At 71.9% G+C, this 55,750-nt stretch carries 53 protein-coding genes, 2 pseudogenes and 1 riboswitch (1 of these 56 cut by a window edge); of the genes and pseudogenes, 26 read left to right on the forward strand and 29 right to left on the reverse strand.

The genetic code is table 11. The features are described from left to right. Nucleotides 1-114: 114 nt before the first annotated feature. A complete protein-coding gene (locus AB0J10_RS22940) occupies nucleotides 115-1,134 on the reverse strand; it encodes a hypothetical protein (protein WP_363064355.1) in 1,020 nt (339 codons plus the stop codon). Between the two features lie 77 nt (nucleotides 1,135-1,211). Between AB0J10_RS22940 and AB0J10_RS22945 the strand changes: the two genes are divergently transcribed. Continuing rightward, complete coding sequence (locus tag AB0J10_RS22945) at nucleotides 1,212-4,103, forward strand: helicase C-terminal domain-containing protein (RefSeq protein WP_363064356.1); 2,892 nt, start codon at nucleotides 1,212-1,214, stop codon at nucleotides 4,101-4,103. An 855-nt stretch (nucleotides 4,104-4,958) separates the two neighbouring features. Next, entirely contained in the window at nucleotides 4,959-5,378 is a 420-nt protein-coding gene (locus AB0J10_RS22950; protein WP_363064357.1) for an ATP-binding protein, read from the forward strand. 153 nt (nucleotides 5,379-5,531) lie between these two features. Here AB0J10_RS22950 and AB0J10_RS22955 read toward each other — a convergent pair whose 3' ends face one another. Both AB0J10_RS22955 and AB0J10_RS22960 read right to left on the reverse strand, forming a co-directional pair. Beyond that, the gene (locus tag AB0J10_RS22955) at nucleotides 5,532-6,002 is read right to left on the reverse strand and encodes an NUDIX domain-containing protein (protein ID WP_363064358.1); all 471 of its coding nucleotides are present in this window, start codon (nucleotides 6,000-6,002) and stop codon (nucleotides 5,532-5,534) included. 2 nt (nucleotides 6,003-6,004) lie between these two features. Further along, nucleotides 6,005-6,748 (reverse strand): XRE family transcriptional regulator, encoded by a 744-nt coding sequence (locus tag AB0J10_RS22960; RefSeq protein ID WP_363064359.1) that lies wholly within the window; start codon nucleotides 6,746-6,748, stop codon nucleotides 6,005-6,007. Between the two features lie 119 nt (nucleotides 6,749-6,867). On the opposite strand from AB0J10_RS22960, the gene AB0J10_RS22965 reads away from it, so the two are divergent. From AB0J10_RS22965 to AB0J10_RS22975, 3 genes are all read left to right on the forward strand, one after another. Further along, a complete protein-coding gene (locus AB0J10_RS22965) occupies nucleotides 6,868-7,098 on the forward strand; it encodes a hypothetical protein (protein ID WP_229918922.1) in 231 nt (76 codons plus the stop codon). Nucleotides 7,099-7,344: 246 nt separating this feature from the next. Next, nucleotides 7,345-7,788, forward strand: coding sequence for a hypothetical protein (locus tag AB0J10_RS22970; RefSeq protein WP_363064360.1), 444 nt, complete (start codon nucleotides 7,345-7,347; stop codon nucleotides 7,786-7,788). Nucleotides 7,789-7,858: 70 nt separating this feature from the next. Further along, a complete protein-coding gene (locus tag AB0J10_RS22975; RefSeq protein ID WP_363064361.1) occupies nucleotides 7,859-8,695 on the forward strand; it encodes a protein kinase in 837 nt (278 codons plus the stop codon). Here AB0J10_RS22975 and AB0J10_RS22980 read toward each other — a convergent pair. Together AB0J10_RS22980 and AB0J10_RS22985 are read right to left on the reverse strand one after the other, a co-directional pair. After that, complete coding sequence (locus tag AB0J10_RS22980) at nucleotides 8,637-9,323, reverse strand: recombinase family protein (RefSeq protein ID WP_363064465.1); 687 nt, start codon at nucleotides 9,321-9,323, stop codon at nucleotides 8,637-8,639. The genes AB0J10_RS22975 and AB0J10_RS22980 overlap by 59 nt on opposite strands. Before the next feature lie 39 nt (nucleotides 9,324-9,362). Next, a pseudogene (locus tag AB0J10_RS22985) lies at nucleotides 9,363-9,743 on the reverse strand (recombinase family protein); the annotation flags it as partial. Nucleotides 9,744-9,905: 162 nt separating this feature from the next. Between AB0J10_RS22985 and AB0J10_RS22990 the strand changes: the two are divergent. Both AB0J10_RS22990 and AB0J10_RS22995 read left to right on the forward strand, forming a co-directional pair. Next, complete coding sequence (locus AB0J10_RS22990) at nucleotides 9,906-11,546, forward strand: DNA repair helicase XPB (RefSeq protein WP_363064362.1); 1,641 nt, start codon at nucleotides 9,906-9,908, stop codon at nucleotides 11,544-11,546. Nucleotides 11,547-11,859: 313 nt separating this feature from the next. Continuing rightward, on the forward strand, nucleotides 11,860-12,141 hold the full coding sequence (locus AB0J10_RS22995) for a hypothetical protein (RefSeq protein ID WP_138054564.1): 282 nt from the start codon (nucleotides 11,860-11,862) through the stop codon (nucleotides 12,139-12,141). Between the two features lie 75 nt (nucleotides 12,142-12,216). Here the strand turns inward: AB0J10_RS22995 and AB0J10_RS23000 are convergent, their stop codons facing one another. Next, nucleotides 12,217-13,326 carry a glycosyltransferase 87 family protein gene (locus AB0J10_RS23000; protein WP_363064466.1) on the reverse strand — a complete coding sequence of 370 codons (1,110 nt, stop codon included), beginning with the start codon at nucleotides 13,324-13,326 and terminating at the stop codon, nucleotides 12,217-12,219. Nucleotides 13,327-13,857: 531 nt separating this feature from the next. Next, nucleotides 13,858-14,046, reverse strand: coding sequence for a hypothetical protein (locus AB0J10_RS23005; protein WP_363064363.1), 189 nt, complete (start codon nucleotides 14,044-14,046; stop codon nucleotides 13,858-13,860). Between the two features lie 346 nt (nucleotides 14,047-14,392). Between AB0J10_RS23005 and AB0J10_RS23010 the strand changes: the two genes are divergently transcribed. After that, nucleotides 14,393-16,336, forward strand: a complete 1,944-nt coding sequence (locus tag AB0J10_RS23010; protein WP_363064467.1) for a UvrD-helicase domain-containing protein — start codon at nucleotides 14,393-14,395, stop codon at nucleotides 16,334-16,336. A gap of 126 nt (nucleotides 16,337-16,462) precedes the next feature. Here AB0J10_RS23010 and AB0J10_RS23015 read toward each other — a convergent pair whose 3' ends face one another. Both AB0J10_RS23015 and AB0J10_RS23020 read right to left on the reverse strand, forming a co-directional pair. Beyond that, nucleotides 16,463-17,185 (reverse strand): copper homeostasis protein CutC, encoded by a 723-nt coding sequence (locus tag AB0J10_RS23015; RefSeq protein ID WP_363064364.1) that lies wholly within the window; start codon nucleotides 17,183-17,185, stop codon nucleotides 16,463-16,465. A gap of 172 nt (nucleotides 17,186-17,357) precedes the next feature. Then, nucleotides 17,358-17,732: a DUF6479 family protein gene (locus tag AB0J10_RS23020; protein WP_363064365.1), complete on the reverse strand. Its 375-nt coding sequence runs from the start codon at nucleotides 17,730-17,732 to the stop codon at nucleotides 17,358-17,360. Nucleotides 17,733-17,982: 250 nt separating this feature from the next. On the opposite strand from AB0J10_RS23020, the gene AB0J10_RS23025 reads away from it, so the two are divergent. The 3 genes from AB0J10_RS23025 to AB0J10_RS23035 all read left to right on the forward strand — a co-directional run bounded on the left by AB0J10_RS23025 (nucleotide 17,983) and on the right by AB0J10_RS23035 (nucleotide 21,463). Next, nucleotides 17,983-18,684, forward strand: coding sequence for a hypothetical protein (locus AB0J10_RS23025; protein ID WP_363064366.1), 702 nt, complete (start codon nucleotides 17,983-17,985; stop codon nucleotides 18,682-18,684). Nucleotides 18,685-18,746: 62 nt separating this feature from the next. Beyond that, nucleotides 18,747-19,979 (forward strand): Cmx/CmrA family chloramphenicol efflux MFS transporter, encoded by a 1,233-nt coding sequence (locus AB0J10_RS23030; RefSeq protein WP_363064468.1) that lies wholly within the window; start codon nucleotides 18,747-18,749, stop codon nucleotides 19,977-19,979. A gap of 158 nt (nucleotides 19,980-20,137) precedes the next feature. Next, nucleotides 20,138-21,463, forward strand: coding sequence for a hypothetical protein (locus AB0J10_RS23035; protein ID WP_363064367.1), 1,326 nt, complete (start codon nucleotides 20,138-20,140; stop codon nucleotides 21,461-21,463). Between the two features lie 91 nt (nucleotides 21,464-21,554). On the opposite strand, the gene AB0J10_RS23040 is transcribed toward AB0J10_RS23035, so the two are convergent. Continuing rightward, the gene (locus AB0J10_RS23040) at nucleotides 21,555-21,824 is read right to left on the reverse strand and encodes a DUF4031 domain-containing protein (protein WP_269729730.1); all 270 of its coding nucleotides are present in this window, start codon (nucleotides 21,822-21,824) and stop codon (nucleotides 21,555-21,557) included. After that, the gene (locus AB0J10_RS23045) at nucleotides 21,821-22,174 is read right to left on the reverse strand and encodes a hypothetical protein (protein ID WP_138054553.1); all 354 of its coding nucleotides are present in this window, start codon (nucleotides 22,172-22,174) and stop codon (nucleotides 21,821-21,823) included. Before AB0J10_RS23045 ends, AB0J10_RS23040 begins: the two co-directional genes overlap by 4 nt. Before the next feature lie 166 nt (nucleotides 22,175-22,340). Here AB0J10_RS23045 and AB0J10_RS23050 point away from each other — a divergent pair, with 166 nt between their 5' ends. Next, entirely contained in the window at nucleotides 22,341-23,435 is a 1,095-nt protein-coding gene (locus tag AB0J10_RS23050; protein WP_363064368.1) for a MurR/RpiR family transcriptional regulator, read from the forward strand. Between the two features lie 23 nt (nucleotides 23,436-23,458). Continuing rightward, the gene (gene murQ, locus AB0J10_RS23055; protein ID WP_363064369.1) at nucleotides 23,459-24,385 is read left to right on the forward strand and encodes an N-acetylmuramic acid 6-phosphate etherase; all 927 of its coding nucleotides are present in this window, start codon (nucleotides 23,459-23,461) and stop codon (nucleotides 24,383-24,385) included. 179 nt (nucleotides 24,386-24,564) lie between these two features. Here the strand turns inward: murQ and AB0J10_RS23060 are convergent, their stop codons facing one another. From AB0J10_RS23060 to AB0J10_RS23080, 5 genes are all read right to left on the reverse strand, one after another. Continuing rightward, on the reverse strand, nucleotides 24,565-25,254 hold the full coding sequence (locus AB0J10_RS23060; RefSeq protein WP_363064370.1) for an ABC transporter ATP-binding protein: 690 nt from the start codon (nucleotides 25,252-25,254) through the stop codon (nucleotides 24,565-24,567). A 55-nt stretch (nucleotides 25,255-25,309) separates the two neighbouring features. Further along, a complete protein-coding gene (locus tag AB0J10_RS23065; protein ID WP_363064371.1) occupies nucleotides 25,310-26,761 on the reverse strand; it encodes an ABC transporter permease in 1,452 nt (483 codons plus the stop codon). 240 nt (nucleotides 26,762-27,001) lie between these two features. After that, nucleotides 27,002-27,751 (reverse strand): putative protein N(5)-glutamine methyltransferase, encoded by a 750-nt coding sequence (locus AB0J10_RS23070; protein WP_363064469.1) that lies wholly within the window; start codon nucleotides 27,749-27,751, stop codon nucleotides 27,002-27,004. Nucleotides 27,752-28,024: 273 nt separating this feature from the next. Then, entirely contained in the window at nucleotides 28,025-28,240 is a 216-nt protein-coding gene (locus AB0J10_RS23075) for a hypothetical protein (protein ID WP_363064473.1), read from the reverse strand. After that, the gene (locus AB0J10_RS23080) at nucleotides 28,237-28,431 is read right to left on the reverse strand and encodes a hypothetical protein (protein ID WP_363064372.1); all 195 of its coding nucleotides are present in this window, start codon (nucleotides 28,429-28,431) and stop codon (nucleotides 28,237-28,239) included. The genes AB0J10_RS23075 and AB0J10_RS23080 overlap by 4 nt, the downstream gene beginning before the upstream one ends. 138 nt (nucleotides 28,432-28,569) lie before the next feature. Here AB0J10_RS23080 and AB0J10_RS23085 point away from each other — a divergent pair, with 138 nt between their 5' ends. The 3 genes and pseudogenes from AB0J10_RS23085 to AB0J10_RS23095 all read left to right on the forward strand — a co-directional run. Then, nucleotides 28,570-29,412, forward strand: a complete 843-nt coding sequence (locus tag AB0J10_RS23085; RefSeq protein WP_363064373.1) for a helix-turn-helix transcriptional regulator — start codon at nucleotides 28,570-28,572, stop codon at nucleotides 29,410-29,412. Further along, nucleotides 29,393-29,605 (forward strand): DUF397 domain-containing protein, encoded by a 213-nt coding sequence (locus AB0J10_RS23090; protein ID WP_363064374.1) that lies wholly within the window; start codon nucleotides 29,393-29,395, stop codon nucleotides 29,603-29,605. Before AB0J10_RS23085 ends, AB0J10_RS23090 begins: the two co-directional genes overlap by 20 nt. Before the next feature lie 284 nt (nucleotides 29,606-29,889). After that, nucleotides 29,890-30,069 (forward strand): annotated as a pseudogene (locus tag AB0J10_RS23095) (hypothetical protein); the annotation flags it as partial. An 8-nt stretch (nucleotides 30,070-30,077) separates the two neighbouring features. Here the strand turns inward: AB0J10_RS23095 and AB0J10_RS23100 are convergent. Continuing rightward, a complete protein-coding gene (locus AB0J10_RS23100; protein ID WP_363064375.1) occupies nucleotides 30,078-31,058 on the reverse strand; it encodes an amidohydrolase family protein in 981 nt (326 codons plus the stop codon). Between the two features lie 293 nt (nucleotides 31,059-31,351). Here AB0J10_RS23100 and AB0J10_RS23105 point away from each other — a divergent pair, with 293 nt between their 5' ends. Continuing rightward, a complete protein-coding gene (locus tag AB0J10_RS23105; RefSeq protein ID WP_363064376.1) occupies nucleotides 31,352-33,319 on the forward strand; it encodes a PAS domain S-box protein in 1,968 nt (655 codons plus the stop codon). Nucleotides 33,320-33,448: 129 nt separating this feature from the next. On the opposite strand, the gene groL is transcribed toward AB0J10_RS23105, so the two are convergent. The 4 genes from groL to thrC all read right to left on the reverse strand — a co-directional run bounded on the left by groL (nucleotide 33,449) and on the right by thrC (nucleotide 37,746). After that, nucleotides 33,449-35,071, reverse strand: a complete 1,623-nt coding sequence (gene groL / locus AB0J10_RS23110) for a chaperonin GroEL (RefSeq protein ID WP_363064377.1) — start codon at nucleotides 35,069-35,071, stop codon at nucleotides 33,449-33,451. A gap of 467 nt (nucleotides 35,072-35,538) precedes the next feature. Further along, nucleotides 35,539-35,742 carry a cold-shock protein gene (locus tag AB0J10_RS23115; RefSeq protein WP_003986833.1) on the reverse strand — a complete coding sequence of 68 codons (204 nt, stop codon included), beginning with the start codon at nucleotides 35,740-35,742 and terminating at the stop codon, nucleotides 35,539-35,541. A gap of 442 nt (nucleotides 35,743-36,184) precedes the next feature. After that, nucleotides 36,185-36,460, reverse strand: a complete 276-nt coding sequence (locus AB0J10_RS23120; protein WP_283299638.1) for a MoaD/ThiS family protein — start codon at nucleotides 36,458-36,460, stop codon at nucleotides 36,185-36,187. After that, nucleotides 36,457-37,746: a threonine synthase gene (gene thrC / locus AB0J10_RS23125; protein WP_363064378.1), complete on the reverse strand. Its 1,290-nt coding sequence runs from the start codon at nucleotides 37,744-37,746 to the stop codon at nucleotides 36,457-36,459. Before thrC ends, AB0J10_RS23120 begins: the two co-directional genes overlap by 4 nt. Nucleotides 37,747-37,763: 17 nt before the next feature. Next, nucleotides 37,764-37,910: riboswitch (SAM riboswitch) on the reverse strand. A 115-nt stretch (nucleotides 37,911-38,025) separates the two neighbouring features. On the opposite strand from thrC, the gene AB0J10_RS23130 reads away from it, so the two are divergent. The 3 genes from AB0J10_RS23130 (at nucleotide 38,026) to AB0J10_RS23140 (ending at nucleotide 41,807) form a co-directional block, all read left to right on the forward strand. Then, a complete protein-coding gene (locus tag AB0J10_RS23130) occupies nucleotides 38,026-38,985 on the forward strand; it encodes a glucosyl-3-phosphoglycerate synthase (protein ID WP_363064379.1) in 960 nt (319 codons plus the stop codon). 89 nt (nucleotides 38,986-39,074) lie between these two features. Beyond that, nucleotides 39,075-39,941: a DUF11 domain-containing protein gene (locus AB0J10_RS23135; RefSeq protein WP_363064380.1), complete on the forward strand. Its 867-nt coding sequence runs from the start codon at nucleotides 39,075-39,077 to the stop codon at nucleotides 39,939-39,941. Nucleotides 39,942-40,301: 360 nt separating this feature from the next. Further along, complete coding sequence (locus AB0J10_RS23140) at nucleotides 40,302-41,807, forward strand: trehalose-6-phosphate synthase (RefSeq protein WP_363064381.1); 1,506 nt, start codon at nucleotides 40,302-40,304, stop codon at nucleotides 41,805-41,807. Between the two features lie 211 nt (nucleotides 41,808-42,018). Here the strand turns inward: AB0J10_RS23140 and otsB are convergent, their stop codons facing one another. The 3 genes from otsB to AB0J10_RS23155 form a co-directional block, all read right to left on the reverse strand. Further along, nucleotides 42,019-42,870, reverse strand: coding sequence for a trehalose-phosphatase (gene otsB / locus AB0J10_RS23145; RefSeq protein WP_363064382.1), 852 nt, complete (start codon nucleotides 42,868-42,870; stop codon nucleotides 42,019-42,021). A gap of 61 nt (nucleotides 42,871-42,931) precedes the next feature. Next, entirely contained in the window at nucleotides 42,932-43,171 is a 240-nt protein-coding gene (locus AB0J10_RS23150) for a DUF3263 domain-containing protein (RefSeq protein WP_363064383.1), read from the reverse strand. A 362-nt stretch (nucleotides 43,172-43,533) separates the two neighbouring features. After that, nucleotides 43,534-44,811: an extracellular solute-binding protein gene (locus AB0J10_RS23155; RefSeq protein WP_363064384.1), complete on the reverse strand. Its 1,278-nt coding sequence runs from the start codon at nucleotides 44,809-44,811 to the stop codon at nucleotides 43,534-43,536. Nucleotides 44,812-44,970: 159 nt separating this feature from the next. Here AB0J10_RS23155 and AB0J10_RS23160 point away from each other — a divergent pair, with 159 nt between their 5' ends. From AB0J10_RS23160 to AB0J10_RS23170, 3 genes are all read left to right on the forward strand, one after another. Further along, nucleotides 44,971-45,921 carry an ROK family protein gene (locus tag AB0J10_RS23160; RefSeq protein ID WP_363064385.1) on the forward strand — a complete coding sequence of 317 codons (951 nt, stop codon included), beginning with the start codon at nucleotides 44,971-44,973 and terminating at the stop codon, nucleotides 45,919-45,921. Next, nucleotides 45,921-47,057 (forward strand): N-acetylglucosamine-6-phosphate deacetylase, encoded by a 1,137-nt coding sequence (nagA, locus tag AB0J10_RS23165; protein WP_363064386.1) that lies wholly within the window; start codon nucleotides 45,921-45,923, stop codon nucleotides 47,055-47,057. Before AB0J10_RS23160 ends, nagA begins: the two co-directional genes overlap by 1 nt. A gap of 119 nt (nucleotides 47,058-47,176) precedes the next feature. Next, nucleotides 47,177-48,103 (forward strand): 1-phosphofructokinase family hexose kinase, encoded by a 927-nt coding sequence (locus AB0J10_RS23170; protein WP_363064387.1) that lies wholly within the window; start codon nucleotides 47,177-47,179, stop codon nucleotides 48,101-48,103. Between the two features lie 249 nt (nucleotides 48,104-48,352). Here AB0J10_RS23170 and AB0J10_RS23175 read toward each other — a convergent pair whose 3' ends face one another. Continuing rightward, nucleotides 48,353-49,327, reverse strand: a complete 975-nt coding sequence (locus tag AB0J10_RS23175; protein WP_363064388.1) for a CBM35 domain-containing protein — start codon at nucleotides 49,325-49,327, stop codon at nucleotides 48,353-48,355. A gap of 111 nt (nucleotides 49,328-49,438) precedes the next feature. Continuing rightward, complete coding sequence (gene cdgB / locus AB0J10_RS23180) at nucleotides 49,439-51,148, reverse strand: diguanylate cyclase CdgB (protein WP_363064389.1); 1,710 nt, start codon at nucleotides 51,146-51,148, stop codon at nucleotides 49,439-49,441. 346 nt (nucleotides 51,149-51,494) lie between these two features. Between cdgB and AB0J10_RS23185 the strand changes: the two genes are divergently transcribed. Further along, nucleotides 51,495-52,058 (forward strand): flavin reductase family protein, encoded by a 564-nt coding sequence (locus AB0J10_RS23185; RefSeq protein WP_363064390.1) that lies wholly within the window; start codon nucleotides 51,495-51,497, stop codon nucleotides 52,056-52,058. Between the two features lie 188 nt (nucleotides 52,059-52,246). Here AB0J10_RS23185 and arfB read toward each other — a convergent pair whose 3' ends face one another. After that, nucleotides 52,247-52,681 carry an alternative ribosome rescue aminoacyl-tRNA hydrolase ArfB gene (gene arfB / locus AB0J10_RS23190; RefSeq protein WP_363064391.1) on the reverse strand — a complete coding sequence of 145 codons (435 nt, stop codon included), beginning with the start codon at nucleotides 52,679-52,681 and terminating at the stop codon, nucleotides 52,247-52,249. Between the two features lie 148 nt (nucleotides 52,682-52,829). Here arfB and AB0J10_RS23195 point away from each other — a divergent pair, with 148 nt between their 5' ends. Beyond that, entirely contained in the window at nucleotides 52,830-53,405 is a 576-nt protein-coding gene (locus AB0J10_RS23195) for a TerD family protein (protein WP_363064392.1), read from the forward strand. Nucleotides 53,406-53,586: 181 nt separating this feature from the next. Here the strand turns inward: AB0J10_RS23195 and AB0J10_RS23200 are convergent, their stop codons facing one another. Together AB0J10_RS23200 and AB0J10_RS23205 are read right to left on the reverse strand one after the other, a co-directional pair. Continuing rightward, on the reverse strand, nucleotides 53,587-54,990 hold the full coding sequence (locus tag AB0J10_RS23200; protein ID WP_363064393.1) for a M1 family metallopeptidase: 1,404 nt from the start codon (nucleotides 54,988-54,990) through the stop codon (nucleotides 53,587-53,589). 267 nt (nucleotides 54,991-55,257) lie between these two features. Continuing rightward, nucleotides 55,258-55,401 carry a hypothetical protein gene (locus AB0J10_RS23205; RefSeq protein ID WP_363064394.1) on the reverse strand — a complete coding sequence of 48 codons (144 nt, stop codon included), beginning with the start codon at nucleotides 55,399-55,401 and terminating at the stop codon, nucleotides 55,258-55,260. Between the two features lie 115 nt (nucleotides 55,402-55,516). Here AB0J10_RS23205 and AB0J10_RS23210 point away from each other — a divergent pair, with 115 nt between their 5' ends. Further along, on the forward strand, nucleotides 55,517-55,750 hold the 5' end (the start) of the coding sequence (locus AB0J10_RS23210) for a hypothetical protein (protein ID WP_363064395.1). The gene runs 267 nt beyond the window's last position; the window shows 234 of its 501 coding nt (coding positions 1-234); the start codon lies at nucleotides 55,517-55,519; the stop codon falls past the right edge of the window.

The following is a 55,750-nucleotide window of genomic DNA, read 5'->3' on the forward strand; positions in this document are numbered from 1 at the left end:
CACCGCATCAGCGTCCTGTTCGCCATGCTCCGCGACGGAACCTTCTACGAACCGAGAAGCCCCCGCACAGCTTGACGAAAAACATAGAGGCACCCCCCCCCGGCCGGCGCGACATCAGCGACGGCGGGCGCGCCAGAGGAGGAAGAGGGCCGACGCCACCGCCGCGCCGCGCACGACCCACGGCCACGCCCCCGTCAGCGCCTCCCGCATCGCGTCGCCGCCCGGGGCGATCGGGTCGCCCCACCGGCCCTCGACGCGGCCCCAGATCCAGACCGCCGCGCTCGTGGCGACGAGCCCGGGGATGCCGAGGACAGCGAATTTCGCCTCGGTGCGGGAGAGAGCGCGGGTGGCGTAGGCGAGGAGCCAGCCGCCGGCCAGGGCGACCAGCGAGCCCAGGACCGCGCCCACGGCGAGGAGCATCGCGGCGAACAGCACCATGGGGTTGCCGAGCACGAGGCGGGCGCCACCGCGGGACGGCGCGGGCACGACCGCCGGCTCACCGGTGGAGGCACCGGCGCCTCCGGAGGTGGCGCCGGCGCCCGGGGCACCCGCCGCCCCGGCGCGCCACCACCGCGGAAACCGTCGGCGCCGCGCCGAGCCCTCCTTCTCCGGCCCGCCGCCGCCACCCTCAGCGGCTTCCTCGTCCCGACGCGGTGGCCGCAGCAGATCGGGGATCTCCACCCCGCCGACGAACGCGCCGAAGTTGACTTCCTCAGGACGCCCGCGCTCGATCCGCCACCATTCGGGTTCCCGGGCGCCCGGGACCCTTCCGGGGGCGTCCGTCGCCGCGGACGCCCCCGCGGCTCCGGCCTCCGGCGCCCCCGACCGCTGCTCGGGCACGGACGCGGGAGCCGTGCCGGCGGCCTCCGTCCCGGCGGTCCCGTCCGGGGAGGGGCGGCGGCCGGGCTCCGGGCTCGCCCCGTCCACCACCTCGTCGGGGCTGCCGAGCCGTCCGAGAATGCGCTGGACGGCCGCCGGGCTGTCGGTGCCGTACTTGGCGCGCTGCCGGTCGATCTCGTTACGCAGCGACGACACGAGCTGCATCCTGGTGCCGGAGGGCAGCTGGCGCTGCTGCGCCAGATCGCCGACCCGGCTCAGGTAGTCGAAGACAAGCTGATCGCTCTCGATCCCCACGGTTGCCCCTCCACAGCGCGCCCGTCCCGGCGCCCGGTCCTGACGTTAGCGCCTGGGCAGGGGCTAACGTGGGGCGGATGGGGACCGGTGAGCTCGATCGGGAGGCGCACGTGCCCGCAGGAACGTCCGCAGGGACACCGGCAGGACGACCCGCGCGCGAAGCGGGAGGCACCGCCGACGCGGCGGAACGCCCGCACGACGGCGCCGCCGCGCGCACGGCTGCGGACGCCCGCGGCGGCGAGACGGCGCACTCGGTGCCCGGCACGCACGGCGGCACGGACGCACTCCCCGGCACCGCGGGCCTCGCCGCCGACCGCACCGCCGCCCCGCCCCGTACCCTCGCCGAGGCCCTGCGGAACCGCGGCGACCGGGGGCTGGCCGCTCTGCTGCGCGCCCGCCCGGATCTGCTGAGCCCGGTACCGAACGATCTGACGCAGCTCGCGACCCGCGCCGGCACCCGGGCCTCCGTCGTCAGGGCACTGGAGCGGCTGGACCGGTTCGCCCAGCAGACCGCCCAGGCCCTGGCCGTGGCAGCGGAGCCCACGTCGTACGGGACGCTGCTCGCTCTGCTCAGCGGCGACGACGGCGACCCCGCGGTCGAGGCGGCGCTCCCGCGCGCGCTCGGCGTGCTGCGCGAGCAGGCGCTGGTCTGGGGCGACGACGACCGGCTGCGGCTGGTGCGGACCGCACGCGAACTGCTCGCGCCGTCACCTCAGCACCCGTCCCCGACGGGTCTCGGCCCGACGGTCGCCGAGGCCACCTCGGGGATGTCCCCGGGCCGGCTGCAGGAGATCCTCGCCGCCGCGGGGCTGCCGACGACCCATGACCCTGTGTCGGCCGTGGCATCGCTGACCTCACTGTTCACCGAGCGGGAACGGATGACGGCGCTGCTGGACTCGGCGCCCGCGGAGGCGCTGGCGGTGCTGGACCGTCTGGTGTGGGGCCCGCCGTACGGGACGGTGGCTCCGCCGGGCGACTCCTCGGGCACGGCGGACTCGACGCCGGTGCGGTGGCTGCGGGACCGGGGTCTGCTGCTGCCGTCGTCGCCGCGGACGGTGGTGCTGCCGCGCGAGGTGGCGCTCCATCTGCGCGGCGGGCGGGCACACCGCGAACCGGAACCGATCGCGCCGGAGGTCCGGGTCGCCGCCGAACACCGTCCACAGATCGTGGACAGTACGGCGGCAGGCCAGGCGTACACCGCGCTCGCAACCGTCGAGGAGCTGCTGAAGAGCTGGCAGACGGGCGGGCCGGCGGTGCTGCGGGCGGGCGGCCTGAGCGTCCGCGACCTGAGGCGCACCGCCGCCGCGCTCGACGTCTCCGAGCAGATCGCCTCGTTCTGGCTGGAACTTGCCTACGCGGCGGGCCTGTTGGCCTCCGACGGCGGCGAGGGTACCCGTGCGGGCACGGCTGCGGGGGAGGACGAGCGGTTCGCGCCGACGCCCGCGTACGACGAGTGGCTGGACCTGCCCGCGGCCTCGCGCTGGACGGCCCTCGCGACGGCCTGGCTCACCGCCACCCGGACGCCCGGGCTGGTCGGCGGCCAGGACGCCAAGGGCCGAACGATCGCGGCGCTCGGCCCGGACCTGGACCGCGGTGCCGCCCCCGAGGTGCGTCACCGCGTCCTGACCCTGCTGGCCGAGCTGCCCTCCGGCGCCGCCCCGGACCAGGACTCGGTCCTCGCCCGGCTCCGCTGGGAGCGGCCGGTCCGCACCCCGGCACCGTCACCCGGCGCCCCCGAGCCCTCCGATCTGCGCTCCCGCATCGCCGTGTGGACCCTGGCCGAGGCGGAACACCTGGGACTGACCGGCCGCGGCGCCCTCTCCACCGCCGCGCGCACCCTCCTGGCCGCCCCGGCGACCGCCGCGCCGGCGCTTCCCACCCGGGCACTTCCCGCGACGGCACTTCCTCCCGCGACGGCCGACCGCGCCGGAGGACAGCCCGGCACGGTCCCTGGAACACCGGCCGCCCCGCACGAACATGCCGGGAACGGCCCGCAGACCGCTCCGCGCGGCCACGCAGCTCTCGCCGCGCGGGCCGCTCTCGCCGCCGGGATGATCGCTCCCCTGCTGCCCGAACCGCTCGACCACGTACTCCTCCAGGCCGATCTCACCGCCGTCGCACCGGGCCCGCTGGAGCGCCCGCTCGCGGACGCCCTGGGCGTCCTTGCGGACGTGGAATCGAAGGGTGGTGCGACGGTCTACCGGTTCACGCCGGCGTCCGTACGGCGAGCCCTGGACGCCGGGCAGGCCGCGGCGGACCTGCACGCATTCCTCGCCAAGCACAGCCGTACCCCGGTGCCGCAGCCGCTGAGCTACCTCATCGACGACGTGGCCCGCAAGCACGGCCATCTGCGCATCGGCGCCGCCTCCGCCTACGTCCGCTGCGACGACGACGCGCTGCTCGACGAGATCATGGCCGACCGCCGCTCCCAGGGCCTGCGGATGCGCCGGCTCGCGCCCACCGTGCTGGCCGCCCAGGCCGACCCGGCCACGCTGCTCGAAGGGCTGCGGGCCATGGGGTACGCCCCGGCCGCGGAATCCGCGGAGGGCGATGTGCTGATCATCCGCGCGGACGCCCACCGCACCCCGCGCCGCACCCCGCCGGTGCCCGTTCCGGACGGGCCGCCCGCCCCGGACGACACGCTGCTCGCCGCCGCGGTGAAGGCGATCCGGGCGGGCGATCTGGCCGCCACGGCCGTACGGAAGCCCGCACCGCACACCGGCGCGGGCGAACTGCCCCGTACCACCCCGGCCGAGACTCTCGCGACCGTGCAGGCGGCCGCGCTCACCGGGTCCGCGATCTGGATCGGATACGTCAACGCCGACGGGGCCGCGAGCCAGCGGGTCATCGCCCCGGTCCGCGTCGAGGGCGGATTCGTCACCGCGTACGACCACACCGCCGACGAGGTGCGCACCTATCCCCTGCACCGCATCACCGGCGTCGCCGAACTCGCGGACGAACCGGCCTGAGCCCCGCCCCGACCACGGCCCGCGCGAGGCGGACGCCCCAGACGCCACGGCGCTTCCGAGAACCATGCGGACAGCGGCGGTGATTCCCGCCCGAGGGTGATCAATTACCCACCGAGGGGCGACCTTCGGCATTCCGGCTCCGGGCGTGGGCAGTCACCCGGCGTCCCACTGACGATCCCGGGCCCGTCGGGCCACGGGGCAGCCGGAAGGAAGGTCATTCCATGCGTCGTGCCACCACCGCCCTCGTCGCCGCAGCCGCGCCCCCGGGCGGGACGGCCACCCGGGCCTTGACGGTCGGCATCGATCCGGGCGGCGGGCCCACGCCGTAGCCGAACCCACGAGCCGGGGGCCGTTCGTCCATGGGGAGGCGGGGAGGCCGGCCCCTGGGAGGAGAGAGGAGGTCCACGACCGCACAGGGGGACGGGTGAGGCGCGGGCCGGTGACGGGGAGGGGGCGCCGACGAGACGGTGGCTGGCGAGGGCTGAGGGGGCCTCGGGCCTGGTCGCTCGCCCGGTCGGGCGAGCGACCAGGCCGCGGCGCGGCGCGACTTCGGGGCCGCTGGGCCATGGGCTGCGGTCTTCTCCGGGGCCAGCCCTCGGGGCCGGACCCGGTTGGGCTTCGGGCCCGGTCCTCCGGGCCGGACCACGGCGAGGCTCCGATACGTCCTGGGGCTGCTTCGCCAGTGGCGGCTGCGCCTATCCCGCCGGTGGAGGGGCGGCGCCGGAGACCGGCGGTCGCGGCCGTGTCGGGCGGCGTGGCCGGCGCCACCCGGTTGCGGCGTCCGATGAGGCAAACTGGACGTTTGGCCGCACGGGATCGCCGGGACCCGGAGGCAGGGAAGAAGCTCACAAGTACGTGCCGAAGAGTGGACTGGCAAAGTTCAGCGCATCCAGAAACTCGATCGAGAGGATCGCCAAGGAGGGCAGGAAGTACGGCATTACTGCCGCTATCGTAAGCCAGAGGCCGGCTGAGATTTCGGAAACGATTTTCTCTCAGTGCAGCAACTTCCTCGCCATGCGGCTTACGAACCCAGAGGATCAGAATTACGTCAAACGTCTATTGCCAGACTCTTTGGGCCCCCTGACTGAGTCTCTTCCCGTACTGAGTTCAGGCGAGGCTCTCTTGTTGGGTGACGCAGCAGTCATGCCGTCGAAGGTTGTGATGGAGCAGGCTCGCCCTGCCCCCTCTTCAAGTGACGTTAGGTACATGGCTGAGTGGATTAAGCCGTGGCAGGACGTTGAGTTCGTACGCGTGGTCGAGGACTGGCAGAAGTAGCTGGGACTGTCTTCGGAGTGCACAGGATGTCCCAGTAGTCGCACTCGTAACCCTATTTTGACGACACTCGGGCCTATCCCAGGCGCAGCCGTAAAGGCTGGCACTTCGCAACTTGGTACTACGAAGCGGTAGCGCGATGGCCGGAGAATAAGGTCAGCCGAGATAGGGCCGCTCACGCTGCTCCAAGAAATGTCGAATCCGGAGCTGCTGCGTGTGGTGCATCGGCAGTTGATCGATTTCCTCCGGCTGGACGAACCTTAGCTCCGTGGACTCGTCCGAGATTGCGAGTCGGCCCCCGACTACTCGGGCTGTGAAGCAGACATTGAACTGGCGACGCACTTCACCGTCCGTATAGGCGATGACATGACGCGGGTCGGTATACGTCCCAACGAGCCCGGTGATCTCCACGTCCAGGCCCGTTTCCTCCTTCACCTCCCGGATGGCAGTTCCCGGTAGCGAGTCGGTCATCTCCATGCCGCCGCCGGGCAGAGCCCAGAGATCGTTGTCTCGCCGGCGCTGTAGGAGAATGCGTCCTTCGTCGTCAGTGACCACTGCGGACGCCGCAACGACCAGACTGTTGGGCTTGGGAGCATCTGGATCGTCGTAGTACTCGGTTCGCACCATGATCATCTTTCTTGGACTGGCGTCGCGGTCGCCCACACCGCAGTGAAGCTGTCAGCGTACGTATCGAACATGCCGCCTGACCCACTTCGGCGCAGGTGCCACACAGGAGCACCGTAGGCGTTCACGCCCCAGACATGGGCGTTGACCAGCGCCTGGTCATCCGCGCGATAGATCGAGTTGTAAAGCGTGGTGGCGTGGGTCCGCACCTCGATGCCGGATACCCCGGCCAGGGGGCGATAGTGCATGAGGGCAAGTCGGCAACGGGACTCGATCCCGTGACCGAACCTCTCCTCGGCGCCGCGCTGTTGGACATTCGCACTGTCCGGATCGCCGATCGCGATACGGACCGCACAACCGTCGGCAGCTCGCTCGCGCAACAGGTCATTCAGCCGCGGGTACGCCTCGTGCAGGAAGACGGCGGCGTACACCAACACGTCGATGTGCTCGCGGGCCTGGGTCAGCATGTCCACGAAGGTGGATACGGGGAGGTCCGCCCGCTGGTCGTAGAGGGCCACAAGTTCCGGACTGACGGCGCGGGCAGGGCGTGCCTGCCGGAGCGCGGGCCAAAGAGCGTGCACGTCTTCTCCTAGTAATTCCGCTGCCAGCATGGCTGCGGCACGACGCGGTGTACGCCCCAAGTTGACCCATCTCTCAACGGACTTGGGATCAACCTCGACCTTGTTCGCAAGGGCGGCGTACGTCCAGCCGCCAGCGGCCATGGCAGCACGTAGCCTCTCGTTCGGCATCCGAATCTCTCCTAACACTCGGGGACGGCACCAGGGACGTTCTACACGACGCGGGACGTCCCGAAGTGGGTCTTGTCGGAGGTTCCAACGTCCAGATGAGCGGCGGAATGCTCGTCCTCATGGCGAGCAACCAGCAGACCAGACCAGGCATTGGCGCATTGGCGAAGGACACTGCCAGTGGACGTATCGGCGTCGTCATGGGTGAGGTCGGTGCCCGGGTGCAGATAAGGCCCATGGGCGGCGGGATCGAGTGGGATGCCATGCCGGACAACGTGGTGGCGCCGACAGCGCGGGAGGAACTGAGCGCGCGTCTTGCCATCAGGAACGGCAACAGCCGCGACGGCCTGTGATGCGCGCCATCGGTCGGTACGCGCGGGTTTTGTTCATCGTCTTGATCAGTGGGTCCTGTGGCCTGGTGATCGGCATGGCCCTCGGTATCAGCCAGTAGACCGGCCGCCCCGGGCGGGGTGCCCCTTCCTTGGCTCCCCCTTCCCCGTTCGGGGCCGGCCTTCCATCCCCCGGTCGTGGCGGGACGTGCCTCGTCGACCGGTGTGGGCGCAAGTGCCAGAGCACAGCGACACTCAAGGAGTCTTCGCATGACGACAACGGCCAACGACCAGAGGACCGGCCGCGCGGTGGCTGGTGAGGAGCTGTTCGAGAGCCTCACCCACTTCGTGGTCACCCACAACGGACAGCCCCGCGAGCGCGCCGAGAGGATCGCGAACCAGGCCGTGGCCTTCGTGGTCACGGCCGCGACCGCCACCGTCCCCATGGTCCCGTCGGACGACGTGGACCTCGGGCTACACGCCCTCATCCTGCACACGAAGGAGTACGCCGACCTGTGCGAGCGGTTCGCGGGCCGCTTCCTCCACCACAACCCCAAGCCGGGTGGCGGGGCGCGTGATCCGGAGAAGGTGGCCGCGTCCGCGCACGCGATGAAGGTGGCCGGGTTGATGGTCTTCGACGACCTGTGGACCGTGGACGGCACGAACCTCGCGCAATGCGACTCCGACTGCGGCCGACCGTACGGTCAGGCGTAGCGACACGACACCAGCGGCGCGGCTGGCCTCGATGTTGGGTCGGCCGCGCCGCCCGGAAGGAGAACCGACGTTGTCCGGGACATCCCCTGAACTGCCGATCGTCGTGCTCGACGCGCTCATGCCCACGACTCAGCGCCTGGTCCTCAACCGCCGGGGCTCCATGGTCTGGGAAGTAGAGAGCCATCGGGGCCACTACGCCGTGAAAGTCGGCTATCCGATCGAGGCAACGGCCGAGTGGCCTGCCCAGCCCTGGACGGCGCTCGCGCCCGCACGCGAGGGCGCGGTGTTGTACCGCCTGGGCCTACATGACTTCGCGTACGGCGAGTGGGACGGCGGTACCTGGAACTTCCAGCCGTGGCGGGAAGGACCGGACCTCTACCAGCTGTGGGAGCCTTGCCGTAAGCCGGGCTCGCGCATCGATCCGCACACGAGCGTCGCCCTGGCCTGCGTGGAGGCGCTGGCCGAACTGCACGCCAAAGGATGGGCGCACGGTGACTTGCAGCCCGCGCACTTCATCATCGGACCCGAGCGGACGCACCTGATCGATCTGGCCTTGGCGCACGGTGGTCGGGTGCCCGAGGGTTACGACTTCCCGTTCCGCGGCTGCCTCGTCCACTACGAAGCCCCGGAGATCGCGCGCAGTGTGTTCAACACCGGAGAGGCTGACCCCACCCAGGAAGCCGACATCTACGCGCTCGGCGCTTCCCTGCTCATCTCCGCCACGGGCTGGCGGGCAGTCGAGTACCCCGACGACGCACCGCGCCCTGTGCAACGAAGGGCCGTGGCAGACGGCAAGCGACGGCCCGTCAAGGTGCGGGGCGAGCTGGGCGAACTGATCGAGGCCATGCTCAGCCACGCTCCCGAAGACAGGCCAACGATCTACGAGGTGGGCAAGGCTCTGAGCTGAAGCCGAAGCGTCGGCAGTCTGCGAAGGCGCGACCCACTGCGACGACCAACAAACAGAGACCGGACCACCCCTCAGCCTGGACAGCGTGCCGGGTGGTCCGGTCGTGGAAGCCCTGATCAGGACCCTGGTGCCGATGGTACCGGGGTGGTCGGCGTGCCTGAACGCGGGTGCGGCTGCAACCCCGGTACCCCCATGTGAAGTTCGAGAGGGTTCTTCTTGCAGAGCGGTTACCTTCCCGGCGCTTCTCACCGGGATTGGCCCGACGCTCCGACTCGCCCTGGAGCGCCTGCCAGGTGTCCGTGTCGAGAATCGGCGGGCGGTTGACCAATGGCAGGCCGTCCGTCCGCAGGATCGGCTTTCCGTCCTCGATGACCTGGCCGAGCAACTGGGGATTTCCCAGCAGGCTGCGCAACGTCGTCGTGTACCACTGCTTGGAGTCGCTGCGCTTGCCCGTGGTCTGGCGTGAGGAGTGGCCGGGCGAAGGAACACCCTCCTTGTTGAGGTCATTGATGATCTGCATGAGCGAGTCCTTGGCCAGGACCCGCTCCACGATCCGCTTGATCGTCTTGGCCTCGTCCTCGTTGACCGCGAGGACCTTGCCCGCACCGTTGGGGTTGGGGACGACCATGTACCCGTACGGAACCCGACCGCCCGTGTAGCGGCCCTCGCGCCGCAGGTGCTCGTGCGCGCTGGACACCCGCATGCCGATGGTGTCGGACTCCAGCTCGGCGAAGACCGCGATCACCTTCGCCATGGCCCGGCCCATGGACGATGTGAGGTCGAGCGGCTCCGTCGCCGACGCGAGCGCAACGCTCTGGCGCTCGGCGAGTCGCATGTTCTCCGCGAAGTCGACCGTCGAGCGCGCAAGCCGGTCGATCTTGAAGAACACGATCACGTCCAGCTCGGCGAGCCTGGTCAGGATGCGTTGCAGTCCCGGCCGGTCGAGCCCGCGCGAGAAGCCCGAGACGTCGATGTCCTCCTCGGCGGCCACAACCTCCCAGCCGCGTGGCTCGCACAACGCTTCACAGGCCGCGCGCTGGCGTTCCGGTGAAGTCGTCTCGTCCGTTTAACGCGATAGGCGAACATAGATAGCGGCGCGCATCCCCGGCGCGCTGGCCGGGACGCCCTTCCGGCGTCGGGCACGGGGCATAGCCCGTGCTGTGACAGGCGTTGTTTCTGTCATGAGACGACCTTATCCGTGGAGGTATGCGTGTCCTGCCTAATCGTCCAGAGCGACAAGACCCTCCTGCTCGAGGTCGACCACGACCAGGCCGACGCCTGCCGCCGCGCCATCGCCCCCTTCGCCGAGCTGGAGCGTGCCCCCGAGCACATCCACACCTACCGCGTGACACCGCTCGGCCTCTGGAACGCGCGGGCGGCCGGGCACGACGCCGAGCAGGTCGTGGACGCGCTCGTCGAGTTCTCCCGCTACCCCGTCCCGCACGCGCTGCTCGTCGACGTGGCGGAGACGATGGCCCGCTACGGCCGCCTCACGCTCGTCAGGCACCCCACCCACGGCCTGGTGCTGACCACGACCGACCGGCCCGTGCTGGAGGAGGTACTGCGCTCCAAGAAGGTCCAGCCACTGGTCGGCGCCCGTATCGATCCGGACACCGTCGTCGTCCACCCCTCCGAGCGCGGTCAGATCAAGCAGACGCTGCTGAAGCTCGGCTGGCCCGCCGAGGACCACGCGGGCTACGTCGACGGCGAGGCCCACCGCATCGACCTGGACGAGTCCGGCTGGGCCCTGCGCCCGTACCAGAAGCAGGCCGTCGAGGGCTTCTGGCACGGCGGCTCGGGCGTCGTCGTGCTCCCCTGCGGCGCGGGCAAGACGCTCGTGGGCGCCGGGGCGATGGCACAGGCGAAGGCGACCACCCTCATCCTCGTCACCAACACCGTCTCCGCCCGCCAGTGGAAGCACGAGCTGATCAGGCGCACCTCACTGACCGAGGAGGAGATCGGCGAGTACAGCGGTGCGAAGAAGGAGATCCGCCCGGTCACCATCGCCACGTACCAGGTGCTGACGACGAAGCGGAAGGGCATCTACCCGCACCTGGAGCTGTTCGACTCCCGCGACTGGGGCCTGATCGTCTACGACGAGGTCCATCTGCTGCCCGCGCCGGTGTTCAAGTTCACGGCGGATCTGCAGGCCCGCCGCCGGCTCGGCCTGACGGCGACGCTCGTGCGCGAGGACGGTCGCGAGTCGGACGTCTTCTCGCTGATCGGCCCGAAGCGGTTCGACGCTCCCTGGAAGGAGATCGAGGCCCAGGGTTACATCGCGCCCGCCGACTGCGTCGAGGTCCGGGTCAATCTGACGGACTCCGAGCGGCTCGCCTACGCGACGGCGGAGACCGAGGAGAAGTACCGCTTCTGCGCCACCACCGACACCAAGCGGCGGGTCACGGAGGCGCTCGTCCGCAAGCACACGGGACAGCAGACCCTGGTCATCGGCCAGTACATCGACCAGCTCGACGAACTCGGCGAGCACCTGGACGCGCCCGTCATCAAGGGCGAGACGCCGAACTCCCAGCGCGAGAGGCTCTTCGACGCGTTCCGGAACGGCGAGATCTCGGTCCTGGTCGTGTCCAAGGTCGCGAACTTCTCGATCGACCTGCCGGAGGCGACGATCGCGATCCAGGTCTCGGGAACCTTCGGCTCCCGCCAGGAGGAGGCACAGCGTCTCGGCCGCGTCCTGCGCCCGAAGGCGGACGGCCACAAGGCCCACTTCTATTCGGTGGTGGCCCGCGACACGATCGACCAGGACTTCGCGGCCCACCGCCAGCGCTTCCTCGCCGAGCAGGGGTACGCGTACCGGATCGTGGACGCGGACGACCTGACGGCTGACGGCTGACGGCTGACGGCTGACGGCTGACGGCTGACGGCTGACGACGTACGGGAGAGGATGTACGGGAGACGGCAGACGGCTCCCGGCGGACGGGGCGCCGGTGGACGCTGCCGATGCCGGCCCCCGGAGGTCCGTCACTCGCTACCCTGGCCCTGGTCCCCGGCACAGGGCCCCGACCCAGGGCCCCGACGCAGGGCCCCGGTCCAGGCCCCGGTCCGGGACCTGCGGATGACGGTCGGTACGCGCGACGAGGCCGGTACGCGCCAAGGATCGGCACACACCACGGGGCCGGTACGCGCCACGGCCCGAGGAGGACTCGATGCCGCACCACGACAGCTATGAGGTGCTCTTCACGGAGTCGGCGGCCCGTGACCGCGACCGGCTCGACCCGGTGCGCCGGGCCTCGTTCGACAAGGCGGTCGAGATCCTCGCCCGCGACCCGTACACCGAGCACTCCCGCCCGATAGGCCCCGGTGAACAGGACCGCGAGATCCGGCTGACTTCGCAGGTCGTGGCCGAGTACATAATCTCGCGCGGGCGACTGCTCCTCGTCGTCCTGCGGATCTTCGACGACGCGGACATCCTCCTCCCGGAGAGCTGACGCCACCGTGCCCGCCGGCCCGACCCGGCGGGCAGGGCCCTGCCTGCGGCGGCAGGCCCCGCGGCTGCCGGGGAATCAGCCTGCCGCCCTGGTGCCCGCGCCCGCCGCCGCGTCGCCCGCCGCTTCCGTCCCCGGGGTCACTCGCTGCCCGGGCAGCGCGCCGTCGCGGCGGCCTCCGTCGCGCGCCCGCAGGACCGCGATCGCCAGGACCGCCAGGCCCAGCGGCGCGTAAGGGGATGCCAACGGCTGCTGCCACCACGTCAGTCGGAGGTCGGGATCGCCGGCATGCGGTACGAGCCACATGGTGCGCGCCAGGAAGACCACTGCCATCAGCGCGGCGGTGCCCCTGCGCCCCTCGGCGATCAGGACCGCCAGCAGCGGGACGCACCACACCCAGTGGTGGGACCAGCTGACCGGCGCGACGAGCAGTGCGGCGAAGGCGACGGCCAGCACGGCCCAGCGCTCCGGCGCCCGGCGGGCGGCCCACAGTGCCGCGACGGCGACGGGCAGCGCCGCCGCCCACACGGCGGCCGGTTCCGCCGTGTGCTGTACGCGGGCGAACACTCCCTGCAGCGACTGGTTGTCGACGATCCACGCCTTGCCGTCCCGGTCGGTCTCGAGGATCCGCCGCGTCCAGAAGTCCGCGCTGGCCTCGGGTAGGACGAGCGCGCCGAGCAGGACGGTGCCGGCGAGGGACGCGAGCGCCGTGAGCCCCGCACGGCGGCGTCCCGTGATCAGCAGCAGGACGATGAAGACGGCGGGGGTGAGCTTCACGCCCGCCGCGACTCCCAGGGCGAAGCCCTTGCCCACCGCGTCGTTCGGCCGGGACAGGTCCCACAGCACCAGACACACGAGTGCGAGGTTGATCTGGCCGAAGACGAGGGTCTGGAAGACGGGTTCGAGCCACAGCCCGAGGGCGGTGGCGGCCAGCACCGCGGGCACGGGGGCGGACAGCCCGGCGAAGCGGCAGGAGAGCCGGACGAGCAGGGCGAGGAGCAGCGCGTTCCCTGCGACGAAGACGACCTTGAGGGCGGCGACCGGCAGCCAGGTCGTCGGCACGAACAGGACGGCGGCGAAGGGCGGGTAGGCGGCGGGCAGCTGCCAGTCCGTGGCGGTGAGGCCGTAGAGGTCGGTGCCGTTGGCGACGGCTGCTCCCTCGGCGCGGTACACCAGGGTGTCCGCCATGGGGATGCGCTGAGCGACGCAGAGCGCGGCCAGTGCGGCGAGCGAAAGGACGAGAACGACGGTCGCCTGGAGCGATCGGACGGTCACGGTCCGGTACGGAAGCGTCACGGCCGCGACCCTAGTGGATCAGCGGGTGGCGTCCGTCGGCGGCGGGCACGCCGGTACGGAGCGGACCGCCTACGGCACGGGACCGGTCCACGGCCCGGCGGTCATGGACACAAGGCCGCGGCACGGGGGGAGGGACGGCCGTGGCTCGGCGGAGGGACGGCCTCGACGGCCGCGGCCTGGGGCAGCGGACGGACGGCGACGGCGGACGAGCACGCAGCAGCGGACGGATAAGGGCACGGGCACGGGCACGGGCACCGCGGACGGCCCCAAGGGCACGGGCACGAGCACCGCGGACGGACATAAAGGCACGGGCACGAGCACCGCGGACGGACTGCCATGGACGGAGCCGGGCAGGCGCACGGGCCCGGCAGGGGCGGCCGGCACGGCGGCTCGTCGGGAGGCGCCGACGGGACCCGGCCCGCCTCAGAGGTGGCGGCGGACGCCGGCCTCCTCGCTGTACTCACCGAGCACCGCGACGCCGAAGGCCGCGGTGACGAAGACCTTGACCGCGCGCAGCGCGTCGCCGAGACGGTGGGTGCGGTGGGCCGGGGCGCCGGTGGCGGTGGCTCCGCGACCGGGCCGGGACGCTGGTGTGAGGGTGGCTGTGCTCATGGGACCAGAATCGGTTGTCGGCGTCCGCGACACATCGACCTGCGGGCTGAACGCCGGTCGCGGACGCGTACGACTTCGGATAGAGGACCTCCCCTACGGGATGGACCCCGCCCCGCGAAATCCATTCGCCCCGGCCTGGCGGGCTGAGTAAAATCGCCCGTCTTGCCCGCCTCCTCGCAGGAGTGCCGCCTCCCGGACGGAAACCGGGTGCGCTGTCATGTCGTACTTCCAACGTACCTTCGGAGGCAGCACCGTGCCCGCGTCCAAAGCGCCCGAAGCCCCGCCGCCCGATCCCCTGGGCCGTGAACGGGCCCATCTGACCGCCTCTCGCGCCGCCCTGCGCGCGATGCGTGAGGACGTCGAGGCCCTGGACATCCGGGACGTGACGGCGAACTGGGTGAACGCCGTCGTCCTCGAGTCGCAGATCAGCGAGCGGATCAGGGCGCTCGCGGACCTCGCCCACACCCCGCTCTTCTTCGGGCGGCTGGACTATCTGCACACCGCGCAGGAGGGGCAGCGCTTCTACATCGGCCGCCGCCATGTGCACGACCCCGACGGCGATCCGATGGTGATCGACTGGCGCGCGCCGGTCTCCCAGCCGTTCTACCGGGCCTCCCGCAAGGACCCGATGGACGTGCGACTGCGCCGCCGATTCGGCTACACCGGCGGCGACCTCACGGCGTACGAGGACGAGCACCTCACCGACCCGACGGAGGCGGACCGCACCAGTCGGCTCCTCCAGGCAGAGATCGAGCGTCCGCGTGTGGGCCCGATGCGCGACATCGTGGCCACGATCCAGCCCGAGCAGGACGAGATCGTGCGGTCGGGCCTCTCCGGCACGGTGTGCGTGCAGGGCGGCCCCGGCACCGGGAAGACCGCCGTCGGTCTGCACCGGGTGGCGTATCTGCTGTACGCGCACCGGGAGCGGCTGGCCCGCACCGGCACCCTGGTCATCGGGCCCAACCGGTCCTTCCTCCACTACATCGAGCAGGTCCTGCCCGCTCTCGGCGAGTTGGAGGTCAGGCAGGCGACCGTCGCGGACCTCGTCGCCCATGTCGAGGCGCGCGGGACGGACGAGCCCGCGGCGGCGCTGGTCAAGGGCGACGCGCGAATGGCTGAGGTGCTGCGGCGCGCGGTCCGTTCGCATGTGACGATGCCGTCCGAGCCGGTGATGGTGGTGCGCGGCTCACGCCGCTGGCGGGTTCCCGCGCATGAACTGGAGGACATCGTCCGGGAGTTGCTGGACCGCGACATCCGCTACGGCGCGGCCCGCGAGGCACTGCCGCAGCGCATCGCGCACGCGGTGCTCGTGCGGATGGAGCAGGCCGGCGAGGCGCCGGACGACCGGGTGCAGGACTCGGTGGCACGCAACGCGGCGGTGAAGGCTGCGGTGAAGACCGTGTGGCCGCAGGTCGACCCGGCGAAGCTGGTACTGCGTCTGCTCTCCGACCCGGACTTCCTGGCGGAGCACGCGGACGGCGTGCTGAGCGCGGACGAGCAGAAGGCGATCCTCTGGAGCCGGCCGCCGCGCTCGGTCCGCTCGGCGCGCTGGTCCGCGGCGGACGCGGTGCTGATCGACGAGGCGAACGACCTCGTGGAGCGCACGCCGTCCCTCGGTCATGTGGTCCTCGACGAGGCACAGGACCTGTCGCCGATGCAGTACCGGGCGGTGGGACGCAGGTGCACGACGGGCTCGGCGACGGTCCTCGGCGACCTCGCGCAGGGCACCACCCCGTGGGCGACGGCGAGTTGGTCCGAGGCCCTGTCCCATCTGGGCAAGCCCGACGCGGTGGTGGAGGAGCTGACGGCCGGTTTCCGGGTGCCGCGCGAAGTGATCGCGTACGCGTCCCGGCTGCTGCCGCACATGTCGCCCGGACTGACGGAGGTCCGGTCGGTCCGTGAGTCCCCGGGCTCGCTGGAGATCCGCCCGTCGGAGGGCGAGGGGGACGTGGTCGCAGCGTGCCTGTCGGCACTGCGGCACGAGGGTTCGACCGGCCTGATCGCCGCCGACGACCGGGTGCCGGCCCTGGCCGCCGCGCTGACCGGCGCGGGTGTCCCCTTCCTGGCCCCCGGCGAGGAGACCACCCCGGACGTCCGGCTCACCCTGGTGCCGGCATCCCTCGCGAAGGGCCTCGAGTACGACTACGTGGTCCTCGACGACCCCGCGGCCGTGGTCGCGGCCGAGCCCGACGAGCGGACGGGTCTGCGCCGGCTGTACGTGGCACTGACCCGTGCGGTCTCGGGCCTCACGGTGCTCCACTCGTCGCCCCTTCCGTGGCAGCTGGGGTGATCCGGGCCGGAGCATTGGGGAGTTGACGCCGGGACGGGGACGAGCGCACGCCACGCCGCCCGGGCGGCACCTCGGGCCGGGTGCGGGCGGGCCCCGGCCCTGCGCGCGAGGCGGTGGACGGTCCCCTCAGCCCGGCCCGGCGGCGCCGGGCCGACCGAGTCGGCCGTCCGCCGCCTCGCGCCATTCGCGTACCGCCGCCTCGTCCACCGGCGACTGCCAGCCGGCGGGACGGGCCGCGCCGCCGATGTGGAACGCGTCCAGGCCGGCCGCGCGGAGAGCCGGGAGGTGGTCGAGGCGGAGACCGCCGCCGACCAGCATCCGCGGCTCGTAACCGGGCTCGTCCAGCCTCGCCGCCTCGGCCAGCAGGACCGGCAGCCCCGCGTCGACACCCTCCGCGCTGCCCGCGGTCAGGTACGTGTCGAGTCCGGGCAGGTCGGCGAGCTGCTTGCGCAGGGCGTCGCGGTCGGCTGCGCGGTCGATGGCGCGGTGGAAGGTCCACCGGCAGCCCTCGATCTCGGCGACCAGCCGTTCGACGGTGACGAGGTCGGGGTCGCCGTGCTCGTCGAGGAAGCCGAGCACGAACTCCTCCGCGCCTTCCGCCCGCAACCCTCGCGCCGCGCCGAGGAGTGCGTCGACGTCGCCCGCGCCGAAACCGTCCGCGAGCCGGAGCATCACCCGCAGCGGGACGTCCACCGCCGCGCGGATGCGGCCGAAGGTCTCCCGGGACGGGGTGAGCCCGTCCGCCGCCATGTCGCTGACCAGCTCGAGCCGGTCCGCTCCCCCGGCCTGCGCGGCGACCGCGTCCCGCGCGTCGAGGGCGATCACCTCCAGGAGTGCTCGGTTGCTCATGGCTCTTCCTCCGCCAGTAGACGCCATACAGGTCTAGTCCAATAACGGAGTCAGCCTAGTCCGCGCCCCTGCCCCACGCACCGGAGGCCGGGCGCACACCCCACCTCGAACACACTTTCCGGCCACCGCGCACCCCGTTCCCCGGGGTCGCGGCGCGCCACTCGCGCAGTACTCAGCCGCCCAGGCTGCCGCTCCCGAACGCCCCTCCACTGCGGCTGCCGTGCTGCGGCCGGGCCTCGGGACCCTTGCCGGTGGTGTGGGAGGTGTGGGTCTTCATGTTGTAGGGCAGGAGCCGGCTGCCGTCGTCGGGGAAGGCGTCGTCGTCCCCTTCCCTGACCTCCTCGATGTGCTCCCGGTGATCGGCCGGCTTCGGCTGCTCCTCGGGAGTCGGGACGCGCAGCCGGGCCCGCCGCCGCCCGTCCCACCACATGGCGCCGCCCAGCAGGACGATCAGAATGACCCCGAAGGTCAGGGGGCCGATCGCGGCCAGGATCTGGGCCGCGAGCTCCGTCTTCGGCACGCTCTGCGCTGTGACCGCTGCGTTCATGGTGTCTGCCTCCGCACAGAGGGGTGAGACACAGGCGCTATCCATTATCACCTGATATGACCGTTCTGCCAGCACCCCGACCGGCACCGGACGGCGGATACGACCGTGCGGGACGCGGCCCGGGACACCGGGAACACGAGGGACCGATCCGCGGATCCGGGGCGCCTCCACAGCTCCCGGGGGATGCGCAGCCGCCCGGGAGAAGCGCCCCGGCGCGGTCCGGTCCCCCGGCCGGTCGGACAATGTGGCCATGCCCGCGCTTCCGCAGCACCCCGCCCACGACGATCTCCGCCGACGCTGGGCCGCCACCGTGGCCGCGGCCGCCGACCGCGCACCGGACGCCTCCTCCCTGCCAGGACCGGACCGGTACGCCGACGACCTGCTCGGCCGCTGGGCCGAGCCGCAACGGCGCTACCACACCACCGACCACCTGGTCGCGGTCCTGGACCGCATCGACACGCTCGCCGAGTACGCGGACGACATCGACCTCGTACGCCTCGCGGCCTGGTTCCACGACGCGGTGTACCTGCCGGAGCGCTCCACCAACGAGGAGCGCAGTGCCCGCCTCGCCGAGCGCGCCCTTCCCGAACTGGGCATCGGCCGGGCAGGCGTCGCGGAGGTGTCCCGGCTGGTGCTGCTCACCCGCACCCACGAAGCCCAGGACGACGACGCGAACGGCAAGGTCCTCTGCGACGCCGACCTGGCGATCCTCGCCTCGCCGCCGGACGCCTACGCGAGGTATGCCGCCGCCGTGCGTGAGGAGTACGGCTTCGTCCCGGACGACGCCTTCCGCGCGGGCCGGGCCGACGTCCTGCGCCATCTCCTCGCGCTGCCGAAGCTGTTCCGCACCCCGTACGGACAGCGGGAGTGGGAAGAGGCCGCACGGCGCAACGCAGCGGCGGAGCTGCAGCGCCTCGTCCACCATGCGGATGGTTCCGGAATCCGGGAATGACAGGCGCCATCCGACTGTTGGGCACTGTCATGCCCGCAGCCACCGCCGACTCACGCCCCCGTATGCCACTGGCCGTCTACATCCTCGGCCTCTCGGTCTTCGCACTCGGTACCAGCGAGTTCATGCTGTCCGGGCTGCTGCCGCCCATCGCCGAGGACATGGGCGTCTCCATCCCCCGGGCGGGGCTGCTGATCTCCGCGTTCGCCATCGGGATGGTCGTGGGCGCGCCGCTGCTCGCCGTGGCGACGCTGCGGCTGCCGCGCCGCGCCACGCTCATCACCCTGATCACCGTCTTCGGGCTGGGCCAGGTCGCCGGCGCGCTGGCTCCCACGTACGAGATCCTGTTCGTGTCCCGGGTGGTCAGCGCCCTCGCTTGTGCCGGCTTCTGGGCGGTCGGCGCGGCCGTGGCAATGGCGATGGTGCCCTTCGACGCGCGCGCCCGCGCGATGGCCGTGATGATCGGCGGGCTGTCGATCGCCAACGTGCTGGGCGTACCGGCCGGCGCTTTCCTGGGCGAGCACCTCGGCTGGCGCTCGGCGTTCTGGGCGGTGGGCGCGGCGTCGGCGGTGGCCCTGGTCGGCGTGCTGACCAGGATCCCGCCCATCCCCGTGCCCGACAAGAAGCCGCTGCTGCGCCGCGAGCTCACCATCTACCGCGACCGCCAGGTCTGGCTCGCCGTCGCGGTCACCGCGCTGTCCGCGGGCGGGGTCTTCTGCGTCTTCTCGTACCTCGCGCCGCTGCTCACCGATGTCGCCGGACTCGGAGACGGCTGGGTGCCGACCGTCCTCGGCCTCTTCGGCATCGGCGCACTTCTCGGCACGACGGTCGGCGGTCGCATCGCCGACGCACACCTCTTCGGCGTGATGCTCGGCGGCATCACCGCCTCGACGGTACTGCTGGCCGTGCTCGCCCTGACCGCCGAGTCGCCGGTGCCGGCGGTGGGCCTGTCCTTCCTCATCGGCGTCGCGTCGTTCTTCACCGCCCCCGCCCTGAACGCCCGGATGTTCAACGTCGCGGGCGCGGCACCCACGCTGGCCGCCGCGACCACCACCGCCGCGTTCAACCTCGGCAACACCAGCGGCCCCTGGCTCGGGGGCACGGTCATCGACGCCGGCCTCGGCTTCGCCGCCACGGCGTGGGCGGGAGCGGCGATGACCGCCGTCGCCCTCGGGCTCGTCGCCCTGGCCCTGCGGTTCGAGCGCCGCGGAGCGGGCGCCGCCCCCGGGAACAGCCGCGTGGTCGTCTCGTCCGCGGCGAGTCTGGACACCGGCGCGACGCGCTGCGGCACGGCCTGACGCAAGGGCACGGGCCGTCCGTTCCCGCCCGACGCTTCCGCCCCGGGACGCACGGGGTTGCGCCGGATGGCGGGCGCCTCGGTTGCCGGTGCGCGGCGCCGGGGCGAGGGTCGCTCGGGGGGACGTAAAGACCCGTCAGTCTTCTCCTGGAGCGCCCAATGAGATTCGTCGCGAGCGCGGGCGGCGCCGTCGCCCTGACCCTGGCCGTCGTACCGATGACCACGGTCCGGGCCGCCGCTCTCAACCCCGACCACGAGAACAACCGCATCGCCTGCACCGCAGACGCCCTCAAGGACGCGATCGACAACGCCAACGGGAAGGGCGGCGGCACCATCGCACTGGCTCGTGGCTGCCGGTACCTGCTCGACGCCATCGACAACAGCGGCCCCAGTGGTGGACCCAACGGCCTGCCCCTCGTCACCACCCCCATCACCCTGCGCGGCGGCAAGGGCACCAGCGTCGAACGTTCGAGTGCGTCCGGCACGCCGGAGTTCCGCATCTTCGAGGTCGCGGCCCCGGCCGGCTTTCTCACACTGGACGACCTGACCGTCCGCAACGGCCACGCCGACGGTGACGGCCTGGCCGGTGACGGTGGCGCGGTCTTCGTCAACGAGGGCCGCACTCTGCTCCTGCGTTCCGTCACACTCACCCACAATGCGGCCGACGGGAACGGTGGTGCCGTCAACAACGAAAGCGGGCGCGTCATCGTACGTTCCAGCAAGGTGGACAGGAATGTGGCCGGGGGCGACGGCGGTGGAATCGACAGCGAGGAAGGTGTACTGACGATCGATTCGAGCACCGTCGACAGGAACACGGCCGGCGAGAACGGGGGCGGCATCGCCCTCAGCGACGACGCCTATCTGACCCTCACCAAGAGCAGTGTCGACAGGAACGCGGCAGTCGGCAACGCAGGCGGCATCCAGAACGCGGGCCACCTGCACCTCCGCTCCAGCCATGTCGACCGCAACACGGCGGGCCAGGAAGGCGGTGGCATCCTGTCCAGCGGCACCGCCGTCATCGAATCCGGCAGCGTGGTCGGCAACACCGCGGGGACGGACGGCGGCGGCATCTTCAACTCCAGCGTTCTCACCATCGGCCACAGCAGCGTCAACGCGAACTCGGCCCAGCGGGGCGGCGGGATCCACAACATCGGCAAGGTGTGGATCGGCAGAAGCGTCCTCAAGGACAACCTCGCCGTCACCGAGGGCGGCGGCCTCTGGAACGACGACCAGGCCACGACCGAGTCGACCGACATCATCGGCAACCGGACGTCCGGCCTGGGCTCCCGCGGCGGTGGCGTGTTCAACAACAGCGGCAACACGGTCCTGACCGACACCACCGTCACCCGGAACGAGGCCGTCATGGAGGGTGGCGGTGTCTTCGAGGCGTCCGGCTCCAAGGTCACCCTCGTCCGGACCCGAGTGAAGGACAACGACCCGGACAACTGCAGCCCCAGCGGGATGATCACCGGCTGCGCAGGCTGACCGTCCCCCCGCGCACACCGGCCCTCCCGCATCCGCGGGAGGGCCGCCCACCGTACTACCGCCGCCCGCCGTACCACCGCCCTCCGCCCTCCTACCGCCCTCCGCCGTGCTTGCGCCGCCGCAGGCCCGCTTCCGTGAGCCTCCGGACCAGTTCCTTCGACCCGATCTCGACGGCGCCCGCCCGCACGGCGGCCTCGTAGCGGTGTGCGGGCACGTCGTAGTGGTCGCGTTCGAAGGCGCGTGTGGGGCAGCCGATCGACCTGGCGAAGGTGTGCAGTTCCTCGAACGACACGTCGCTGACCAGGTGGGACCAGAGCATCCCGTGCCCCGGCCAGGTCGGCGGATCGATGTAGACGGTCACGACAGTCCGCCGACGGGCGCGACGACCACGCCCGCCTTCCCGCACACCCAGTGCGGGTCGGGGCCCAACTCGGGCTCCACGTCCAGCGCGTGCGGCTCGCCGGTGGTGCAGACCGGGCACAACGGCCACCGCCCGTACCGTTCCAGCAGGGCGTCCTGTACGTCCTGGGCGATCAGCCCGGCCACGTACTCCGCGCCCTCCGGCCACTGCTCGACCCACCAACGGCGCTCCCTGACCGCCTCCTCGACGAGGGAGACGACCTCTGCGTGCGCCACGTCACGGGCGGTGAGATCCGCGAGGACGAGGGCACGGGCGGCGTGCAGCGCCTGCTCGAGAGGGTTGACGTCCATACGGCCATTGTCACCCTTTCGGATGTGAGCCCTCAGCGCGGCTCACGTCACCCGCCCCCGCCGGCACCGCCCACGGAGCGAGTCTCCCGAGTCCCGTCCGCACGAGTGCCCGTCCACAGGACAAAGGGGGTTGACCGTTCACAGTGGGCGAAAATATCTTTCAAGGGTGACGAAGAACCTGAAGGATTCTTTCAGCGCCGCGGGAGCCGGCAGACGCCCCGGCGCGGCCGCTCCGAGCGGGCCGGGCACGTCCCGCGCCCCCGGCGGTCCGGGGCCGGCCACGTCCGCCGCAGGTGGCTCCGGCGCGAGCAGCCCCGGCGCCGGCGGCACGAGAAGCCCCGCCACCGGCCCGAGCGGCACCGGCACCGGCACGGGTGACGCCCCGCCCGCCCCCGCCGCTCTCGCCGCGAAGGTCCGCACGCTCTCCCCGTCCATGACCCGCTCGATGCAGCGGGTCGCCGAAGCCGTCGCCGGTGACCCCGCCGGCTGCGCGGCCCTCACGGTCACGGGCCTCGCCGAGCTCACCGGCACCAGTGAGGCGACCGTCGTCCGCACCGCCCGGCTCCTCGGCTACCCCGGCTACCGCGACCTGCGTCTGGCGCTCGCCGGTCTCGCCGCCCAGCAGCAGTCCGGCCGCGCCCCGGCGGTCACCGCGGACATCGCGGTCGACGACCCGATAGCCGACGTCGTCGCGAAGCTGGCGCACGACGAGCAGCAGACCCTCGCCGACACCGCGGCCGGCCTGGACACCGTCCAGCTGGGCGCCGCCGTCACGGCCCTCGCCACCGCGCGCCGCATCGACATCTACGGCGTGGGGGCGTCCGGTCTGGTCGCCCAGGACCTCGCCCAGAAGCTGCTGCGCATCGGTCTGGTCGCACATGCGCACAGCGACCCCCATCTCGCCGTGACCAACGCCGTGCAGCTCCGCTCGGGCGACGCCGCCGTGGCGATCAGCCACTCCGGCTCGACCGGCGACATCGTCGAACCGCTCCGCGTCGCGTTCGATCACGGGGCGACGACCGTCGCGATCACCGGCCGTCCGGACGGGCCGGTGTCCCAGTACGCCGACCACGTGCTGACGACCTCGACGGCGCGCGAGACCGACCTGCGCCCGGCCGCCATGTCCTCCCGGACGGGCCAGCTCCTCGTCGTCGACTGCCTGTTCATCGGCGTGATGCAGCTCACCTACGACGCGGCCGCGCCGGCCCTCGCCGCCTCGTACGAGGCCCTTGCGCACCGCCACAGCCCCCGCACCCGCTGAACCACCCGAGAGGGCCGCCTCCCATGACCTCCACCCCCGGACCGGCCGAACTGCGCGCGCAGTTGGAGAGCCTGACGACCGAGGCGTTCCGCCCCGAGCTCGCCGGCATCGACCGGCTCCCGACCGCCGAGATCGCCCGCCTCATGAACGGCGAGGACCGGACCGTCCCCGACGCCGTCGCCACACAGCTGACGGCCATCGCCGCCGCCATCGACGCGACTGCCGACCGGATGGCCCGCGGGGGCCGGCTGGTCTACGCGGGCGCGGGCACGGCCGGTCGGCTCGGCGTCCTGGACGCGAGCGAGTGCCCACCGACGTTCAACACCGGTCCGGACGAGGTCGTCGGCCTGATCGCGGGCGGCCCTTCGGCGATGGTCGAGGCGGTCGAGGGCGCGGAGGACTCCAAGGAGCTGGCCGCCGCCGACCTGGACGGTCTCGGTCTGACGGCGCTCGACACCGTGGTCGGTGTCTCCGCCTCCGGTCGCACCCCGTACGCGATCGGCGCCGTCGAGCACGCCCGTGCGGCCGGCGCCCTCACCATCGGCCTCTCCTGCAACGCGGACAGCGCTCTGGCAGCGGCCGCGGAGCACGGTATCGAGGTGGTCGTGGGGCCCGAACTCCTCACCGGATCGACCCGGTTGAAGGCGGGCACTGCGCAGAAGCTGGTCCTCAACATGATCTCGACCATCACGATGATCCGCCTGGGCAAGACGTACGGGAACCTGATGGTCGACGTCCGCGCCTCGAACGACAAGCTCCGCGCCCGGTCCCGCCGCATCGTGTCGCTGGCGACCGACGCTCCGGAGGACGCCGTCGAGACGGCCCTGACCGCGGCGGACGGCGAGGTGAAGACGGCGATCCTGATGCTCCTCGCCGATGTGGACGCCCCCACGGCCGCGGACCTCCTCAAGCGTGCCGGAGGTCACCTCCGCGAGGCACTCCGCCTCTGACACGGCGCCGACGCCCGCCGCTCCTCCCGTGCCCCGCCGTCACGCGACGGGCGGGCGGCACCCACTGACGGCGGCCCGGAAGACGGAACGGGCCCGCGTCCCCGGAGGAACGCGGGCCGGGCCCCACGCGCGTCGGGACGGGCGAACCGGGAGTGCCCTCCCGCCCGGCGGGACAGCCCTCAGGCCGCGCCCACCGCCTGCTCCCGGATCGTCACCCGGCCCTTCCTGATCGTCGCCACCCTGGGCGCCCTCCGCGCCAGCGCCGAGTCATGGGTGACCATCACGAACGTCAGCCCGTTCTCCTCCCACAGCCCTTCCAGCAGCTCCATGATCTCGTCGCGCATGGACTCGTCCAGATTGCCCGTCGGCTCGTCCGCCAGCAGCACCGCCGGCCGCTTCACCAGCGCCCGCGCGATGGCGACCCGCTGCTGCTGACCACCGGACAGCTCGCCCGGGAGGTGGCCCCGCCGCTCCCCCAGCCCCACAGACTCCAGCGCATCGCCCGCCCGCTCACGCCGCTCGACCGCCTTCAGTCCGAGGGGGACGAGCGCGGTCTCCACGTTCTCCTGGGCCGTGAGCGTCGGCACCAGGTTGAAGCCCTGGAAGACGAAGCCGATCTTCTCGGCCCGCACCCGGGTCAGCCGCGCCTCCGGTAGCGTCGCGAGGTCGACCCCGTCCAGCACCACCGTTCCCTCACTCGGCCGGTCCAGTCCGCCGAGCATCTGCAGCAGCGTCGACTTGCCGCCGCCCGTGGGGCCCTGGATGACCAGCCGGCCGCCGTCCGGGATGGCCAGATCGACCCCGTCGAGGGCCTGGACGGTGTCCTTGCCCCGCCGATAGCGCTTGGTAACGCCGGTGAGCTCGTACATCGTGATTCAACTCCTGTATTGCGTGGTGACGTTCGTCGTCGGGTCGGGGCGGCCGCTACTCGACGCGGCGCAGCGCGTCCGCGGGCCGCAACCGCGACGCCCGCCATCCGCCGAACCCGCCGGCGACCAGTCCGCCCGCGACGGCGAGCGCGACGGCGAGTCCGATCGTGGTGAGCGACACCGGCGCGGTGAGCGCGATGTCGAGGGCCCTGGACGCGCCGTCCCTCCCGGGGCCGCCCGGCCCGCCGGCGAGCATCCGGCCACCGCCGCCCGCACCGCCCCCGCCACCGGCGCCCAACTGGGCGGTGAGCGTCGGGCTGAACGCGGTGATCGCCCAGGCGCCCGCGAGCCCGATCCCGATGCCCAGGGCCCCGCCGATCAGGCCGTTGACCAGTGCCTCGCCCGCCACCTGCCCGGTGACCCGGCGGCTCTTCCAGCCCAGTGCCTTCAGCGTGCCGAACTCGCGCACCCGCCTGCTCACCGCGGACGACGTCAGCAGCCCCGCCACGAGGAACGCCGCCGCCAGAACGACGACCGACAGCCACTTGCCGACGCCGGCCGCCAGGTCGGAGGCGGTGGACAACGAGCCCGAGACCGTCTGCGCGAGATCGGCGGACGTGGTCACCGTCGTCCCGGAGACGTTCTTCTGGATCGTGTCCTTGACGCCCGCGATCCGCTGCGAGTCGGTCGCCTTCACATAGACGGTCGTGATCTTGTCCTTGGCGTTCGCCAGGGTCTGCGCCCGGGCGAGCGGCAGATAGACGTCGGCGGCCGCGTCCCCGCTGTCCGCCGTGGCGACGCCCACGACGGTGAACTTCGAGCCCGAGATGGTCAGCGTCCCACCGACCTTCAGCTCCTTCTCCTTGGCGTAGGCGCTGTCCACGACGGCGACGGCCGCCGCGGTCTCGCCCGCCTCGAACGTACGCCCGGACGTGATCTTCGAGGAGGTCAGCGGCCCGAGCTCCTGACGGGCAACGTCCGTTCCGTAGACGGAGAACGAGTCGACGTCGAAGTCGGCGCCGCCGCCGCGGACCTCACCGGCGGCCGGGCCGCCGGGCCCCGCCTGCCCCGGCTCCTGCCTGAACTCGCCCGGCTTGAACTGCCCGTCGACCTTCATGACCCGTACGTTCAGGCCGCCGACCGCGTCCGCGACCCCGTCCTGCCCGGCGACCCGCGCGACCGTCGACGCGGTGAGCGTCTCGAAGCCCTGGACCATGACGATGTCCTGGCTCTGCCGGGCGTCGTCGTCACCGCCCATGGCATCGAAGCGGAACCGCGGCCGCTTCACGGTCGCGCCCTCCTCGGGAGGGGCGGCGGCCTTGGTGACGGTCATGTCGGTGCCGAGCCCGTACAGCGACTCCAGCACCTTGCCCTGCGCCTGGTTCATGCCGGCCGAGACCGAACTGACGACGATGACCAGGGCGATTCCGAGGGCGAGCCCCGAGGCGACGACGAGTGCCGCCTTCCTTCGGCGGCGCAGTTCGCGCCTGAGGTAGGTGAAGAACATGGCGCGAAAGCTATGGAGGCGGTGTGAGGGCCGGTTGAGTCCCCGATGAGACGGACATGAGAAGCGGACGGCGGCCCTCGACGGCCGAGCACGTCGGCGAGCGCGAACACGTCGGCCCACCGGGCACCGCCCGCAACCGCCACCGCGATCACGTCGGTCACCGCGAGCACGTCGGCCCACCGGGGACGGCCCGCAACCGCCACCACGAGCTCCGTCGCCTTGCCCGGGGAAGGCGTCCCGTCAGTCGGTCGGTCTCGTCCCGACGACGACGGTGGCGTACGACTCGTCGCATGTGGCCACCCGCGGCACCAGACCACTGTCCGCGACCGCCGCCAGCGCGTCCGCCGCCTGTCGCTCGCTCGTCTCGAACAGCAGGATCCCGCCCGGAGCCAGCCAGTCTCCGGCCTCCGCCGTCACGCGCCGCAGCACGTCGAGCCCGTCCGTGCCGCCGTCGAGCGCGACCAGCGGCTCGTGCACCCGGGCCTCGGCGGGCAGCAGCCCGACCTCCTCGGTCGGTACGTACGGGACGTTCGCGGCCAGGATGTCGACGCGCCCCCGCAGCCCGCCGGGCAGCGGCTCGAACAGATCGCCCTGGAGAACCCGTGCGCCCTCCGGAACGTTTCGCCGGGCGCACCGGACCGCGTCCGGCTCGATGTCGGAGGCGTACAGCTCCACTCCGGGACCGGGCAGTGAGGCCGCCAGCGCCGCCCCGACGGCACCCGAACCGCAGCACAGGTCGACGATCACCCCGGCGTCAGGCCGGGCGGCCGCCGCCCGGCGGACGAGGAACTCGGTACGGCGCCGGGGCACGAACACCCCCGGCTCCACGGTGATTCGCAGACCGCAGAACTCCGCCCAGCCGAGGACGTGTTCCAGCGGATGGCCACAGGCCCGCCGCTCCACCATGGCGACGAGTTCGGCACACGTCCGGGCGGCGGAGAGCAGCAGCTCCGCCTCGTCCTCGGCGAAGACACAGCCCGCGGCGCGCAGTCTGCCGACGACGGCCTCGGCGGAGGCCGCAACTGCGGCCGGCGCCGGGGCCCAGGCGCCGCCTTCGGCGGGAAGGGAGGGAGAATCGGCGGGAAGGGAGAGAGAAGAGGAAGGATCGAAGGAGAACGACAAGGGGAGCCTCTCGGAAGTTCCGAAACGGGGCTCTCTCACACACCTTCGGCGACGCGGAGGCGAGCACCCGGTCCTGCGGCAGCGGTAATGGGTCTCACCTCCCGGCGTCCTGGTACTGGAGTCACCAACCCTATCGCGGCCCTATCCGGGCAGCCTCCCCTGCCGGTTGCGCTCCCTGACCCGTGCCCGCAGCAGTACGGTGGGCGGCACGTGCCTCAGCGCCTCGGCAGGGCAGTCCCACTCCTGGCCGCCTCCCGGCGGCCGTAGTTGCACGTACGGCCCCTCGCGCCCCATCACGCGCCCGATGCGCCCGTCCCGCGAGTCGATCACGTACTCGCCCTCCCCGACCGAGTTCACCCGCGGGCCCCGTGGAGCGCCGCGGCGAGCCGCAGCGCGGTGTCCAGGTTGCAGCGCCCCAGGTCGTCCAGGGGATATGTCCCCGACTCGCTGGTGAGCGACACGAGGTCCACGCACAGCGACGGCAGGGTCACGCCCGTCGAGCCGAGCTCGTCCCGCAACTGCGCCACGACCTCCTCAGCAGCACGCAACCGTTCCTTCGGACATGGTGGAACCAACCGGCACCTCCACTCTCGGTATGTATGTTCCCTACACAGCGTGGTCATGGAGGGCTAGCCTGACCAGTGTCGAAGGCCCAACAACCCGACTTGTGTCACACGGAGTTGACCTTGCCTGGACCGAAGGATCTGGACCCCTCCACCTCTCCCAGGGCCCTGCTCGGCGCCGAACTGCGCCACGCCCGCGAGAACGCCGGCCTCAGCCAGCGGGAGCTCGGCGAACCGCTCTTCGTCAGCGCGTCGTTCATCGGCCAACTGGAGGCGGGCACACGGCGGATGCAGCCGGATGTCGCACGCAGGATCGACGAGATACTCGGCACGAACGGCTTCTTCGAACGGAACTGCCTCGCCGCCAACAAGTCCAGGTACCCGGACCACTTCGCCGAGGCGGCGGAGGCGGAAGCGGTCGCGACGACGATCCGCGAGTACGCGCCGCTGCTGATCCCGGGGCTGCTGCAGACGGAGACGTACGCACGGGCGGTGTTCCGCGCCTACCAGCCGACCGCCACGGAGGCGGTCATCGACGAACTGGTCGAGGCGAGGCTGGAACGGGCGCGGCTCCTCGACGATCCAACAACACCGATGTTGTGGACGGTCCTTGACGAGGCGGTCTTACGCCGCCGCGTCGGGAGCGCGGCGGTGATGGGGGAGGCGCTGCGGCACATCGAGGCACTGGCGCGACGGAACCGGGTGATCGTGCAGGTGATGCCGTTCCATGCGGGAGCGCACACGGCAATGGAGGGCGCGCTCAAACTGATGGAATTCACAGACGCACCCTCACTCGCGTACCTCCAGGCTCTGGGCTCAGGGCAGTTGGACGACGATCCAGCGACAGTGACCCGCCACAAACTCACCTACGAGTTGGTCACGGCCGGCGCCCTGTCCCCCCGCGAATCCCTGGCCCTGATCGCATCGGTGGCGGAGGATTACGCCCATGAAGATCAGCAGCCCTGAGTACGACCTGAGTGCCGCTGTCTGGCGCAAGTCCAGCTACAGCGGCGGCAGTGGCGGCGACTGCCTCGAAGTCGCCGACGACCACCCCGGCATCGTCCCCGTGCGCGACTCGAAGGACCACGACGGCCCGAAGCTCGTGTTCCGGACCGCCGTCTGGTCCGCGTTCGTGGACGGGGTCAAGACGGTCCGCTGAGCAGCACCACGACGGGGCCCGGGGCTTGAGCCTCGGGCTCCGAGCGCTCTGAACAAGGAATGATGAAGGGTCTCGACCCGCCCACCCTCCCCGCGAGTTGACTGTGGGCGATCCTTTCGCCACGGAGGGTCACGACCCTCTGGCGTGTCCGGAAAACGAACAGCCCCCGTCAGGTGCGCCAACACCGGCGGGGGCTTGACCAACAAGATCGGTAAGGTCGATCCGGATGGCTGACAGCCAGTTTTAGTGCCCCCTCCCTGCCCGCGCACGCCGCTCCGCACCCGATGGCCCGCCCCGGCTACGGAAAGCGCGTCGCTTCGGGCCAACCGGCCCGCACCGCAGCGGACTTCACGCACCTGCCACCGCGCGAGGCCGCCGTCGCCGCGTACATCGACCGGCTCGCGGACGGAGCCGACATCTCGGTGAGGACGCTGGCCAAGGTGCTCCCGTACGGCCAGTGCGCGCAAGAAGCTCAAGGACTACGCCGGCTGACGTGGTGACCGGAACCGCCGCCGAGCCGGGCCGGGCTCTCGGCCGGCAGCAGGCCGGTTCCGGCCTCCAGGACCCGCTCCGCCTCCTCGGGGACGAGCGTCTCCTCGATGAAGGTGACGGCACGGCGCAACTTGTCCCCGGTCTGGTAGGGGAAGTCCGTGCCCAGCATCAGCCGGTCCGCACCGTACGAGTCGGCCGCCGCGCGCAGGGCGGGCGCATGGCCGTGGGCGACGGTGTCGTAGTGCATCCGGCGGGCGGCGGACGTCGGCAGCTCGATGACGTCGGGCGCCTCCCACGGGATGTGGTCGTCGGCGCGCGGCAGCAGCAGCGGCAGGGCCCCGCCGAGGTGCGCGTGGACGATCCGCAGCCTCGGGAAGCGACTCGGGACCCCTTCGAGGATCAGATGCATCGCGCAGATCGTGTCCTCCGTCGGCGCACCCACCATCCACCGCATCCGGTTCCGCTCGATGAGCGGTGAACCGGCGTCCCGGCCGGCCGGATGCAGGCTCAGCACCGAGTCCCGGTGGTCCAACTCCTCGAAGAGCGGCCGGAAGAGGGGGTCGCCGAGACTGCGGCCGAGTACCGACGTCGTCAGCCCGGCGCCCGCCATCCCCAACTGGTCCAGTGCGCGAGCCAGTTCCTCCAGCGAGGCGTCCAGGTGCGGGAGCGGCAGTGCGGCGAAGGCGGAGAAGCGGTCAGGGCGGGCGCGTACGACTTCCGCGTAGTGGTCGTTGGCCAGGCGGGCCGCCGTGACCGCTTCGGTCTCGTCCGGGAAGTACGGCGTCTGCGGGGAGACGGAGAGGATCTGGTGGTCGATGCCCGCGGCGTCGTTCATCGCGAACCGTGCGTCGAGTTCCGCCGGGCTGTCCCCCGCCCCCAGGCCCCTCTGCGTACCGGTGTCGGCCCGGCCGTAGGACTCAAGGAGGCGGAGGTAGTCCTCGCTCCACAGATGGGCGTGCACATCCGTCCGCACTCCTTCAGCTTCCCGCCGCCCCTGGCCCGCCGCCACCGGACGGGCGTCGGGACCGGGCGAACCGCCGTCCGGACGGGAAGGGGACCAGGTCGGGGGCGGCCCCGTGTCGCGCTGCCGGAGGGCCCGCCCCGCCACTGAACGGGCGATTCCATTTCCTGTTCCGCAATCGACATCACTGGTCAGAATCGGACTTTCCGGGTATGCCGTAATGCGTTGCGGTGAGATGTCCGGATACCGCTGCCGCGGTCACGGCTATGGGCAGAATCCGTCCGGGAGGCAACATGGAAGGCATCACCACGGCGGTCGCATCGGAGTCCGATCTAGACACCGGTGCCGCCGGAAGCTGTCATTGCCGGACGATCCCGCGCCCGGGGGCTCGCGCGGGTACCGCGGAGGAACGCTTCCGGGGACTGCTGGAGGCAGCGCCGGACGCCATGGTCATCGTCGACGACGGCGGAACCATCCGCCTCGTCAACGCCCAGACCGAAGCCCTCTTCGGCTACCGACGCGACGAACTCCTCGGCCGACCCGTCGAAATCCTCGTCCCCGACCGCTTCCGCAACCACCACGCCGCACACCGCAACGGATACACCCACAACCGCCAGGTCCGCCCCATGGGCGCCGGACTCGAACTCCACGGCCTCCGCAAGGACGGCACCGAGTTCCCCGTCGAGATCAGCCTCAGCCCCCTCGAAACCACCGACGGACTCCTCGTCTCCGCCGCCGTACGCGACGTCAGCGAACGAAAAGCCGCCGAGGAACGCTTCCGGGGGCTGCTGGAGGCAGCGCCGGACGCCATGGTCATCGTCGACGACGGCGGAACCATCCGCCTCGTCAACGCCCAGACCGAAGCCCTCTTCGGCTACCGACGCGACGAACTCCTCGGCCGACCCGTCGAAATCCTCGTCCCCGACCGCTTCCGCAACCACCACGCCGCACACCGCAACGGATACACCCACAACCGCCAGGTCCGCCCCATGGGCGCCGGACTCGAACTCCACGGCCTCCGCAAGGACGGCACCGAGTTCCCCGTCGAGATCAGCCTCAGCCCCCTCGAAACCACCGACGGACTCCTCGTCTCCGCCGCCGTACGCGACGTCAGCGAACGAAAAGCCGCCGAGGAACGCTTCCAGGCCCTGTACGAGCAGCAGCGGCACGTCGCGCTGACCTTGCAGCGCAGTCTGATGGGCACGCCGCCGGCCGTGCGCGGCCTGGAGACCGCGAGCCGCTATCTGCCCGCCACCCAGGGCGCGGGCGTCGGCGGCGACTGGTTCGACCTCGTACCTCTCGGTGCCGGACGGGTCGGCATCCTCATCGGTGACGTCATGGGACGCGGCCTGGAGGCGGCCGCCATCATGGGGCAACTGCGGTCCGCGGCCCACGCCCTCGCCAAGACGGGCATGCAGCCGCGGCAGTTGATGCACTCGCTCGACTCGATCGTCGCCGAGCTCGACGGTCCCGACCAGCTGGTCACCTGCTGCTACCTGATCGTGGCGCCGGACGCGGGTGAGGTGACCGTCTGCTCGGCCGGGCATCTTCCGGCCCTCGTCGCGGAGCCGGGCGGCGGCGTACGGTCCCTGGACGCGCCGGTCAGTGTGCCCCTGGGCGTCGGGGACCATCTGCACCAGCAGACGACGGTGGCGGTCGCTCCCGGGTCGAGTCTGATCCTCTTCACCGACGGTCTGATAGAGACACCGGCGGGAGACATCGAGGAGCAGCTCGACGCCCTCATCGACGCGCTCGACCTGGCGTTCGCCTCGGCACACGACCTGGAGACGGTGGTGGACCGGGTGCTGACGACGGTCCTGCCCGCCACCGAGCACCACCACGACGACGTGACGCTGCTCCTGGCCCAGCTGCCGGCGGCCCCGCTGGCCACGGCGGCGACGGAACTCCCGGCTACCCCGTCGTCGGTGTCGCGGGCCCGGGCCTTCCTCGCCAAGTCCCTGGTCGACTGGGGCTGCGCCCAGGTCGCGGACGACGCGCAGCTGCTGGTCTCCGAGGTGGTCACCAACGCGATCCAGCACGGAGCGGGGCCGGTGCGCCTGCTGATGCGGCGCAACAGCACCGAGCTCACGGTGGAGGTGAGCGATCACAGCCACCATCCGCCCCAGCCCCGGCTGGCTGCCGCCGACGACGAGTCGGGGCGGGGCCTGATCCTCGTCGAGACGCTGGCGGGCAGCTGGGGCGTCCGCCCGACGGACGACGGCAAGACGACGTGGTTCACGCTGCTCCTGGGGCCGGTGTGACGGGCCCTGCCGGGCACGCGATCGCACGCCCCGGCCTTCGCGCCGCGCCGGGGCGCAAAGGCCGAGGGCGGCACCCCCGGATCGGGGGTGCCGCCCTCGGTTCAGGACGGTCGATCGACTTGCGGTCGATCAGAAGTCCATGTCACCGCCCGGCATGCCGCCCGGAGCGGCCGCGGCGGCCTTCTCCGGCTTGTCGGCGATGACGGCCTCGGTGGTGAGGAACAGCGCGGCGATCGACGCGGCGTTCTGCAGCGCGGAACGCGTCACCTTGGCCGGGTCGATGATGCCCTCGGCGATGAGGTCGACGTACTCACCGGTCGCGGCGTTCAGGCCGTGGCCCGGGGTCAGGTTGCGCACCTTCTCCACCACGACGCCGCCCTCGAGGCCGGCGTTGACGGCGATCTGCTTCAGCGGGGCCTCCAGGGCCAGCTTCACAGCGGCGGCACCGGTGGCCTCGTCACCGTCGAGCTCGAGCTTCTCGAAGACCTGGGAGGCCTGGAGCAGGGCCACGCCACCACCGGCGACGATGCCCTCCTCGACGGCCGCCTTCGCGTTGCGGACGGCGTCCTCGATGCGGTGCTTGCGCTCCTTGAGCTCGACCTCGGTCGCGGCACCGGCCTTGATGACGGCCACGCCGCCGGCCAGCTTCGCGAGGCGCTCCTGCAGCTTCTCGCGGTCGTAGTCCGAGTCGGAGTTCTCGATCTCGGCGCGGATCTGGTTGACCCGGCCCTGGACCTGGTCGCTCTCGCCGGCACCGTCGACGATCGTGGTCTCGTGCTTGGTGATGACGACCTTGCGGGCGCGGCCCAGCAGGTCCAGGCCCGCGTTCTCGAGCTTGAGGCCGACCTCCTCGGAGATGACCGTGCCACCGGTGAGGATGGCGATGTCGCCGAGCATGGCCTTGCGGCGGTCGCCGAAGCCCGGGGCCTTGACGGCGACGGACTTGAAGGTGCCGCGGATCTTGTTGACGACCAGGGTCGACAGGGCCTCGCCCTCGACGTCCTCGGCGATGATCAGCAGCGGCTTGCCCGACTGCATGACCTTCTCCAGCAGCGGGAGGAGGTCCTTCACCGAGGAGATCTTGCCGTTGTAGATGAGGATGTACGGGTCCTCGAGGCCGGCCTCCATGCGCTCCATGTCGGTCGCGAAGTAGGCCGAGATGTAGCCCTTGTCGAAGCGCATGCCCTCGGTGAGTTCCAGCTCCAGACCGAAGGTCTGGGACTCCTCGACGGTGATGACGCCTTCCTTGCCGACCTTGTCCATCGCCTCGGCGATGAGCTCGCCGATCTGGGTGTCGGCGGCGGAGATGGAGGCGGTGGAGGCGATCTGCTCCTTGGTCTCGACCTCCTTGGCCTGGTCGAGCAGGGCACCGGAGACGGCCTCGACGGCCTTCTCGATACCGCGCTTCAGGGCCATCGGGTTGGCGCCGGCGGCCACGTTGCGCAGGCCCTCGCGGACCAGCGCCTGGGCGAGGACGGTCGCGGTGGTCGTACCGTCACCGGCGACGTCGTCCGTCTTCTTGGCGACTTCCTTGACCAGCTCGGCGCCGATCTTCTCGTACGGGTCCTCGAGCTCGATCTCCTTGGCGATGGAGACACCGTCGTTGGTGATCGTGGGGGCGCCCCACTTCTTCTCGAGGACGACGTTCCGGCCCTTGGGGCCAAGGGTGACCTTGACGGCGTCGGCGAGCTGGTTCATCCCGCGCTCGAGACCGCGCCGTGCCTCCTCGTCGAACGCGATGATCTTGGCCATGTGAAGTGGTCCTCCCGGACTGGGGTGGATTGCTCCGGACCGCGCTGGTGCCCGCGACGGACGGCCTGCACGCCTTGTGGTTCCTTGCCCCACCCGGCCTGCGGGCCTCACCGACCCGGTCCTTCGTTGTCACTCTCACTCGTAGAGTGCTAACGCCAATGATTAGCACTCGGACCCGGCGAGTGCAAGGCGCGCCCGCGACTCGGGCGTCCATCAGGACACGGCGGCCGGGTCCGGACCCGGACCCGGCCGAGGCGCGATCCGCACACCTCGCAGGTGGCGACCCCGCACCCGGCGGCGAGCGGTCGGGCCACGGCCCGGAACCGCGACCCGGGCACGGGGGCGAGCGGGCGGGTCGCGACGGAAGGCGGTCCGGACACGGCCGCGGCGGAACAGGCCCAGGACACGGCGGAGGGTCCGCGCCCCTGGCACGGACCCTCCGTCACGTTGCTGCAGTCAGTCGGCGCTCAGCCGGCTACGCGGACCATGTCCGCCTGCGGCCCCTTCTGGCCCTGCGAGATCTCGAACTCGACTCGCTGACCCTCCTCCAGGGTGCGGTACCCGTCCATCTGGATCGCGCTGTAGTGGACGAAAACATCCGCACCACCGTCGACCGCGATGAAGCCATACCCCTTCTCCGCGTTGAACCACTTGACGGTGCCCTGAGCCATGCCTAACTCCCCTATTACTGGCCCTTGCACAGGACCGCACTTCGCGGACCCGGGTCAGACCTCACCCAGCGGTGTCCCCCGGTGCCCGGAGGGGCATACGGATGACCCATGGATGTGCGCCGGAACGCGTCGACCGCGGCTGAATGTATCTGTCCAACTGCCGTCTGCAACAGGTCAATCGGACGAGAATTCCGGGCAGGACCGAAAGGACGACTCAGCAGAAATACGAGCGTTCCCGGGCAAGTCGGGCCGGACAAAGCGCACTTACTGCGCATCACGCTCAAGCACTTTGGCTGTTTCTTGTCGTGCGCGAACGCATTCTCATATGCGCCTGGCACACGCGGCGGAGGGGGCTTCCCCAACTCTATCGCGCTCAACCATGCAGAAACGCCCCCTCCGCCGAGCTTGCGGAGGGGGCACTTCTGCTGACTCTGCGTGGCGATCAGCCGCCCGCAACCGCGGGGATGATCGACACCCCGGCGCCGTCCGGCGTCGCCGTCTCCAGGCCCTGCTCGAAGCGCACGTCGTCGTCGTTGACGTACACGTTCACGAAGCGGCGCAGCTTGCCCTGGTCGTCCAGGACCCGGGCCGCGATGCCCGTGTGGTTCTTCTCCAGGTCGGCGATGACCTCGGCGAGGGTGGCGCCCTCGGCCGGGACCTCGGCCCGGCCGCCCGTGTAGGTGCGGAGGATGGTGGGGATGCGGACGTTGACGCTCATGCGAGGCCAGCCTCTCGGAAGGAGTCCAGGTTGGGGCGGATGACTGCGGACATACCCGTGGTCGGGGCCACCGCGTCGAGGGTCTTGAGGCCATCACCCGTGTTGACGACCACCGTGGTGAGGGACGGATCGATCACCCCGGCCTCGATCAGCTTCTTCGCCACACCGAGGGTCGTGCCGCCCGCGGTCTCGGTGAAGATGCCCTCGGTACGGGCCAGCAGCTTGATCGCGTCCACGATCTCCTCGTCGGTGACGTCCTCCACGGCACCGCCGGTGCGCCGGCAGATGTCGAGCACGTACGGGCCGTCCGCCGGGTTGCCGATCGCCAGGGACTTGGCGATGGTGTCCGGCTTCTGCGGCCTGACGACGTCGTGGCCGGCCTTGAACGCCACGGACACCGGGGAGCAGCCCTCGGCCTGGGCGCCGAAGATCTTGTAGGGCCGGTCCTCGACCAGTCCCAGCTTGATCAGCTCCTGGAGCCCCTTGTCGATCTTGGTGAGCTGGGAGCCGGAGGCGATCGGGATGACGATCTGGTCCGGCAACCGCCAGCCGAGCTGCTCGCAGATCTCGTACGCCAGCGTCTTGGAGCCCTCGGCGTAGTACGGGCGGAGGTTGACGTTCACGAAGCCCCAGCCCTCGCCGGCCGGGTCGCCGATGAGCTCGGAGCAGAAGCGGTTGACGTCGTCGTAGTTGCCCTCGATGCCGACCAGCTCTCCGCCGTAGACGGCGGCCATGACCACCTTGCCCTGCTCCAGGTCGTGCGGGATGAACACGCAGGAGCGGAAGCCGGCGCGCGCGGCCGCGGCGCCCACGGCACCGGCAAGGTTGCCGGTGGAGGAGCAGGAGAGGGTCGTGAAGCCGAAGGCCCGGGCGGCCTCGATCGCCTGGGCGACGACCCGGTCCTTGAAGGAGTGGGTCGGGTTGCCGGAGTCGTCCTTCACCCAGAGGCCGCCGGTGACGCCCAGCTCACGGGCGAGGTTGTCGGCCTGGACGAGCTTGGTGAAGCCAGGGTTCAGGTTCGGCTTGCTCGCCACGTCGGCGGGCACGGGCAGCAGCGGCGCATAGCGCCAGATGTTCTCCGGACCGCTCTCGATCCGCTTGCGCAGTTCCTCTGCATCGCCGCTCGGCAGGTCGTACGCGACTTCGAGCGGCCCGAAACAGACTTCGCAGGCGAAGATCGGACCGAGGGCGAAGCGCTCGCCGCACTCGCGGCAGGAGAGCCCGGAGGCGGGGCCCAGATCGACGGTGTCGGCAGAATCGGTGGTGGCAACAGTCTGCACAGCCATGGAGGCGAGGCCCTTTCTCCTCATCTTCCCCGCGGTGCGTTTCACCGCGAGACGGAATTGGCACCTTCCCTAGCCGTGAGCCTCGGCCGCGATGCGCGACGAGATCGGCTGGAGGGTTGCCGGGGCTTCAACGGGCCGTGTCCCTCTGCCCCTCTGGATGAGCGGTATTCGATTGTCCCGGCGCGACCCCGACATGCATCGGCGGTCCGCGTTGTTCAAGACTGTAACCGAACCCTCGGACGCTTGAGACGGTCGTCCGATCCGCGAGATGGAGATCACGTGCTGGAAGAGGTGGAGCGCTGGCTGGCCCGGCGGTCCTGGTCGGTGACCGACCGCCCGCTGGACCGGCTGCTGTCCGCCAAGCAGGACACCACGGTCAGCGTGGTGCTCCCCGCGCTGAACGAGGAGGCGACGGTCGGGGAGATCGTCGCCGCGATCCGGCGCGACCTGATGACCGACGCGGTGCCGCTCGTGGACGAGCTGGTCGTGGTCGACTCGGGGTCGACGGACCGCACCGCCGAGGTCGCCGCACGCGCCGGCGCCCGGGTGGTGCACCGGGACGCGATACTCCCGCGTGTCCCGGCCGTGCCCGGCAAGGGCGAGGTGCTGTGGCGATCCCTCCTGGCGACCGGTGGCGACGTCGTCTGCTTCGTGGACGCCGACCTGAAGGAGTTCTCGACGGACTTCGTGTCCGGGACCGTCGGACCGCTGCTGACCGACCCCGAGGTGCAGTTCGTCAAGGCGATGTACGACCGGCCGCTCGGGGACGCGCCCGGCCAGGGCGGGAGGGTGACCGAGCTGGTGGCCCGGCCGCTGCTCAATCTGCACTGGCCGCAGCTCGCGGGATTCGTCCAGCCGCTCGGCGGGGAGTACGCGGCGCGGCGCTCGCTGCTGGAGCGGCTGCCGTTCCCGGTCGGCTACGGGGTGGAGCTGGGCCTGCTGGTGGACGCGCTGCACACGGTGGGCCTGGACGCGCTGGCACAGGTGGACGTGGGTGTACGGCTGCACAGCCACCAGGACGGGCAGGCGCTGGGCCGGATGGCGGCGGCGATCTACCGCACGGCCCAGCTGCGCCTCTCGCGAGGGCATCTGGTCCGCCCGGCGCTGACGCAGTTCGAGCGCGGCGAGGGCGGGTTCGTCCCGCGGACGCACGCGGTGGACACGGAGGAGCGTCCGCCGATGGCGGACATCCCCGAGTACGCGAGCCGGGCGGGACGGCGCAACACGGGCGCGGCGTAACACGGCCCAGCCGGGATGATTGTCTACATTTCGGACTTATGGGCAATGGGAGTTCACAGGGTGCTCGGGTCCTCCGTCCTGTTCGGGCCGTGCCCGGCCAGGAACCGACGAGGGACCGCGGGCGCAGCAGAGGCGATCGGTCCCGGTTCCTCGGGGCCCTGACGGTCGCCGCGGGTGCCGCAGCCGTCACCACGGGCTTCGTACCGGCGGCTGCCGCCCTGTCGGCGCCGGCACCCGATCTGGAGATCACCAAGACGGCATCGGCGAAGAGGGTCGCCCTCGGGGACACCCTCACGTTCACCATCAGGGCGACGAACAACGGCGAGCGGGACCTCCCCGACGTGCGCTTCACCGACGATCTCGGCGGCACCCTCGACGACGCCGTCTACGACCGCAACGCCCGCACCACCCTCGGCCGGGTCGCGTACGCCGAGCCCGTGCTCTCGTACTCCGGTGCCATCCCGGCCGGGGGGACGGCGACCGTCACCTACTCGGTCACCGTGGGCGGCGAGGACGGCGGCGACGGCGGCGACGGCCGGCTCGGCGGGAGCCTGGAGGTCCAGTCCCCGCGGTCCAACTGCGCCACCGGCAGCAAGGACGCCCGGTGCACGGCGGCGCCCGTGGCCGAGGAGGTCGGGGAGCTCGGGGCGCCCCGGACCGACTTCGGCGACGAGGAGAGTCACGACCACAGCCTCGAACAGGGCCACGAGGACGGTCCGGACGAGGAGGGCGCCGAGGGCGGCGCCCAGGGCGTGCCGCCGGCCCCCGGTGGCCCCGGCAGTGCGGCGGGCGCCGGGCACGCCGGTGCCCCGGCCCACCGCAGCGGGTCCGTCGGCCAGATCGCGGCGGCCGGCCACGACAGCGAGCGGCTCTGGCTGCTCGGCGGAGTGGCCCTGGCCCTCTCGGCAGCCGGCGCCATCGCGCTCGCGGCCACGCGGGACCGGGGGAACCATTGATCACATGAGCCCGACCGGTCCGGTGCCGTCGTCGGGGGACGGCACGCGACCGGGCCGGGCCTGGCGTCGGCACGCGACCGGACGGGTCGACGGTCCGGGGCGGCGCGGGGCGGTCCGAAGCCGTCGTCCGGGCGGACACGGGTTGGGCCCGCCCCGGCGGTCCCCGGCCGGACCGGCGGGTCCGGGCCGGCGGAGCGACCGGGCGGCAGGTGTCCCGGGCCGGTCCCCCGGGTCGGCGCGCGGCCGGTCGACGGCTGCGCGCCAACGGTCGTGGGCAGGTCTCCGACGATCTCCGACGGTCTCCGGCCACGGAGTCCGCCGTACGTTTGAGCGGTTCCAGGAAGGGCTAGGTTTCGCGACATGGTCTCTGAGCACGAGCACGCCGCACGAGTTCTCGTCGCCTCCAACCGGGGCCCCGTCACGTACGCCTTCCGGGAGGACGGCACGCTCGACGCGCGGCGCGGCGGGGGCGGACTGGTGTCCGGGCTGTCGGCCATCGGCCCCGAGGCGGACGCCCTGTGGGTGTGCTCCGCACTCGGCGACGGGGACCGCGAGGCGGTGCGGCGCGGGATCGGCGAACCGGGCGTCCGGATGCTGGACATCGACGCCGCCGTGCACGCCGACGCGTACAACGGCATCGCGAACTCGGTCCTGTGGTTCGTCCACCACATGCTGTACCAGACACCGCTGGAGCCCGTCTTCGACGCCGAGTTCCGGCGCCAGTGGGTGGCGTACGAGGCGTACAACCAGGCCTTCGCGCAGGCCCTGGCCGAGTCGGCCGGCCCGGACGCGGCCGTCCTGGTGCAGGACTACCACCTCGCACTGGTACCGGGCATGCTCCGGGACCTGCGGCCCGATCTGCGCATCGGCCACTTCTCGCACACTCCGTGGGCCCCGCCGGAGTACTTCCGCATGCTCCCGGACGACATCGCCGAGCAGTTGCTCCTCGGGATGCTCGGGGCGAACCGGCTGGGCTTCCTGACCCAGCGGTGGCTCGGCGCCTTCCAGGACTGCTGCCGCCGGGTCCTGTCCGACCACGACGTGGACCCGCACTGGCCGAAGGACGGGCCGCCCAGCCTCGAGTACCGGCTGCGGGGGCACCGTCGGCGGCGGGCAGAGCTGGGGGTGCACGGACTGGGAGCCGATGCGGACTTCCTGCGGGAACGGTCGCGCAAGGCGGACGTGGACGAGCGCATGGCCGCGCTGCGCGAGCAGATCGGCGGCGACGAGCGCGGACCGGACCGCCGGAGGACGATCGTGCGCGTGGACCGGACGGAGCTGTCCAAGAACATCGTGCGCGGACTGCTCGCGTACCGCACCCTGCTGGACGAGCACCCGGAATGGCGCGAGCGGGTCGTGCACATCGCCTTCGCCTACCCCTCGCGCCAGGACCTGGCCGTGTACCGCGACTACACGGCCGAGGTCTCCCGGGTCGCGGAGGAGATCAACGCCCGGTACGGGACGCCCGGCTGGACCCCGGTGCTCCTGCACGTCAAGGACGACTTCGCCCGCTCGCTGGCGGCGTACCGGATGGCGGACGTCGCCCTCGTGAACCCCATCCGGGACGGGATGAACCTCGTCGCCAAGGAGATCCCCGTCGTCTCGGAGGCGGGCTGCGCGCTGGTGCTGTCGCGCGAGGCGGGCGCGTACGCGGAACTCGGCGACGACGCGCTGGTGGTGAACCCGTACGACGTGACGGGCACGGCCGACGCGCTCCACCGGGCGCTGTCCATGCCGGACGCCGAGCGCGCGGAGCGCAGCAAGCGCCTGGCCGCCGCGGCGACCGCGCTGCCGCCGCAGCAGTGGTTCCTGGACCAGCTGCACGCGCTGCAGGCGCTGGACGAGGGCGTCTCGGGGGCGGGCTGACACGGGGCGGGTGCTCCCGGCGCTCCCCTGCGCGCACCCGCCCATGGCCGTACCGGCTCAGCCCCCGCCCATCCGTGTGCCGGGACCCACCCCAGCCGTACGAGCGCGACCGGGCCCGAGCCGGGCTCCGCCCCGCACGGACGGTGGCCGGTGCCGCGCCAGGCAGGCCGGCCCGTACCGACCCCGGCGGACGGGGCACCCGGGTCGATCCTCAGCCGTGGGGGCCGATGCGGTCCGCCAGGGCGGCGAGGAATCCGACGACGGCGGCGGGACCGGGCAGCGGAAGGTCGGCGCGCTCGGCGAGCTCGGGGACCTCGCCGCCGCTGCAGAGCAGCAGTCCGGGCACCCCGTCGGAGCGGAGCTTCTCCACGGCGGCGAAGGCGGCCAGGTCACCGAGGTCGTCGCCGGCGTAGACGACCGCGGCGGCGTTCACCTCGCGGACGTACTCGGCGAGCGCGATGCCCTTGTCGACGCCCGGCGGGCGCACTTCGAGGACGAGGCGGCCCGGTTCGACGATCAGTCCGTGACGCGCGGCGAGATCGGCGATCGGCTCGCGCAGCGCCTCGAACGCGGCCTGCGGGTCGTCGGCGCGACGGGTGTGCACGGCGACCGCGCGGCCCTTCTCCTCGATCCAGGTGCCCTGCCACACCCCCATCGAGTCGAGGAGGCCCGGCAGCTCGGCCCGTACCGCGGCGACGCCCGGGTGCTCGGGCTGGGCGTGGACGGTGCCGCTGACGGCGTCCCACCGCTCGGCACCGTAGTGGCCCAGGACGACGAGGTGTTCCAGACCCTCGACGCCGGCGAACCCGCCGTACCGGACGGCGACTCCGGCCGGCCGGCCGGTCACCACGACGACCGACTTCACCAGCGGCGCGAGTCGTGCCAGCGCGGGCACCGTCGAGGGATGCGCCCTCGCCTGCTCGGGGTCCGGGACGATCTCCGCCAGCGTCCCGTCGAAGTCCAGTGCGACCACGCTCTCCGAGGGCCTTTCGAGGACCGCGGCGAGCCCCTCACGGCCGGCGGCGGTGGTCGGTTCCGGCAGTGCGTTGGAGTAGCTGCCCATGGTCCGACCCTATCGACGCGGCCCGTGCTCAGCTACGGCGCGCGGCGATCTCCCCGGCGCGTCACCGCCGCGCCCGCTGCGCTTCCCGGACCCGCCGCAGACGGTTCACCGTCACGGGGTCGTGGGCGAGGGCGCGCGGGTCGTCCAGGAGGGCGTTGAGGAGCTGGTAGTAGCGGGTGGGCGAGATACCGAGCTCTTCGCGTACCGCCCGCTCCTTGGCGCCGGGCCCGGACCACGACGCCCGCTCGAAGGCGAGCACGGCGCGGTCGCGCCCGGGGAGGTCGTCGAGGTCGTCGGTCATATCAGCAACATAACCGTCCCCCCGGACAGCGCAGTGCCCCCGGCGAACGGGTGATTCCGGCCAGTCTTCTGCGCGCCGGGCGCACACCCGGCGCCCGGCAGGAGCGCGACGCGGCACACACCCGCCCGGACCTGGCCCGGGCGGGGACACGGTCCGCTCGGGCACACGCGCCCGCCCGGGCCTGCCCCCACCCGGGGCACGGTCCGCTCCTCGGCCCCGGTCGCCCCCGGCGGTCGGCGTTCGCCCCGCTCGCCGGCCGGCGCCGAGCGGCACCCACGGGGACCGTCCGCGGACCGCCCCGCCGCCCCGAGACCTCCGGCCCCGAACGGGGGCAGGACCCGGCCCGGACAGCCCCGTCCGCGCTATTCCGCGTCCGTCTCGCTCTCCGCCCTCGCCGCGTCGTCGGCGATCCGCTTCAGCACCGCCGCCGGGTCTCCCTGCGGCGCGACGGCGTCGCCGATGTTGCGCTTCACGCTCGCGCTGACCTTCGCCCAGGACGTCTCCCCGGACGGGTACAGCTCGGACGTCGGCAGCTCCTCGAGGAACTTCCACAGGCGCTTGTGCCTGTCGTCCGCCGCCATGGCCTCGCTCGCGCTCACCGTCACCGGGAGGATGTCGTAGCGGGCGGAGAACTCGAGGACGTTCGTGTCGTTGTAGGCGAAGTCGAGGAAGCGGCCGATCTCCTTGCGGTGGCCGTTCTGCTTGAACGCCATCATCCAGTCCGCCACGCCCATCGACGCCCGGGCCCTGCCGTCCGCACCGGGCATCGGGACCATCCCGACCCGGATGCCCTTCTTCTCGGCCTGCTGCATGAGGGTGGGATGGCCGCTGAGCATGCCGACCTCGCCGCGGGTGAACGCCTCGAAGGCCTGTGCGCGGTCGAGTTTCCCGGGCGCGACGGGTCCCGTGAGCCCCGGTGTGACGAGGTTGTCCTTCAGCCAGGTGAACGTGGCGACGTTCTGCCCGGAGTCGATGTCGTAGGTGCCGCCGTTGCGGTCGCGGTAGCCGCCGCCCCCGCTCAGCATCCAGATCATCGTCTCGGCCTGGGACTCCTCGGAGCCGAGCGGCAGGGCGAAGGGGTACTTCACCCCGCGCGCCTTCAGCCGCTCCGCCGCTGCACGCAACTGCGACCAGTCGGCCGGGGCCCCGACGCCGGCGTCGGCGAACAGCTTCTCGTTGAAGAACAGCAGCCGGGTGCTGGCCGCGAACGGCAGGCCGTACTGCACCCGCTCGGTCTGGCCCGCCTCGCTCAGTTCCGGCAGGAAGTTGGCCTGCGTGGGGATCGTGACGAGTTCGTCGACGCGATACAGCCTGTCCTCGTTGGCGTAGTCGGCGTAGGCACCGATCTGGGCGATGTCCGGGGCGTTGCCGTCGGCCACCATCTCGGCGACCTTGCGGTCGACGTCCTTCCAGGAGTGGACCTCGACATCGACCGCGACACCGGGGTTGCCCGCCTCGAACCGGTCCGCGAGTTCGTCCCAGTACTTCTGCGAGGAGTCCTCCGCGCCGGTCCCGTAGTCGGCGGCGACCAGCCGGAGGGTCACGTCGTCCGGTCCCCCCGTGCTGCCGCACCCCGTCAGGGCGATCGTCGTACCGAGTGCGACCCCCGCCGCCACCAGAGAGATGTAGCGCCGCTGCACGCTGTGTTCCCCACCTTGCTGTGCTTGATCCTTGGAGGTAGAGGTCTACACCACATCGAGGACGATTGCGAAACGGGACCGGTCACCGCTTTGTGTGTGCGCGCAACAACCGAAGCAGTGGACTAGACCTTTTCTGGTCCGACGCGCGAGACTGTACGCGTGAGACACGTCATCGCCCTCGATGTGGGCGGCACCCGGATGAAGGCCGCGCTCGTCGGGGCGGACGGCACGCTGCTGTACGAGGCACGCCGGGCGACCGGCAGGGAACGCGGGCCCGAGGCCGTCGTCGAGGCCGTCCTCGGCTTCGCCGCGGAGCTGCGCGCCCACGGCGAGGAGCGGTACGGCCGGAGCGCCGTGGCAGCCGGTGTCGCGGTGCCCGGCATCGTCGACACCTCGAACGGCGTCGCCGTCTACGCGGCCAACCTCGGCTGGCGCGACGTCCCCCTGCGCGCGCTGCTCCGCGAGCGGCTCGGCGGAGTGCCCGTCGCCCTCGGCCACGACGTCCGCACCGGCGGTCTCGCGGAAGGCCGCGTGGGGGCGGGCCGCGGCACGGACCGCTTCCTGTTCGTCCCGCTCGGCACGGGCATCGCCGGGGCCATCGGCATCGGCGGCGCGATCGAGGAGGGCGCCCACGGCTGCGCCGGCGAGATCGGCCACATCGTCGTCCGGCCCGACGGCCCGGAGTGCGGCTGCGGCCGGCGCGGCTGTCTGGAGACACTCGCCTCGGCCTCCGCCGTGTCCCGCGCGTGGGCGGCGGCGAGCGGCGACCCGGAGGCCGACGCGGCCGACTGCGCCAAGGCCGTCGCCTCCGGGGACGGGACCGCGGCACACGTGTGGCAGCAGGCGGTCGACGCCCTCGCCGACGGGCTGGTCACCGCCCTCACCCTGCTGGACCCCCGGACGCTGATCGTCGGTGGCGGGCTGGCGGAGGCGGGAGAAACCTTGTTCACACCGCTGCGGGCCGCGGTGGAGGCACGGGTCACCTTCCAGAAGTTGCCCGCGATCGTCCCGGCGGCCCTCGGGGACACCGCCGGCTGCCTCGGCGCCGGGCTCCTCGCCTGGGACCAGCTCGACACGTCCGACACACTCACCACGGAGGTAACCGGCTGATGGCCGACCGGATGGTTCTCACGGGCGCCCGGGTGGTGCTGCCCACCGGGGTCGTCGAGAACGGGCGGGTGACCGTCGAGGGGACCCGGATCGCCGGGCACGCCCCCGCCGACGCCCCCTGCGTCGACCTGTCCGGCCACTGGCTGGTCCCCGGCTTCGTGGACATGCACAACCACGGGGGCGGGGGAGCCTCGTTCACCTCCGGGTCGGCCGAGGACGTGCTCACCGGCGTACGCACCCACCACGAGCACGGCACCACGACGACGGTCGCCTCCACCGTGACCGGCGACATGGACTTCCTGACCCGCCGCGCCGGCTTCCTCTCGGAGCTGGTGGAGCAGGGCGACCTGGCCGGCATCCACTTCGAGGGGCCGTTCATCTCCCCCTGCCGCAAGGGCGCCCACAGCGGGGAACTGCTGCGCGACCCCGACCCGGCGGAGGTGCGCAAGCTGCTCGACGCCGCCCGCGGCACCGCGCGGATGGTGACCCTCGCCACCGAACTGCCCGGTGGGATCGAGTCCGTACGACTGCTCGCCGAGCACGGCGTGATCGCCGCGATCGGGCACACCGACGCCACCTACGAGCAGACCGTCGCGGCGATCGACGCGGGCGCCACGGTCGCCACGCACCTCTTCAACGCCATGCCCGCCCTCGGCCACCGGGCACCCGGGCCGATCGCCGCGCTGCTGGAGGACGAGCGGGTCACCGTGGAGCTGATCAACGACGGTACACATCTGCACCCGGCAGCCCTGGAGCTGGCCTTCCACCGCGCGGGCGCCTCGCGGGTCGCGTTCATCACGGACGCGATGGACGCGGCGGGCTTCGGCGACGGCGTCTACCACCTGGGGCCGCTGGAGGTCGAGGTCAAGGAGGGCGTCGCCCGGCTCGTGGAGGGCGGCTCGATCGCCGGCTCCACCCTCACCCTCGACACCGCGTTCCGCCGGGCCGCCACCGTCGACGGGCTGCCCGTCGAGGACGTCGTCCAGGCGATCTCCGCGAACCCGGCCCGGCTGCTGGGCCTCCACGACAGGGTGGGGTCGATCGAGCCCGGCAAGGACGCCGACCTCGTCGTGCTGGACGCCGGCTTCATGCTCAGGGGCGTGATGCGCAAGGGCGCATGGGTGGTCGAGCCATAACGGCCGGAGCGCGGCGTGTCGGGGGCGGTTGGCGTACGGGGGACTGGGCCAACCGCCCGGTTTTTGGCATGATCAGGACCCGTCCGGCGAAGGCGCACGCATGCTCAGGGGGTGTCACGTTGATCCTCACGGTCACGCTCAACGCCGCCCTCGATCTGACGTACCGCGTTGCCTCCCTCGTCCCGCACAGCTCCCACCGGGTCTCCGAGGTCGGCGAACGCCCGGGCGGCAAGGGGCTGAACGTCGCCAGGGTGCTGGCCGCACTGGGCCACGAGGCGGTCGTCACCGGCTTCGCGGGCGGCCCCAACGGCGAGACCCTGCGCGATCGACTGGCCGGGCTCCCCGTGCGCGACGCGCTCGTGCCGGTCGCCGGTAACACCCGGCGCACACTCGCCGTGGTCGACGCCTCGACCGGTGACACCACCCAGTTCAACGAGCCGGGCCCCACGGTCACGCCCGAGGAATGGACCGCGTTCCTCACCGCCTACGACTCGCTGCTGCGCAGGGCCCAGGCGGTCGCGCTGTGCGGCAGCCTCCCGCCGGGCATCCACGTCGGAGCCTATGCCGAACTGGTCCGCCGGGCCCGTGCGGCCGGGGTCCCGGCCCTGCTGGACACCAGCGGCGAACCGCTGCGCCGCGGCATCGCGGCCCGCCCCGACCTGGTCAAGCCGAACGCCCACGAGCTGGCCCAGCTCACCGGTTCCCGCGAGCCGCTGCGCGCCACGCACGCCGCACGCCGCCGTGGCGCCCGCACGGTGGTCTCCTCCCTCGGCCCCGACGGCATTCTCGCCGCCACGCCGGAGGGCATCTGGCAGGCCGTCCCGCCCGGGAAGGTCCTCGGCAACCCCACCGGCGCCGGCGACTCGGCCGTGGCCGGGCTGCTCTCGGGCCTCGTCGAGTCCCTCCCCTGGCCGGACCGCCTCGTCCGCGCGGTGGCGCTCGCGACCGCGACGGTCCTCGCGCCGACCGCGGGCGACTTCGACCGGGCCTCCTACGAGGACCTGCTCGCCAGGATCACGGTGACGGAGCACGCCCCGGCGGCGTGACGTCAGAGTGCGGATCAGACCACGTCCGCACGGAAGGATCCCCCGGGGAACGACGGCACACATCCGCACGCAACCGTGCCACGCCGCCGACGGCCGCGGTCCGGGCCCGGAGGGACGACGCGCCCCCGCCGGCAGCCGCGGCCCGGGAACGACGGCGCCTCGTCGTCGACCGCAGTCCGGGCCGGGAACGACGACGCGCCCCGGTGGAAGCGCGTTCCGTCCGGGGCGCGGCTCACACGGAGCGAGCGATCAGTTCGGGGCGCCGGTCCGCACCTCGAGGTAGTCGAGGATCGCGTCGCACTGGTTGCCCTGCTCGCACGAGAGCTTGATCTCGTTCTGACCCTTCTTCAGGTTCACGGGGGCCCAGGTGGTCTGCCAGTTCTTCTCCCAGTTCGGGTCACTGGAACCGATGAAGTTCTTCAGGCCGACGGGATTGCTGTTCGCCTTGCCGTTGACGGTGAGGGTCGCGTTGGCGTCCTTGGCGGGAATGGCGTACCGCACATAGAGGCGGTACTGGCCCTCCTGCGCGATGTTCGCGTTCCATGTGACCGAGGCACCGACCGCGTTGAAGCCGGTCACATAGGCGCCGTCGGCGCCCTCCGCGCCCTTGATGTCCTTGGCCAGTGCCGCAGGCGGGCCGAGACGCAGCGTCGCCGCGTCCTGCTTCGGCAGCTCGACCGGCTTCTCCTCGTCGTCCTTCGCCGGGTCCTCGCTCGGGCCGACCTGGTCCGCGGGTGCGGTGCTGTTCCGGCCGGCCCGCGGGTCGTCCTTCTCGTCGCCGCCGCTGGTCCACAGGGCGGCGGTGATGCCGATCACCACCACGGCCACGACGGCGACCGCACCGATGAGCAGGCCCCTGGTGTTCGGCCCGCGACCCCGGCCGTTCCCGCCGCCGGGAGGCATCGGGACCTGGCGGGTCGGGGCGCCGCCGGGGTAGGTCTCGGGCGCCGCGTACTGGGGGCTGGGCTGCTGGCCGTACTGGGCCTGGTGCGGGACCTGGCCGTACTGCTGCCCGGCCTGCGGCTGCTGGCCGTACTGGCGCTCGCCGACCGTTCTGACCTGGTTGTACGACGTCCTGGGCACACCGGGCTGGGCGGCCGGACCGGGGTAGCCGTAGCCGCCCTGTCGGGGAGTTGAGGTGCCCGCCTGCTGCCCGTCCGCGTACAGGTAGCCGAACGGATCGTCGTCCTCGGGCTTGCTCGCGCCGTTGTTCCCGGCCGTCATCCCTGGGTCACTCCTATCCTTGCTCGCCAGCCGTCGCCGACCGGCCGAGCCTACCCCGTCTGAGCTACTCCAAGGACGGTGCTCGGGGCCCGACCGGTTCCCCCGCTACCGCTATCCGGCGCGTCTGTGGACCTTGGCCCGGGACCGCTTCTCGATGTACATCCGCTGGTCGGCGGACTGCAGCACCTCTTCGACGGACATGCCGCAGACCGCCCAGCCGATCCCGAAGCTCGCCCCGACCCGGACCGCCCTTCCGTCCACCCGGATCGGCGGAATGATCGCGTTCCGCAGGCGAACGGCCAGGTCGGCGGCGTCGGCGGCGCCGAGGCCGTCGGCGAGGACGACGAATTCGTCACCTCCGAGCCGGGCGACGGTGTCCCCGTCCCGCACACCGGTGGTCAGCCGGCGCGCGACCTCGATCAGGACGGCGTCGCCGGTGTTGTGCCCGAAGCGGTCATTGATCGACTTGAAGCCGTCCAGGTCGCAGAAGAGCACGGCGAGGCCCTTCGTGCCGTCGTCGGTCTCACCGTCCGTGGCGGGCGCGGTGGCGTGCACATGATGGTCGTAGGGGATGCCGGGCCCGTCGAAGTCGAATCCGTCGGTGCGGAAGGCGCCGTCGGCGTCGCCCTCGCCGTATCCACCCGCGTAGCCGTTCTCGCCGTAACCCCCGTCCGCGTAGTCGCCGTACGGGTACTGCGGCACGTCCAGGGTCCGGCCGGCCTCCTGTCGCACCCCCTGGGGCCGCTCGCACAGCCGGGCGCTGAGCCGGGCCCGCAGCTCGGCGTTGTTGGGCAGGCCGGTCAGCGCGTCGTGGCTGGCCCGGTGCGCGAGGTGGAGCTCGTGCCGCTTGCGCTCCTCGATGTCCTCGACGTGCGTGAGCAGGAAGCGGGGGCCGTCGGCGGTGTCGGCGACGACGGAGTTGCGCAGCGACACCCAGACGTACGTGCCGTCGCGACGGCCGAGGCGCAGCTCGGCGCGGCCGCCCTCGGCGGAGGTCCGCAGCAGGGTGCCTATGTCCTCGGGGTGGACGAGGTCGGCGAAGGAGTAGCGGCGCATCGCCGACGCGGGGCGGCCGAGCAGCCGGCAGAGGGCGTCGTTGGCGCGGAGCAGCCGGCCGTGCTGGTCGCCGCCCATCTCCGCGATGGCCATACCGCTCGGCGCGTACTCGAACGCCTGCCGGAACGACTCCTCGCTGGCGCGCAGGGCCTGCTGTTCGCGCTCCAGGCGGACCAACGCGCGTTGCATGTTTGCTCGAAGCCGGGCGTTGCTGATCGCAATCGCCGACTGGGACGCGTACATCTGGAGCGCTTCCTGGCCCCATGCGCCCGGCCGGCGTCCGTTGCGGGGCTTGTCGACCGAGATGACGCCGAGCAGTTCGCGTCCGCCACCCGAGGCGTACATCGGGGCGTAGAGCCGGTCCTGGGGGTGCCACTCGCCCTCGAAGCGCGGCTCGGGGCCTTCCGTGTACCACTGCGGAACGTCGTCCTCCAGCAGCACCCAGCCCTCGGTGTGGGGTATGAAGCGCAATTCGCCCCAGGCCTCGCCCATGCCGAGCCGGCGTTCCCAGGAGGTGCGGGAGCCGACGCGTCCGGTGATCAGGGCCTCAGCCGCGGTGTTCCCGGCGAAGGCGGCGACGACGAGATCCCCGTCGGGGCGTACGAGATTGACGCATGCCAGCTCGTACCCCAGGCCGGCCACGATGCCGTCGGCGACGGTCTGCAGCGTGTCCGCCAGACTGCGGGCCGTGTTGAGGTTCGCCACGACCTGATGCAGCTGCCTCAGGGTCGCAAGACGGACGTACGGCTCCGACTCGGTCTCCATCGCTCGCTCTCCCCGAGACCTCGAACAGCTGACTCCAGGTTCCTCATCGACTTCGCTGGTGCACCCTTTTGGCGCAGTGTCCCCGCCACTGAATCACAGCGAGCTGTCCACCCGGTACACAGGGTCAACAATTACTGGTCTCTGTGACTCAAGTCACAACAGATGACGATGGGGGGCACACGCGCCGCGGAGGTCTTCCGTCCTTCCTGAACGCAAATCCGGACGGGCACCGGGGGAGCGGGACGGGAGTCCGGCCGACCGGGGGGCTCCCCGGCCCGGAGTCCTAGGACCCGGCTGGTCCTCTGGCCCGATGTGACGGACCGCTGGACGAGGTTAGCGTTCGGCCGTGCCACAGACGAGTCCCAACCCGAGTCCCGCGACCATCCTCCATGCTGAGGGGGTGAGCGACGACGAGTTCCGTGCCGCGATGTCCCGGCTGGCCGCCGGAGTGGTACTGATCACGGCGCACGAACCACCCCTGACCGAGGACGGGCCGCGCGGCGAGGACGTCGGCATGACCGCGACGGCGTTCATGTCCGTCTCGCTCGACCCGCCGCTGGTCCTCGTGAGCCTGCGCAACGGCTCGCGCATGGACGACCTGCTGGCCGAACAGCCCATGTGGGGCGCGTCGGTGCTGTCCGAGAGCCAACGGCACATCGCCGGGCGGTTCTCGATGAAGGGACGCATCAGCGACCGGCTCCTCTTCGAGGACCTCGCCTGCACCCGCGGGGAGTTGTGCGGCGCGCCCCTGATGGGCGGGGCGCTGGCGGTCCTCGAGTGCCGCACCGAGCAGCGCGTCGCGGCCGGCGACCACACCCTCGTGATCGGCCGCGTCCTGAAGGCGGGCCTGCCCGGATCGGACGCCGGCCCCCTGACCTACTTCCGGGGGCGCTACCGGCACCTGGGCTGACGCGCGAGGCCCCGGCCGGGCGGAGGGCCGTCCGGCCGGGGCCTCGCGGTCGCGTCCGGGCACGGCACGGGGCCCGTCCGGGTGCGGCGCGGGGCCCGTCCACGGCCCGGGGCGGCGGGGGCTCGGGAGCACCGACGGCCGGGCCCGGGGACGGTCCGGGGCGGAACCGGGCGACGGGCTCACCCCGGTCACCAGTCGCGGGCGCTCCGGCCTCGTTTGGTGTCCCCCCGGCGTTTCTTCTCCCGCAGACGGCGTTCGTTGATGCCGCGGGGGATCTTCGTGGGCCGCCGCGGCCGCGGCGGCGGAGCGCTGGCCTCCGCGAGGAGCGCCGCCAGACGGACGGCCGCCGCCTCCCGGTTCCGCCACTGGGAGCGGTGCTCGGACGACCGGACGCTGATCACGCCGCCGTTCAGCCGGGACGCGAGCCGCTCCAGCGCCCGTGCCTTCCACACGGCCGGCAGTGCCTCCGTCGCCGCGAGGTCGAAGCGCAGCTCCACCTGGGAGTCGCTCGTGTTGACGTGCTGACCGCCGGGACCCGACGACCGCGAGAAACGCCACATGAGCTCGGCCTCCGGCAGGGAGACGGAGCCTCGGATGAGATACGGCCCGGACATACGTCCCATGGTCGCGTCCACGGACGACCCGCGTCACGTTCTTTTCACGGACCGGGGGGAACCCGGTGGCACCCGGTCCGCGTTATGGACGGTGACGGTAGCTTCGGGAAGCACGAAGCCCGACCGCACTGCACTCGACCAGGAAAGGGACCTCCCCATGGCTGTAAGCCTGTCCAAGGGCGGCAACGTCTCGCTCACCAAGGAGGCACCGGGCCTGACCGCCGTCACGGTGGGCCTCGGCTGGGACGTCCGCACCACCACCGGCACCGACTTCGACCTCGACGCCTCCGCGATCGCGGTCAACAACGGCGGAAGGGTCGTCTCCGACGGCCACTTCGTCTTCTTCAACAACAAGTCGACGCCGGACCAGTCCATCGTCCACACCGGCGACAACCGCACCGGAGAGGGCGGCGGCGACGACGAGCAGATCAACGTCAACCTGTCCGGCCTCGCCGCGGACGTGGAGAAGATCGTCTTCCCGGTCTCCATCTACGACGCCGAGAACCGCGGCCAGAACTTCGGCCAGGTGCGCAACGCCTACATCCGCATCGTGAACCAGGCGGGCGGCGCGGAGATCGCCCGCTACGACCTGAGCGAGGACGCCGCCACCGAGACCGCCATGGTCTTCGGCGAGCTGTACCGCAACGGCGCGGAGTGGAAGTTCCGCGCGGTCGGCCAGGGTTACGCCTCGGGCCTCGTCGGCATCGCCCAGGACTTCGGCGTCAACGTCTGACCCACGCGCCCCGGAGGTCCCGTCCGCCGTCCCGGCCGGGACCTCCGGCACATGCGCCACGACCGGGGAAACCGCCGTCGCCCCCGGCCACGGCCACGGAAACTGCCCTCGCCGGCGAAGGGGCCGTCGCCCACGCCCGCGGCCGCGACCATCCGTCGCCAACGGGCGGAAACGGCGCGGGCTACGGCTTCGCGGGCCTGCCCTCGCCGTACAGCCAGACGTCCCACAGCCCGGTCAGGTCCTCTCCGGTGTTCTCCTCCACATAGGCGGTGAAGTCCTCGGTGGACGCATTGCCGTGGCGGTGCTCCTGCGACCAGCCCTTCAGGAGGGCGAAGAACGCGTCCTCGCCGACGGCCTGCCGGATCTTGTGGAGGACCATCGCGCCGCGCCCGTACACCGGCGCCCCCAGCAGGTCGTCCGTCGGCGGTTCGGCGGGCGGGAACGCCCAGTTGCCGTCGTCCTTGAATGCCTTTTCGAAGCGCTTCTGCGCCGGGATGCCCCGGAAGTCCTCGTCGTACAGCCATTCCGCGTACGTCGCGAAGGCCTCGTTCAGCCACACGTCCTTCCACGCCTTCGGCGAGACCGAGTTGCCGTACCACTGGTGGGCCAGTTCATGGACGAGGAACTCCTCGTTGAAGGCGCCGGCCGGGTACACGGGCCGCGTCTGCGTCTCCAGCGCGTAGTTCACGTCGTCGGCTCGCTCGACGATCGCCCCGGTGGAGGAGAAGGGGTACGGGCCGAAGTTCTCCTGCGCCCACTCCAGCACCTCCGGGATACGGGCGCGCACCTTCTCGCTCTGCGCGGAGACTGTCCTGTCCACGGCCGTGAACTCGGGCACGCCCCGCGCGGGGCGTGAGGTCTTCACGTCGTACTCGCCGATGCCCACGGTCGCGAGATAGCTCGCCATCGGCTCGGGCGAGTGCCACGCGAAGGCGGTCCTGCTACCGCCCGCCACGGGCCGCCGGGACCTGAGCTCCCCGTTGGAGACCGCGGTGAGCCCCTTCGGCACGGTCACGGTGACGTCGTAGGTGGCCTTGTCTCTGGGGTGGTGATTGCCCGGGAACCAGGCCATCGAGCCCTGCGGTTCCCCGAGCGCGAGGGCCCCGTCCTCGGTCTTCAGCCAGCCCTCCTCGGAGCCGTCCGGGTCCTTCACGGTCCTCGGGCTGCCGGAGTACCTGACGACTGTCTTGAAGGTGCTGCCGTCGGCGATCGCCTCGCGTGGGCGGACACCGACCTCGTTCCCCGCGCGGTCGACCGCGGCCGGGGCGCCGTTCACGGTCACGCCGTCCACGGTCAGTCCGTGCAGGTCGAGGTTGAAGGCGCTGAGGTCCTGGGTGGCACGAGCGGTGAGGGTCGCGGTGCCGCGCAGCCGGTTCGGCTTCGGGTCGTAGTCGAGGGCGAGGTCGTAGTGCTGTACGTCGTAGCCGCCGTTGCCCAGTTCGGGGAAGTAGGGATCACCAAGCCCCGCGGCTCCGGGTCTTCCTCCGACGCCGGCCCCGTCGCCGCCCTCCGTGCAGGCCGAAGCCGTGAGCACGAGGAGGGCGGCGACGGGCGACAGGGCGCGGAGGAGGGATCGCTGGTCCACATGGCGATCCTATGTGCGGAATGTCCGACTCCGTCGGGCGGTGCTGTGATCTGCCGCACGGTGGCGGGTGCGGGCCCTCGGGACGAGGAGGGCGGCGCGCCTCCGCCGGGGAAGAGCGCGCCTCCGCCCGGGCAGGGCCTCCGGCCCTGTCTGCGCCGAGCTGGGCGTCGACACCCGGGCGGGCACGGCGGCGGTGGCGAAGGAGCAGCGGGCTGCCGCCATGAGCGCCCGCGGTGCGCTGACGTCGGCCCCCGCGCCGCCGCCCCCTCAGAACCTGCCGGTGTCGAGGTCGAAGGATTCCTCCACGGCCATGCCGGTGATCTTGTTCCTCGCCGACATGACGAGGGACGCACAGTCGGGCGTGTCGTCGTGGGCCTCGTACGGTTCGTGCTCGGGAACAGGCAGCGCCACGGCGGACCCCTTCGGCTGGAGCGACACTCCCCACCTGGGGGCGGCGCTCGCCCGGGATCCGTCGACGATCGCCCGAACGTGCGAGCGAACCGCTTCGCCGTGACACCATCGGAGCGTGCTCGACATCGGCTACTCCCTCTCCCGGCGCTTCCCGGACCCTCCGCAGACCGACTACCGGAACGCGGACGTCCACACCCTGCGCCACGACCTCTTCTGCGGCGACGTCTACCTCGCCGACACCAAGGCCGACCGTGAGGTGTTTACCGCCTGGGGATGGGTTCCGGTGCTCGACTTCGCGTGGGCACTGTGCGACATCGTGGAACGGCTGGACCGGGACCCCAAGGGCAGC

Source organism: Streptomyces sp. NPDC049887 (assembly GCF_040656535.1).
GTDB lineage: Bacteria > Actinomycetota > Actinomycetes > Streptomycetales > Streptomycetaceae > Streptomyces.

Excerpts from the sequence above, each read along its gene's own strand:
- cdgB (WP_363064389.1), bottom strand. The coding sequence starts at position 51,148 with ATGGAGACCGAGTCGGAGCCGTACGTCCGTCTTGCGACCCTGAGGCAG.
- AB0J10_RS23090 (WP_363064374.1), top strand. The coding sequence starts at position 29,393 with ATGAAGATCAGCAGCCCTGAGTACGACCTGAGTGCCGCTGTCTGGCGC.
- AB0J10_RS23195 (WP_363064392.1), top strand. The coding sequence starts at position 52,830 with ATGGCTGTAAGCCTGTCCAAGGGCGGCAACGTCTCGCTCACCAAGGAG.
- AB0J10_RS22960 (WP_363064359.1), bottom strand. The coding sequence starts at position 6,748 with ATGCCGAACGAGAGGCTACGTGCTGCCATGGCCGCTGGCGGCTGGACG.
- murQ (WP_363064369.1), top strand. The coding sequence starts at position 23,459 with ATGACCTCCACCCCCGGACCGGCCGAACTGCGCGCGCAGTTGGAGAGC.
- AB0J10_RS23060 (WP_363064370.1), bottom strand. The coding sequence starts at position 25,254 with ATGTACGAGCTCACCGGCGTTACCAAGCGCTATCGGCGGGGCAAGGAC.
- AB0J10_RS23000 (WP_363064466.1), bottom strand. The coding sequence starts at position 13,326 with ATGGCGGACACCCTGGTGTACCGCGCCGAGGGAGCAGCCGTCGCCAAC.
- AB0J10_RS23015 (WP_363064364.1), bottom strand. The coding sequence starts at position 17,185 with ATGAGCAACCGAGCACTCCTGGAGGTGATCGCCCTCGACGCGCGGGAC.
- AB0J10_RS23020 (WP_363064365.1), bottom strand. The coding sequence starts at position 17,732 with ATGAACGCAGCGGTCACAGCGCAGAGCGTGCCGAAGACGGAGCTCGCG.
- AB0J10_RS23115 (WP_003986833.1), bottom strand. The coding sequence starts at position 35,742 with ATGGCTCAGGGCACCGTCAAGTGGTTCAACGCGGAGAAGGGGTATGGC.
- AB0J10_RS22945 (WP_363064356.1), top strand. The coding sequence starts at position 1,212 with ATGGGGACCGGTGAGCTCGATCGGGAGGCGCACGTGCCCGCAGGAACG.
- AB0J10_RS22955 (WP_363064358.1), bottom strand. The coding sequence starts at position 6,002 with ATGGTGCGAACCGAGTACTACGACGATCCAGATGCTCCCAAGCCCAAC.
- AB0J10_RS23140 (WP_363064381.1), top strand. The coding sequence starts at position 40,302 with ATGGTCTCTGAGCACGAGCACGCCGCACGAGTTCTCGTCGCCTCCAAC.
- AB0J10_RS22980 (WP_363064465.1), bottom strand. The coding sequence starts at position 9,323 with ATGGTCGTCCCCAACCCCAACGGTGCGGGCAAGGTCCTCGCGGTCAAC.
- AB0J10_RS23010 (WP_363064467.1), top strand. The coding sequence starts at position 14,393 with ATGCGTGAGGACGTCGAGGCCCTGGACATCCGGGACGTGACGGCGAAC.
- arfB (WP_363064391.1), bottom strand. The coding sequence starts at position 52,681 with ATGGGACGTATGTCCGGGCCGTATCTCATCCGAGGCTCCGTCTCCCTG.
- AB0J10_RS23025 (WP_363064366.1), top strand. The coding sequence starts at position 17,983 with ATGCCCGCGCTTCCGCAGCACCCCGCCCACGACGATCTCCGCCGACGC.
- AB0J10_RS23065 (WP_363064371.1), bottom strand. The coding sequence starts at position 26,761 with ATGTTCTTCACCTACCTCAGGCGCGAACTGCGCCGCCGAAGGAAGGCG.
- AB0J10_RS23005 (WP_363064363.1), bottom strand. The coding sequence starts at position 14,046 with ATGAGCACAGCCACCCTCACACCAGCGTCCCGGCCCGGTCGCGGAGCC.
- AB0J10_RS23150 (WP_363064383.1), bottom strand. The coding sequence starts at position 43,171 with ATGACCGACGACCTCGACGACCTCCCCGGGCGCGACCGCGCCGTGCTC.
- AB0J10_RS23035 (WP_363064367.1), top strand. The coding sequence starts at position 20,138 with ATGAGATTCGTCGCGAGCGCGGGCGGCGCCGTCGCCCTGACCCTGGCC.
- AB0J10_RS23105 (WP_363064376.1), top strand. The coding sequence starts at position 31,352 with ATGGAAGGCATCACCACGGCGGTCGCATCGGAGTCCGATCTAGACACC.
- AB0J10_RS23175 (WP_363064388.1), bottom strand. The coding sequence starts at position 49,327 with ATGACGGCCGGGAACAACGGCGCGAGCAAGCCCGAGGACGACGATCCG.
- AB0J10_RS22965 (WP_229918922.1), top strand. The coding sequence starts at position 6,868 with ATGGCGAGCAACCAGCAGACCAGACCAGGCATTGGCGCATTGGCGAAG.
- AB0J10_RS23120 (WP_283299638.1), bottom strand. The coding sequence starts at position 36,460 with ATGAGCGTCAACGTCCGCATCCCCACCATCCTCCGCACCTACACGGGC.
- AB0J10_RS23030 (WP_363064468.1), top strand. The coding sequence starts at position 18,747 with ATGCCACTGGCCGTCTACATCCTCGGCCTCTCGGTCTTCGCACTCGGT.
- thrC (WP_363064378.1), bottom strand. The coding sequence starts at position 37,746 with ATGGCTGTGCAGACTGTTGCCACCACCGATTCTGCCGACACCGTCGAT.
- groL (WP_363064377.1), bottom strand. The coding sequence starts at position 35,071 with ATGGCCAAGATCATCGCGTTCGACGAGGAGGCACGGCGCGGTCTCGAG.
- nagA (WP_363064386.1), top strand. The coding sequence starts at position 45,921 with ATGGCCGACCGGATGGTTCTCACGGGCGCCCGGGTGGTGCTGCCCACC.
- otsB (WP_363064382.1), bottom strand. The coding sequence starts at position 42,870 with ATGGGCAGCTACTCCAACGCACTGCCGGAACCGACCACCGCCGCCGGC.
- AB0J10_RS23045 (WP_138054553.1), bottom strand. The coding sequence starts at position 22,174 with ATGGACGTCAACCCTCTCGAGCAGGCGCTGCACGCCGCCCGTGCCCTC.
- AB0J10_RS22995 (WP_138054564.1), top strand. The coding sequence starts at position 11,860 with ATGCCGCACCACGACAGCTATGAGGTGCTCTTCACGGAGTCGGCGGCC.
- AB0J10_RS22970 (WP_363064360.1), top strand. The coding sequence starts at position 7,345 with ATGACGACAACGGCCAACGACCAGAGGACCGGCCGCGCGGTGGCTGGT.